We start from the raw sequence: 57,671 nt of genomic DNA on the forward strand, positions 1-57,671 counted from the left end.
TCTGCGATCTGTCTGATCCAGCGTAAAATCACCCGCAGGTGCAGACACCCGCAGCACATCGCCCTCCTGCACGTGCTCATGCAGATACACAGATACTTTGCCCGCTGGACGAGACCCTACAGCATCCTCTCGTTTTACGGATATCCGGTAGTAAGGTTTTCCTGGTGCACTAGAAAGGCTATATTGACGGATATGAGTATTATGTTCACCCGGAATCTCCATCTTCAAGCTGATATATTGCCCAGGCTCGAATGCAGGCAGCACCTGTCCATCCTGCGGCACCAGGTAAAAGGACGTAATTCGCTCGCTTTCCTTAACCTTTTTCTGTACAACAAAGTTCTTAAAGTCTGACCAACCTCCCTGCTGCTGTTCAGCCTCCTTGTACATTTCAGCTTCCACATCTATAAATACATTCGCAATCACACCATAGGCTTCAGCCCATGCGTTGATGATCTCATCTGTTGCTGCATCCCCTAGCACGTCCTTGATCGCAGCGAGTAGATATTTCCCGACGATAGGATAATGCTCTGGCTTAATCCCCAAACTACGATGCTTATGTGCAATCTGGCGTACCACCGGAAGAATTTCCTCCAGACGGTCAATGTGCTGTGCGGCCGCATATACAGCATTGGCCAGCGCCCCCTGTTGACGTCCTTGCTTCTGATTCGCGTGATTAAATATATTGAGAAGCTCGGGATGGGCCTCGAACATCATCTGATAAAAACGCTTGGTGATTGTAGTTCCGTGTACCTCCAAAACAGGTACAGTCGATTTGATCGTTGCAATGGTTTGCTCACTTAGCATTGTTGTATCCCTCTTTTCTCCAAAATAATGATGAACAAAAGGCGTTACAACATAGCTCCCTTTTGTTAACCTTCAATTAAAGCAAGTATACCCACATAAAGTAACCGTTTATGTGATTCCAGTCACTTTAAATTTGAAATAATGTGAACGTGTCAATGACAAAACGCACAATTATATACATTCCCGGTGTAGATAATAGCACATCCACAAGTAGGCAAAGAGACGCTTCTTTTAACTCAGCCGACCAACATTCCCATTTTCATTCAGTACCGATTCCAATTTATGATTCGAAAGACTTCAATTTATTCCACTTGTAAACGCTTCCAATTAAGATAGAATCGTAGATGAGGTACCGGACAAGCTGTTCGGGGCCATCCTATCTATATTAGGGAGGCAGATGATATCGTGAAGTGGATCAACAACAGCAAATGGTTAGCCCCATGGATTTGTATTATAATCGCAGTGGTCGGTGCAGGTCTTCAACCTGATGCAGTACATGCCAATACAACAGGCGTTACGCAAGCAACCTATGGGAGCGAGATGAACCCATCGCTGAATGGTTTGGACGCCGCTAATGCAGAACTGTCCTTGAGTGCAACAGCAAGCACAGCCATTACGAATGGAACGGATTGGAAGGACACCGCAGGAAACCCGATTCAGGCGAACAGCGGCAATATCCTAAAAGTAGGTTCCACTTATTATTGGTACGGCGAGCACGCTGAGAACTGGAAATTTGAAAAAGTGAACGTATATACCTCAACCGATCTGAAAAATTGGTCCTTCCGCAGTAGTATCCTCACCAAAGATTCCGCCCCTGAGCTGAATTCGAGCAAAATCGAGCGGCCTAAAGTCATTTACAACAAATCCACCGGAAAATATGTACTATGGGCACACTATGAAAATGGCACAGACTACTCACTCGGTCGCGTAGCTGTTGCTACCAGCGATACGCCTGACGGGAATTTCACCTACCAAGGCAGCTTCCGCCCGCTGAATTATGAGTCCCGTGATATGACGGTGTTTACGGATACCGACGGTAGCGGCTACCTCATTACAGCTTCCCGTAAAAATGGTGGCGCCAATGATACGATGGCAATCTTCAAGCTGACGGCCGATTATACAGGCGTGCAGTCGTTCGTTGGCTGGATTTTTGAAAATGGCTATCGCGAAGCCCCCGCTGTTGTGAAAAAGAACAATACCTACTACCTGTTTACCTCGCAGGCATCCGGCTGGTACCCGAATCAGGGTGCTTATGCAACCGCCAGCTCCATGACTGGAAGCTGGTCTGCTTTGTCGCCTTTCGGTGATCCAGCAGCTTACGGTTCGCAAATCCATTCCATCGCCACAATTACAGGCAGCGCAGGAACCAGCTACATCTATATGGGCGACCGCTGGAACCCGCTCAATCTGAGCGATCACAAATTCATCTGGTTGCCATTGACCCTGAATGACTCCAATAAAACGGCTACTCTAAACTGGTACAGTAGCTGGGATATGGATGCTGCTACAGGCACAGTCATCCTGCCATCCCTTGTGAATCACGCGCAAGGCAAAACAGCTACTGCCAGTTCAGCCGCATCTGCTTCCCCGGCTTCACTGGCGAACGATGGCAATCCCCAAACCTCATGGAAGGCTACATCTGCATCCTGGCCTGCTTGGTGGCAGGTGGATTTGGGCAGTACCAAGACGATTAACGAAGTGGATATTTCATGGTTTATGTACAAAGGATCTGAGGCATATTACAAGTATAAGATCGAATATAGTACGGATGGCGTTCATTATTCCACCATTGACCGTACGAGCAATACTGCATACGGCTTTACCAGTGACAAAGTTAATTTTCAAGCCCGTTACGTAAGAATTAATCTTGTAAATGCAGTGCTATTTAATAATCCGAACAACTGGTATACTCCGACGGTGCATGAAGTGAGATTGCTTGGCAATTAATTTGCTTCATTAAAAAGAACATGGCAGGAGAGTGCCCACATCAGTTAGGCCTTCTTCTGCCATGCTTGTGCTTTACCATCCGTTTCTTACTCACTGGCTCAACGCATCCGATTCACTGTGGTGAACACAAATTTATCATACCGATGGCGCGAGAATGAGTATTCAAATGGTATCCCCGTATCCAGATAACCCACTTGCTCAATTTCCAAGATTGGGTCATCTGCTGCACAATCCAGATGCTCCCGATCCAGTTCCGTCGACTTGGATGCCCGGATGGTACGATGTGAACCGACAATATTAAGGCCCAGCTCCTCCTTAATATGTTTGTACACCGAGCCATACAACACTTCCTCGGTAATACCGCTAATCAGCTTCGTTGGCATGTACGTGCGCTCGATAACATAGGGTTCGCCCTCCACAACACGCAGACGGATCACATGATATACAGGAGAATTGACGTCAATAAACAGATGAGTCGCTACTTCCTCGGATGGAAATTGAACGTCAAAGGCTATGATTTTACTTTTGATTTCTTTCCCGCGCAGTACGTTGGTCAGCCCCAGCATTTCATTTACAACGACATTAACCGGGCCATTGTAGACCGATTTAACGATAAAGGTTCCGTGTCCTCTTTTACGATTCAGCAGTCCGTCCATCACCAATGTGTCCAATGCCCTCTTAATCGTCATTCGACTTACACGAAACTCTTTTGCCAATGAGATCTCATCAGGGATGGGATCATCACTGCAGTAGGTCTTATTCATAATACGCTCTTTGACCTCTTGTGCAATCCGCTCGTATTTGTTCATCTGTCTACCACCTGTACTAAAAATTGTTTTATGTCAGCATTTTACCAAAATATCGGTAGCGCTGGTTTTTCTGTTCTGCAGGCGGGACGTTAAGGTATGACGGTATAGTAAGTATACCGAACATTATACTTTCTCACCAGCGGTATACAGCACAGCTTCCTTTCAGCAATGAAGAAAAAAAGGCGGTCCAAAGGACCACCCCCCACCTTACCTTAGAATCCGTTATTTTCGATCACTTGTTTGAACCAGTACCCACTCTGCTTAACGGATCTTTTACCCTCGTTCTGAAGATCCACGGATACAAAGCCGTAGCGATTCTTATATGCGTTCGTCCAGGACCAGTTGTCCATAAACGTCCATAAGTGATAGCCTTTCACATTGGACCCTTCTGAGATAGCTCGTTGGACCCATTTGAGATGCTCACGGATAAAATCAATACGATAATCATCGCGGATCATACCCTGCTCATCTCTGAATTTTTCTTCACCTTGAACGCCCATTCCGTTTTCTGAAATGAAGCATTCAATGTTGCCGTAATTTTCTCTGACATTGGTCAGAATGTCGTAAATTCCCTTCTCATAAATCTCCCAGCCTCGCATCTCATTCATCTTACGACCAGGCATGGCATAATAATCGAAGAATCGTTCCGGCACAAAAGGTGCGTCTGGATTTGGGAGACTTTCGCGAGCCTTGACTCTGCGCGGCTGATAATAGTTAATCCCCAGCAGGTCCACAGTACCCTGGCGTATAATCTCCCGATCTCCATCTTCCATGCTCGGTACAAATCCCTCTTGGCGTAACAGCTCCACAAGCAAAGGGTTAAATTCTCCCGTCACAGATGGGTCTAAAAAGGAACGGTTAAAGAACGCGTCGCATATTTCAGCAGCCTGCACGTCTGCCGGATGCTGACTACGCGGATAGCTCGGCGTCAGGTTCAAAATAATACCGATTTTGCCCTTATAGCCGCCTTCTCTGTAAGCCTTAATGGCACTGGCGCTCGATAACAGGGTATGATATCCCACCTGTACAGCTTTACCGAAATCCACTTCATTGGGATAGTGGAAATCGTATAGATAGCCGCCTTCCACCGGGACAATTGGCTCGTTATGCGTAAACCATTTGGCTACACGATCCCCGAACAACTCAAAGCAAGTGTTCGCGTAATCCACGTAAGCTTCGACCGTCTCGCGGTTTACCCAGCCTCCTTTTTCCTGTAAAGCCATCGGCAAATCAAAATGATACAGATTCACAAACGGCTCAATGCCCACCTGGTGCAACTCTTCAATGACGGAATTATAAAATTGAACCGCCTGCTGGTTTATTTCACCTTTCCCTGCCGGAAACAGGCGTGACCAGGAGATAGAGAACCGGAAAGAGTTGTGGCCAAGCTCTTTCATGAGTGCAATATCCTCTTTGTAACGGGTATAGAAACGGGATGTATCAGCAGGACCGACCCCGTCATAGAAACGGTTCGGCTCCTGCTCAAACCAATAATCCCAAATGTTCGGTCCTTTGCCGTCTCCCTCCACAGTTCCTTCTGTCTGGGTAGCCGAAGCTGAGGAACCCCACCAGAAGTCAGTCGGAAAACGGTATTGAATGGCTTGCTGCTCTATATCTTTCATTTCGGTATGATTCACAGCTCTACTCCTCTCTCTTTTGCAAAGAACAAGTCCACTACACTAGCAGCTCATTCATGTTACATTCCAACAGTTTGATCCTTACCTGCAACGGCTGCTTGTTTAAGCTCCTCTTCCTGCTCCTTACGAACGTTCATCCGATCAATAATTTTCAGGAACGGGAACCAGATGACAAAGACGACAGCCATATTAAACAACTGCAGTATGCCTCCCATTAGAGAACCGGTAGCCATCATTCCACTAAAGAACAACGGCATCGTCCAAGGAACCTGTATCCCATTGGGCGGCGGTACAATCCCCGTAGTCATGGCAAAGTAAGTAATCAGCGTAACGATCATTGGAGAAATGACCCACGGAACAAAAATAAGCGGATTCATCACAATCGGCAGACCGAATATGACGGGTTCGTTGACATTAAACAGACCTGGTCCAAGAGCCAGCTTACTGACCTGCTTCAATTGCTTACTCTTCAGGAAGATCAGAATCGAAAGCACGACAGCCAATGTCATACCTGTACCACCGATACCTACTGTATAAATATCAACAAACTGCTTGGTGATAATATGCGGCAGTTCCGCTCCTTTGGAGTACGCTTCATAGTTTTCAAGTGCCAGTGTATTCCAGATTGGGTCCATAACCGAGTTGATAATAATCTGACCATGAAGCCCAAAGAACCATAAAAGCTGAACAAAGAAAATAGCAATTAATGTAGGTATAATACCACTGCCCAAATGCACCAGCGGTGCCTGTACGGCATGATAAATCAGATCATGCAGGTTATTGTGAAGGGTCAGTGTAACTACAACATTAATGATCAAAAATATACCCAATGTAATACATGCCGGAAGCAAAGCGGCAAACGATTTGGCAACGGCTGGCGGAACACCTGGAGGCATTTTAATGACAAAATTTCGCTGTGTCACCCTCCGGTATATCTCAGCCGCGATAAAGGCGACGATCATACCAAGGAACATGCCTTTGGCACCAATCCGGTCCACCGGAATGACACCAGCAATCGTGGCACCGCTTTCTTGTGTCAGTACAAAAGGGGTGAGCATTAAGAAACTGGCCAACGCGATCATACCGCCGAATATGGGCTCGACCTTATAACTTCGAGATAGATAATAACCAATCCCGACGATGACAAATAAGGTCATAATATTCAGTGTGGCATTCGGCGCAATGTTCAGCAGACTGCTAAAAGTCGCATAATTGCCGTCGCCCATCCACCCTTTTAGAAACGGCAGATTAATAATAACTACAATAATGGAGCCAAAAACTGTTAATGGAAATGACAGCATGAATGCATCACGCAGTACAGTAAGATAGCGGTTGTTGTTCAGTTTACCGGCAATAGGTATCAGTATCCGGCTTAATTTTTCAAACAAAGCCTATTCCTCCCCGCGAAGTGACTTGCATCAATAGGGTTGCAAGCATTTCATGTCCCAAAATTCACAAATTTACAGGTCCAGCTATAAACTTCTGGATTTGAACAGCTCCAGCAGCTCTTGAACCAAATCCTTCATGGTAGCCGTGGACATCAAATGATCCTCGGCATGCATTAGAAGGAGCGAGAAGGGAGTTTGGGTTCCTCCCGCTTCCTTCTTAACCATTTGAAAATGGATATCATGCGCGGCACGTAAATCCTGCTTGGCTTGTTTGAGCAAATCGTCCGCACCTTCTACATTTTCATTTCTGTATTCAGTCAGCGCCTGAATCACTTTGCTGCGAGCGCTTCCACTATGCAAAATAAGTTGGAAACTAATTTGTTCTTCCGTGAGATCAGCTATATTAACTTTATCCATTTTTACGTTCCACCAGTTTCACAGCCTGTTCGTAGGCTTTCTTACCGTCAACCATTCCGTAGGCCATCATGTCAATTACTTCTACATGAATACCATATTGGGCTGCTTCCTTTTCCAGCTGTCCTTTAAGAAAACTCATTTGCGGGCCGATCAATACAGCGTCAGCCTTAGCCATGTCTTCTGCGGCTTGATCTTGACCTACTGCCCAAATTTCAGCCTCGTCTCCAATGGACTTAGCATAATCCTGCATCTTAGTAACCAGCAAACTTGTAGACATACCTGAGCTGCACGCCAGTAAAATTTTCTTCATGATTGTTCCTTCCCTTCAAGGTCTGATTGGATGATAACTACTAGAAAACGTTTACAGCGTAATTATAAATCCGCTTTTTGAATTTGTCTATACATTTAACATATATGTATAGACTTTTTTTAAAATGACACATTTTCTTCTTTTTTTTGAAAGTGAACTGATCCCTCATCTTTAATCTCTCAATAATAATCGATTTTCACTATAAGAGATTCTGCCAATGATATGTTATTCGATTCTGTAAATTGTTAACATGAGCTACGGAATAGGCTTGATAGCCCCTCCGTAGCCAAAGAATAGCTGAGGTCAGAAGAAATGAGTAGAGACGAGATGAACAAGCATCCTACATGAAAGTAGAGCTTTCACGCACTAAAAATTAGAAAAATTTTGAATATCAAGAAACATTCCTACATTTTTATCGTCTATATTATGGAAGGCCTTACGTATGAGGGCAGGATTCTTTGAAGCCCGAAGTTAAAAATCAACTCACAAAGGAGCTTATGCATGTTGAAAAAGTTAGGATTAGCTGCATTAATTTTGATTACTGGCATCTCTGTTATTGGAACAGGCTGGGCCGCACCCAGCACAACAACCATTGAAGTCTCTAAAACTGCTGTAGATTACAACATTGCTCGTCCTTCAAGCGATGGTGCTTTTCATGATGGCTTATTGGCTGCTGAAACATCTGCCGGAAACCTTGTGTATTACAATACCAAGGGACAAAAGGCTTTCTCTCTTCCCGCCGAGCTTAAACCTGTTGGTGATTTTCAAGAGCAGCGGGCTGTAGTCAAAAATACAAAAACCAATCTCTTTGGGTACATTAATACGAAAGGGACACTGGTCATTCCTTGCCAATACACCGAAGCCAGTGTCTTTTCCGAAGGCAAGGCCAAGGTCACCATAGCAGACACCAAAGAAAATGCAATTATAGATCGAACGGGAAAAACCCTTTCTCATTTTAAAGAACATGTGGATTCAGAATATGTATTTACAGAAGGGCTGGCCCTTGCCTATGCCCCTAACACTGGGAAGATTGGTTTTGTGAATGCTTCCGGTAAGCTAGCGATTCCTTATCAATACAAATACAGCCGTAGTTTCTCGGATGGCTTGGCTATTGTTCAAAATAGCAAGGGACTATACGGTTATATCAATACGGCAGGAAAAGAAGTCATTCCACCTCAATACAAATCTGGCGGAGACTTCTCGGAAGGATTGGCTCCAGTACAAAATACCAAGGGTAAATGGGGATTCATCAATAAACAGGGAAAAGTCGTGATTCCCTTTAAATTTACGGATGCACAGGATTTTAGCGAGGGCTTGGCCAGTGTGAAAAATGCGAAAAATGAGGTTGGGTTTATTGATAAAACAGGAACATTGGTCATTAAATATCAACAAAAATATGACGTTACATCTCCATTCAAGGAAGGCATTGCTTTAGTTGGTAAACAAGCAAACTCATCTGTCTCGGACGGAAAATTCGGTTACATCAATCGCCAAGGTCAACTGCTGACCAAGCTTGAATACAGATCGGAATCTTCTTCCTTCTCTAATGGTTATGCTGTTGCTTTTGTCAAGCCAGGCAAAGCCTTCATTGTTTCTAAACATTCTGCTTCAAAATAAAAAAATAACCCTGGAGGCAGATCGAATGGATCTGCTTCCAGGGTTATTTTGACTGCTAATATCTCAAAACCACTTAGTCGTGTGTATAGAATTTTACGCCAGGCAGATCAGCTGCCACCCAAGAGTAATTAATAGTATTGCTGTTGTAATTTTTGGTTCCCGCCTGAGCGATCTGTACTTCCTTCAAGATCGTGATCGATGAACCCTTTGGTCTGACGACAACGACATGACCATGTCCGTCCGCTTTTTTGATCCCGATGGTTGGGTACCCGAGGTTTGCTCTTTTCTGAGCATCCTGAAAAGTTACGGAGTACCAGCCCGGCGTGTTGTTACCCAGTAAAGCATCAGCCATTTGATTGGCTAAGCCACTTGGCAAGGAAGCCGACATCGCAGCCATCACGTCTTGTGCAAAAATATTACATTTTGTTCCACCTACCGGCGAATACTTTTTGTTCGTTTCTACCTTAAAACCGTCGATTACAGATGCGTATGTGCTTGCACTTCTAGCCATTGAAAATTCCCCCTGAATATAAGTTGTAGAGGAAATGACGGAGTCGCTTGAACATCTGAATGGCTCCACATTCGATTGATATTAGCTTCAATTCCCTCTCAACTATTAGGGTGATTTCCGGCTTACTTTAACAACGCAATACCACAGAAAACGAACTATATTTTTATAATTTCAATCGAAACCAGAGACTTTGCTCAAAATCAACTTAACAGCAGCCATAATGTGACCCTTATTGTTTAGTCATCACTTAGCTGAAGGCTTTCTTCACTGATTACGGTTGGAACGATAAGCTCAGGAGTAGTCGCAGGCTTAGCTGGTGTAAAATAGTCTGCAACCCCCACCATTATAGCAATGCCAATAAATAGCACGATCCAATTACGATTCTTTTTCATCATCTATACCTCTCATTCTTCACTGCGCCCATTCAACCACTTGAACCAGTGGAGCAAATGACTGAATCGGTATTCATGCTGGGAAGCATACGTCCATACCTCCGGCTCTTCACCAGGTTCCTTCCAGACGAGCATGGAAAAGTGACCTTCTTTCTCGCTTGCGACCGACAGCAGCGAAAGACGATCATCCCCGAATCGGTAAGGGGCCGATTCCACCCAGTAATTTCGCATATCGCTGATCCAGCTGCGAAAATGCTGTGTACCTGCGATCCGGAGCACTTCATCAGGAAGGAGCAGATGCTCATGGATGTCCTTCCAATCCCCTGCATATTGGTACCGCATTGCCAACATTGGACTGAGCGGTCTCACTTTCCCTAGAGCCAACGTGGGCATACAGGTGACGGGAACGACCGGGCCAATACGCTGGATAGCATAAGCACGGGCTTCCTCCTTACTCATTCCATAGGACATAGCCTCCACGAGGAAATCGTTCCGTCTTACACCAAACTGATGCTGGTAGTGTGACATTTCATCCCGTAGCTCTAGTACCATACCTTGTAACGTATCTGTTCCGATCATTCCCAAACACCTCTCATTCCAAAATATAGGCGTGCAATTCCTGTTGCGCTCGATACTTAGCCCAATTGAATTCGGGCCAACTCGATTCTTCTCTCGTCATGCTCATCAAGCGGGCTTGTAAAAACTCATCCAGCGCTCCGTGTTCCTTACGGCTAAAATCAATCAGTAGTGGAATCGCGTCCGCTGATAGCTCACTCAAATATTCCTTGTCTATCACCGATGTTGTACGATACCGTTCGAGATTATTTTCAGCTATCCGTACATCAATACCCACATAATTCACGACGACATAGGCGATTAGAGCGAGTACAATATAATATTTCGCCAGCGGAAGCTGGCGGACATGAATACGCACGGCCGCAACGAGCAGCAGCAAGCCTAGAAAAATCATAAATGCGTGTACCAGATAACGGATATACGTATATCCGTATGCTTCTTCGTACATAACCAGCCGGGTATATCCCGAGTACAGCATCACACCCGAACAACCGACGAGTATGTACAGCAGGCCGCTGTTCAATGTTTGCACTATACCTGAGCCGAATTCAGTCCATTTCAATACACTGATCATCAGCACAAAATTGATACCTGTTACCATAACCAGCTCCCCGAATCCTCTTCTCGCATATTCAGCATACGAGGTTCCTTCTGGCAAAGCACCTTCCCATGCACCAAACAGATATCCGAACTGCAGCACGACGAACACAACATACACCAGATTCATGACAATCAGCACTGTAGCGGTAATGACAGGATCAAACTTGATTGCGACCGGCTCGTGGTAAGGTACTGCTGCTGCTGACTGAGCCTCTCTTTCCGTATTCCGCGGAGCAGGCTGTACGAATCCCCACAAGTAACAGAAAAAACAGAAGGTAAAAAAGCAGGCCCAGATCAGCCGCGGCAAACCACTCCCAAAGGTCAATGTGCCAATCCATTCGGGTATGCCAGATAACAACTCTTCGAACACCCCATCTGCGGAAGCCAGCAGAGATATAATAATGAGTAGCAACGGCAAGGCAATAAGTAGACCGATTATCACTTTACCCAATACACGCTTACGCTCATCCTTTACATTCCGAAAGGCTGCCGTCTTAAATATTCGAAACGGAGTCACGATATGGCGGAAATTTTGATAAAACCAATGGCTTAGCGCCTGACCGATAATACCGATTTCTGACCAGCTATGCCTTTTTTCCCCGAACAGCAACACCATATGTACGCTAATCAGAGCAGATATAGCTAGGGCATTTAACACATAAAAGATCGGGTTATCGAACAGCACATATGTCAGTGCCAGCATCATAATGACCACAAACAGCAGACGTCCTATCCATGTAATGGGCTGGCAACGATCTCGATTAAAGGAATACATATACACGTAAAATACAATAACGAAAATAGGCATAGACACGCCCAGCCCATGTTCGAAGAACAGATATTGATGGACCAGCGCCAACACAATGGCGCCGGCAAAGGCGGACAACAACGACGCTTTCGGCAAAGACGATCCATTCACCTTGTCATGCATGGTAAATACCTCCACAACTATGCTTTATAACCCTTATTGTAGATGATAAAATAAGAAGATAAAGAGAAATTAATCAAAATAAAATTTCCTATTTTATAAAAGCAGTTGCGCTTTTACTCAAGCATAGGGGAAACGGAGCATTCCTGAATGAAACTTCACGCCCAATTTTTACGGCTTCACTCCCACGCAGCTGACGACAGGGACGAGAACCATACCATAGAGACTACGCTGGATGAGCTGGCGGCTATTTTTGACTGCACCCACCGCAATGCCTTGATGATCATTCAGAAAATGGAGCAGCACGACTGGATACAATGGACTCCTCGCCGAGGCAGAGGCCGCCGCTCCAGCCTGCGCTTCCTTATTCAGCCGGAAGACATTGCTGTGCAATCCATGATGCAAGCCATAGACCGCCATGATATCAAACGCGCACTGGATGAAATCCGAGTTCATTCACGCTCCTCCACCATGCAGGAGCATTTGCAGGGCTGGCTGCTGAATTATTTCGGGCATCACGCGGAGGTGCGCAGTGATCAGCAGCAGATCGACACACTGCGTCTGCCTATTCGCCAGCAGCTCTATACGCTGGACCCGTTGTACTTGAACTGGCTCGCCGAGTCCTTCGTATCCAGTCATGTCTTTGACGGGCTGGCCCGCCGGGCGAACGAGAGCGGTGAGATTTTGCCGGGACTGGCGCACGCTTGGGAGGTGGACACTACTCGTACGCAGTGGACCTTTTTCCTGCGTAAAGAAGTGCTGTTTCATAACGGCAAAATACTGACCGCGGAAGACGTCGTCTATACCTTTGAACGACTGAGTCGGGCGCCGGGAAGGAGACTTTACCATTTTATCGTCCGGCAAATTCAGCACGTTCAAGCGTTGAGTCCGACGATGGTACGCTTTGTACTAAAGGAGCCGAACGAGCTATTTTTATCCTTCCTGTGTACCAGCCGGGCTGCAATTGTACCGCGTGAGCTTAATCAGGTGGGTGAAGCCGCCTTTGGCATTCGTCCTATCGGTACGGGGGCTTTCAAGGTCACGGAAATGAACGAAAGCTTGTGCTTACTTGAGGCTTTTGCGCCTTATTTTCAGGGTCGCGCTCATCTAGATCGGGTGGAAATCGTTCAACTCCCGTGGGCGACTAAGCTGGAATCGCCGGATATGGAAGACACCGCTTCTTCTTTTCACATTATCCATAATCCTATACTGGCAAGAGACACGGATACCGCATGGAGCCAGATTCACTCGGCGGCTTCGGTACGCAAATTTATCACATGTAACACACACAAGGATGGACCGCTGCGCAACCCGGAAATACGTGCTCGGATTGTAGCATGTCTGGATCATCGCCCCCTTCCTTCAGCAGTGGATTCATCTAACGCTAACGATTCATGCGAACCACTGGCGGCGTTACAAATTGCCACCATTCCCGAGTATAGAGCGGATGCAGAACGGGTCGCAGCTCAGCTCGAATCCTGTGGATATACGTGTAACATTGTGGCCGCATCCATGAATGAATTCAAAAGTTCATCTATTCGTATGGAGTCAGACTTAATCATCTTTTCTCTGTTTCGTGACCGTGATGAGCAATTGCGTCTGTTTGATCTGTATCTCAATGTATCCGGGCATGTGGAGCCGCATAGCCGTGTGGATATCGAAAGACTGCTGCGCGAAATTGCACGGGAAGCCGATCATACCGTTAGAGCACAGCAATTTGAACATATCGAAACTCGGCTCATGGATGAGCACCAGCTGCATATTTTATATGAAAAGCCCGTTCAGACGGCCTATCTTCCTACTGTTCGCGGCGTATCCTTTAACAGCCAAGGTTGGGTGGATCTTCGTCATGTCTGGTTTCCGCCTGCCCAACCTCCAACTCCTCACACTTGACGGCAAGGACGCTCCTTCAACCTTCAAATGCACTTGCAAATAAAAAAGGTATCCTCTTCATAAGAGAATACCTTTTTTAATGTTATCTAGACCCTCTAAGCCGATGGTTCAGGAGATGACAATGCCCATCCCCCCAGCCCATGACTGTGGACATCGCTAGGGTCTTCTATAGGAGGGGTGACGGGTGGAAAATTCAATAGGATAAAAACATTAAATGCGAGCAGAGAAAAAACGATCTTTTTTATCATAGATGTACTCTACCTCTCCAAGTAAGTTTTTATATTCCTCTTTGTCCTCAGAAGTGGCAGTATGCCGATACTTTTCAAATAGTCCTACACACTTGATGGTGACAGGATTACCATTCAGCACGACAGAATAGGAAAGGCTCTCAAGCAGGAATTTCATACCTTTGGAATAACGATGTTTGTTGAGATCGTAACAAGCCATCTCTGCCAAAAATCGTGCATAGAGATCTGCTGACATTTGCTCGGTATAGGTGCCTACCTTGGCATGCTGATCTGCAAATGCCTCAATTTGTTTTTCAAAGTGCTGCAGTACATGATCTACATTAAAATCATAACGGTTGGCCGCTACCATTATCTTATGTAACCCCACCAGAATTTCGCCCTCATTTTTTTCCAAATAATTTACATACTGTGGAATCACATCCAGGCTACCGGACATCAACTGATACAAATACCTGTTGGCCTCAGCCCAGTTGCTACAAAGGGCCTTCAAATGCCGAGCTTCCTCCGTATCCTCTTGCACCCAGCTCAAATCAGAGTATAGGGATACATATTCCAGTGCCTTCTGATAATCCCCGCGCTCATCCCACACCCCGGCACGGAGTACGTAAGAGTATACAATATACATAAACAAAGGGCCCTTAGGTTCCTTGCCACGCTCTGATTTTCTGGTATTTCCGTATTTTTGCTCGTATTGTACTTTGGCTTTTTGAGCCATTTTTTCAGCAAACCATTCTACTTTATCCCAACGCCGCAAGGAGGCATACGTATTAGCCAAATCTCTTAAGGCATCCAGTTGGTCTGCCTCACCCAATCGCTCTACAAAGCTTTCAAAATGTGTGGCTGCCCATAAATTTTCATCCTGATCATCGCCAACGGTAATCGTAAATAAACGGTATTGGCAGAGCGCCAGCCGCTCCGAATGTTGATACTTCTCACTTTCCGCGACATTTTTATAAATAATGGCCGCAGCCTCCAACCTACCTTCGCTGAATAATTCTTCCGCTGTCTCAAACAAAGCCGGGGCGTATATGAGATAGTCCATGATAAACTCCACGACTTGCTTAATACAATCGAGTTTGTTCAGCTCTGCACAGCGATGCAAAAAGGGCCGAACCCGTCGCCAATTCGGTGCCGTATTCCGTATAAATTCATCAATGTATAGCTCATAGAGGCTTCCTTCTTCAAGCCCCATACCTGCAGCAATCCGATCCAGCAGCAGCATCGCAATTGGCCGGTTACCGTTGATAATGGCACTGATTGTTCCTGCATTAATACCTGTGTTCTCCCCAAACTTACTAATCGTAATTCCTTCTCGTCTGATGTACTGCTCCAGCTCTGCGCGAATAGTGGTTGTTTCCTTCAAATCAGGCACCCCCAGGGATAACTTGCATGATTTCAATACAAAAAAAGAAAATTCCCGTGAATATTCCCTTAATTATACAAAAGAAAGCCCACTTAGCCAACTGCATAAGTACATTTATATCAAAAAATTCAATAATTCTCCGAATTGCCGTATACTACAGGAGGCGAGCTGAACAGCTACAACCAATCGGTCGCAGGAAAGGATACGACAAATGGACAACACCCCAACTATAGAACAACAAATTGCACAATGGATGGTCGCGCAAATCCGTGAAGTGGGCACTCTGAAACAAGAAGATGCCATTGCATATGTACGCTCTGAATACGGAGAGCAGTATGTGTTTATAAGCGAGCATGGTCATGTATCTTTGGAAAAAGAAATCAAAAAGGCATTTCGCAAACTACATGGTGGCCGAATCGCCTGGGATCGTGATGCATTCCTCTGGGCCTGGACTTAACAAGCAAAAGCATCTGCTATAGGCAGATGTTTTTTTGATGATTTAACCGTATATCCTCTGGAGTCGGCTAATTTCCTCCTTCACAAACTGTCGGAGTATTGCAGGCTCCACGATTTCAACCCGGCCGATCCAATCCATCGCATCGCGGCAGGCCGCTTCATAGCTATACATGTTGACGGTTAGAATGAAGTGATTGCCTTCCTGTACAGACTGGATGATTTCCATCCTTTTCGCTAGTATTCCAGCTTGCTTCTTAGTCGCTCGGACCAGAACAGGATAATATTCTTTCTCTCTACAAAGCTGCTTAAACGCGCTTTCTTGCTTCATCCAATGATGTTCCAGCGAGAAATCTCCAGGAACCTCAAAGACTTCGGCAGACGGCTGAATTTCCATAATTCGCTCACACTTAAAAGTCCGAATCTCCTGCCCGACTTCACAAAAGGCAATAAGATACCAATCTCCTTTTTTCACCACCAGTCCATAGGGATGTACATGGCGAGAAGTGCAAGAGCCGTCAGCTTTCTCATATTGTATAGTTATTTTATAGGACCCCCATACTGCCGCTCTCACGGCTTCCAGGCAAGGAATCGCTATACGTTCCGTCCACCACGGTGTATCATCAAAATAAAACCGAGCTTTGGCTTTTTGAATATCGGATTGATAGGGGGCCGGCATCGTCTGTTCCAGTTTGAGCAAAGTATTCTTTAACTTCAAACCCGATTCGGTGGACCCGCCCGTATAAATGCCCATCCCCGTTAAATACAACTGAATGACATCCCCGCCATTCAACTGCTTCAGGTTTGCCGTATAACCCTCCATTAAATAAATTCCGCCCTTCGGACCGGATGCGGTAACAATCGGAACTCCGGCTTCAGCCAGAAGGTCGATATCCCTGTAAATGGAGCGTACAGAGGTTTCCAGTGCCAACGCCAATTCCCTGGCCTTCATTCTCCCTCTAGATTCGATACATAATAAAATCGCGATTAAACGATGCAGTCTCACAATCATACCTCCACATAGATGGTTAACCCGAAATGAAAAGATGATGCAAAGATTGTTGACACCCTGTTGGCAGCAATAGGTGTGTATCATAGAAGTAAAGGGGTGTAATGGATGATGAATATTGGAATTTTGGGGACGGGATTCGGCGCGTATCATGCCTCGCTGTTAAACAACCATCCCAAGGTAAACAGACTCATTGTATTTGGAAGGAACGAAACCAAGCTGCAAAAATTGAAAGAGGAGCTAAACGTAGAAGTCACACAAAATATAGAGGATATTCTGCTGGATCCGGACGTGGATATCGTCGATCTATGCCTGCCCTCCCACCTGCATAGGTCACATGCCATTGATGCGCTAAAGCACGGGAAGCATGTATTTTGTGAAACACCGGTTTGCTTTCATCTCGAAGACGCTCTTCTTATGCAACAAGCTGAGAAGCAATATGGAAAAAAAATTCTGGTTAACCAGTTCATTAAGTTTGATCCTGCCTATACCTATCTGTACGAGGCTTATCGCCAACAAAAATACGGAAAACTCATTTCCTTGTCCTTAAAAAGAGAAACCCCTCCCCTGTGGGGAGACCTTGGACTAAGTTCCATCCCTACGCAGTTCATGATTCATGAACTGGATCTATTCACCTGGCTATGGGGTCCATGTGATCCATATACAGTGTGGGGTACAGAGGTAGTCCATCCCGAACAGGCACAAGTTCGGGCTTATTTTCAGCATCGGGATACATTCACAGAAATTATCGCTTCTTCCCATATGCCGAAAAGCTATCCTTTCACGGTGGCCTATGAAGCTTATTTTGAAAAAGCCAAGCTGGTATTTCATGAGAGTGACGAAAACGATCCCATACCCACCGCATTATTTGAGTATACCGCATCAGGACAGCAAAAAATCAACCTCGAATCCGCCAATCCATACGAAAAAAGTTGGGATCATGCACTTGATTGCTTTGGCGGACATGCGGAATGTCTGATTCCATTGGAGTCGGCCGTACAAGCACTGGAAATGGCCATTGAGATTAAAAACAGACTGGAGCAAGCTCGGCGTTAGCCGGTAGTTAGCCCGTACCTTCGGAAATCAGCTTCCTATCAGGAAGCTGTATCCGCAGGCAGGGACACTTCGTCCGCGTAGTTCGTTGCCATAATCTTGGCTACCTCAGCCGGGTCAGTCGTCTGGCCCAACGCCCACATCATTTTCGTTACCAGCGCTTCTGTTGTCATGTCATACCCCGGAATAACGCCCTTTTCCAGCACCTTCTGCCCTACCTCATAAATCGTCAGGTCCCCGCCCTCATAAGGACATTGAGTGGTAACAACAATACTCATACCGTCCTTCATCAGATCCTCAATTTTACTGATGAGGCTCCTTTCTTTAAAAGGCACGCCGCCCATGCCAAAGCCCTCAATGACGATACCTTTATAGCCCAAGCTCTGAATAGCATCAAAAATCGCCGGGTTTGTACCCGGAATCAGCCTGAGCAGAAATACTTCAGAAGCATACCTGTCATTGTATGGGTGACGAACGGTATCACGATTTGCAAATACGCCCTCCGTATAGACCACCTTGCCGTTCTCCACGAGACCTATGTACGGATAGTTAATACTCTCAAAAGCATTATAGCTGCGTGTTCTGATCTTCGAGCTGCGGCTGCCGTTGATAATCTTGCCATTAAACACGACAAAAACCCCTGCTACCTCGCCACATGCGGTCAGGAATGAGTCAATTACATTTTTTTTGGAATCGCTGTGCTCCGCCAATATAGATACTTGCGACCCTGTCACAACGACGGGTTTGTCCACAGTCCCCAACATAAAGCTCAGGGCTGAAGCCGTATAAGCCATCGTATCCGTGCCATGGGCAATAACAATACCGTCGTATTGATCGAGCGAACGATGTACCATCCGGGCGATGGAAGCCCAATCCTCTGGTTGTGTATTGGTGCTATCAATGCTCATCAAATTGTAGGCATCAATCTCGCAAATTTCCTGGAGCTCTGGAATTTCAGCCAAAATATTTTCAGCCGATTGAGTTGGAGTCAGGCCGTTTTCCTGATAGGAGGAAGAAATTGTTCCTCCGGTATTAATGAACAGAACCTTTTTCATTTGCCAATGTTCCTTCCCGATTACAACTTCACTTTATTGTTCTTAGAATTTATCATGAATAAGGGTGATTAGCTACTTTGCTAAAGAAAAGAAATAATGAAGGATGGTGCATTCATGAATCTGGAGCAGCTAGCAACCGTCATCCCGTTGCTGGAGCATATCGAATACGGCAACACCTCTCAGACCCTGCATCCTGGCTCCGACAGCCATCTCCTGATTGTTGCGCTGCACGGACATGTCATTCTCTCAGCTAAAGACCAAGAGCCGGTTATTTTCACGCAGGGCTTTGCCTTTCATAATCAATATGGCGCTTGCAGCATTCAGGTCCCCAAAACCCGGGAAGCCGAATATATCGTGCTTACCTATCGTGTGCTGCAAGGCGAATCCACGGATTGGACGCTGCATGGTCCGTTGCGTACCTTGAGTGAATACAAAATCAAATATATGCTGGACGAGCTGCTACGAACAACAGCCCCAAGCATTCAGAATGAAGCTGGCGTGGAAAAGGCGGCCCGGCAATTTCGAAAAAGACTACTTCTGGAGCGCTTGCTATTCATTTATATCTATGAGACGCATATGGTGCAGGACAACCACAACTCATCGGTATCTATTGAACAATCCCTGTCTTATATCCATGAGCATTATATGCTCAAGCTGACCTTGCCGCTTCTGGCTGATCGGGCGGGCATGAGTGAAGGACATTACACGGTGTTGTTCAAAAAAGCCACTGGCATGACCATGACCCAGTATTTACGTCATCTCCGTATCCAAAAAGCGAAGCAAATGTTCCAGCAGACCCGACTTCCAGCCAAGGAAGTCGCCCAACGGGTCGGATTTACGGATTATTTTCATTTTAGTCGTATTTTTAAAAAAGAAGTCGGCTGCTCCCCCACCCAGTTTCAAAGAATCTAATAATATAACATGTAACGTCTACAAATCAGACATGGTATAAAAGAGAGGTTGCCGCTAAAATTCAAATGAGAATAATTATTATTATCAGGGGGAAACAGGATGCATCATTGGTTTACACGTATATTGGGTCTCACCTTCACCTTACTGCTCGCTATTAGCTTGGCAGCTTGTAGTTCATCCTCCACGAATCAGACTGCGGCAAACGACAATTCGACGGGTTCCCAACCAGCGAACAGCTCATCTGACGGAGACCGTATCACCGTTCAGGACGCACTCGGAACTGTCACTTTACCAGGCAAGCCTGCACGTATTATTTCAATGGATTTCAGCTTTACGGACATGCTGGTGACTCTGGGTGTGCAGCCTATCGGAATTGCTGATGACGGTACGCCTGAGCTGTTCATGGATTCCGTGAAAAGTAAGCTGAAGGACTACACTTCCGTAGGCTCCCGTTATGAACCCAATATTGAAATGATCAGCTCATTGCAGCCTGATCTGATTATTGTGGATATTAATAAGCACAAAAATGCTTTGACTCAATTGAAAGGCATTGCCCCAGTGCTGGCACTGGACGATTTTCAGGCAGACTATGAGCATATGCTAAAAAATTACACGATCCTCGCTACGGCCGTAGGTAAAAGTGAAGAGGCCCAAAAACGTCTGAAAGAACATCAGGTCAAAATGGATGCAGCCAAAAAGAAGCTGAAGAGCACCTCTCTGACCGTACTGCCTGCTGTCGTCAATCCTAAAGGCTTCTTCGCCCATTCGGACCATGCATATACTGGCTCCATTGTAAAGCTGTTAGGCTTTACCGATCCGGTGCACAGCGACAAGGCATATCCCGAGCTGACGCTGGAGCAATTAGTTGAAGCCAACCCACAGGTACTGTTCCTGATGCCGACAGACCCTGCAACGATCGTGAACCAGTGGGAAGGCAATCCCTTGTGGCAAAAAATAGACGCAGTTAAAAACAACCGTGTATTTACGGTAGAACGACGTAATTGGTCCTTGTCCCGCGGGATGCTGGGAAGTGAAAAAATAGCCGAGGACATCGTAAACAGCCTGGGAGAGAAGTAAAATGATCCATTCCATATCCACCAAGAAGCAGAGCCGTTCGCGGTTTCTGCTCTTCCTGTTTTTAGTGTCTTTGATTTTATTAATCCTGGGCTTGTTATTCAGCCTCAAATGGGGCCCCGCCTCTATATCGTGGGCTGAACTGTATCAGGCATTGACCTATCAGCGCAGCGACAAGGTACATCTGTATATTCAGACGCTGCGCCTGCCGCGCACCCTGACCGCCTGCATGGTCGGTACCCTGCTGGCGCTGGCGGGGCTATTGACCCAGCTCACCACACGAAATCCGCTGGCTTCACCACATGTATTTGGCATTAACGCTGGGGCTTCTCTCGCCGTGGTGCTGGGACTCGTCTTATCCGCACAGCTATCGGCAACATCCACGATGCTGATGGCCTTTGCTGGGGCAGCGGCAGGTGCATGGCTGGTCTGGTCGCTGGCTGGATTCGCAGACAAGCAGCCTGTTCGCTTGGCGCTGGCGGGCATCACCATTCATTTCATGCTGTCGTCACTAACAGAGGGCTTCATTATATTAAATCAGTACTCTACGGAGTCCATGATTTTCTGGCTGGCTGGCTCTGTCAGTCAGGCGGGCTGGACGGAGGTACGAATGATTTTTCCTTTTTTCATCGTGAGTCTTGCGCTGCTCGTTATGCTGTTGCCAGCCCTGCGACTGCTGCTATTGGAGGATGAGATCGCAGCCGGACTAGGGCAGCGCGTCCCTCTTGTTCGAGCGCTGGCTCTGCTGCTGGTTATCGTAATGGCAGGCTCAGCCGTGGCGGTATGCGGACCGATCGGCTTTGTCTGTCTGATCGTACCCCACATCGCCCGGGCGCTGGTTGGAACACGTCTCTCGTTACTCGTTCCGATGACAGCGCTTGGCGGAGGACTGCTGCTGGTGTATGCGGATCTCCTCAGCCGCATCATTTCGTTTCCGTTCGAATCGCCCGTGGGAATTGTAACCTCTGCTATCGGAGGGCCGTTTTTTATCTATCTGGCCCGTAAAAAAAGGAGGGGGACACGATGACCAGAACTTTCCATCTTGTGACCGCCTTGCTTTTGCTGCTCCTGCTCGGCATCGTTTCGGTCAGTGTGGGAGCACTTCCTATTCCCTTGCGTGATGTCAGCTCGGCTCTGCTGGATACGCACAGCCGTTTTCATTTTATCGTATACGAGGTTCGCTTGCCCCGGACGTTGGTTGGACTGCTGGCAGGCATGGGACTAGCCGTGGCAGGAGCTATTCTGCAAAGTCTGTTTCGCAATCCGCTAGCCAGTCCTGACGTGATCGGCATTTCCAAAGGAGCCGGATTTGCAGCGGCGGCTGTGATTTTCCTGTTCCCCCAGTCTCCAGCCTATATCCTGCCCTTGGCGGCGTTTGGCGGAGCCGTGGGAACATTCCTGATTCTGCTGCTGCTCAGCCGTAGACTTACGCTGGCGCCAGCAGCTCTAGCTCTGGTCGGGGTCGCTATGGGGGCCATCCTCATGGCAGCCACGCAGTATCTCATCGTAACCCATCCGACCAATGTGAACACGGCTTTGCTCTGGATGTCAGGCAGCCTATGGGGCCGGAGCTGGCGGGAGGTCATCTCACTGCTGCCCTGGATCATTGTCTTGCTGCCCTTGGTCTGGGGCAGCTACCGAAAGCTGAATATTTACCAGCTTGGCGATGAGACCATCACTTCTCTCGGGGTACATATGACTCGCCAGCGCCTGCTGCTCCTATTGCTTGCCGTTACACTGGCAGGAATTTCAGTCTCGGCGGTCGGCGCCATCGGCTTCATCGGACTGATGGCACCCCATATGGCTCGAAGATTTGTTGGCAGCCACAATCAGTGGCTGATTCCGCTGGCTGCCCTGCTGGGAGCGAATCTGATGCTGCTGGGCGACATCTTGGGCAGAATGCTCATTGTTCCACGTGAAATACCCGTCGGGATCATGACAGCACTTGTGGGCGCTCCTTATTTTGTATATTTGCTGCGGAGGGAACGCAGCAGAAGATCATTCTGATTCCCCGATACCCACAGGAAAAGATCTTTCATCCTACCTGCGGATTCTCCGGGTACATCCACCAGTAACCTGATGCATCTATATATAGCACGCCAAAAAGCACGTCAGACATACGCAGGTTTCCCTTCTCCTGCGATAAGTCTAACGTGCTTTTTACTCTAAGTTCTACCCCTTTCCGCGTCACTTTACGGATTACGGTTGCTCCTGTAACGTTCTTTGTCCCAAAGCTTTGCCCAGGAATTGCCGTGTCCGCTCTTCTTTCGGATGATTGAAAAACTGCTCCACTGGTCCCTGTTCTACGATCGCACCATGCTCCATCAGCACGACCCGATCCGCTACATCCCTCGCAAAACCAAGCTCATGCGTGACAATAATCATCGTATTGCCTTCACTCGCCACCTTTTGAATCACGGACAGCACTTCATCCACCAGTTCAGGATCAAGCGAGGATGTCGGCTCATCGAACAACAGCACCTGCGGATTCAGCGCCAAAGCGCGGGCAATCGCAACACGCTGCTGCTGTCCACCCGAAAGCTGGGCAGGATAATAGGTCATACGATCCTTTAACCCGACCTTTTCCAAAATGCCTTCACTGATCTCCCTTGCCTGCTTGCGATCCATCTTTTTCACACTGGTCAGACCAATCATCACGTTGTGGAGTGCATTCAAATTTTTAAACAGCTGATATTGCTGAAATACCATTGCCGTTGCCATCCGCAGTCCGAGAATGTCCTTTTTTCCGGCCTTGGCCGCATCTACCTTCAGACCATCAATTTCAATGCTACCGCTGGTCGGCTGTTCCAAAAAATTAATGCTGCGCAGCAGTGTGGACTTCCCCGATCCGCTTGGGCCCAGAATGACCACCACTTCTCCCTTACCTACTGTCAGGTCTATGCCCTTTAACACATGATGCTGCCCAAAATGCTTATGAATTTGATGAAGTTGAATCATGCCCTTACTCACTTCTTTCGTAAATTCGAATACGTTTCTCCAGCACAACAAGCCCGCGCTCAATAATGATGCACACCAGCCAGTAGATCAAAGACACCGCAACATAGACCTCAAAAAAAGCCAACGCCCGCGCGCCCATAATTTTGGCCTGCCCCATCATATCGACGACACCAATCATAAAGATAAAAGACGTATCCTTCACTGTACTGATCAGCGTATTTCCCAGATTGGGCAAAGCCACCGTTAGCGCCTGCGGCAATACAATTTTAAGCATAATCTGTGTTTGGCTCATTCCGATGGAATTGGCCGCCTCAAACTGTCCCCGATCGACCGAATGAATCGCTGCCCGGAACGTCTCCGACAAATATCCCCCCAGGTTCAATGAAAATGAAAGCAACGCAAACAGCTCGGGTGGAATGACGTAGACATTGAATTGCTGCAAGAAGCCATATTCGCTCTGAAAATAATACAAAAACTTAGGTATTCCGTAATATACGAGAAACAGCTGCACAATGAGCGGTGTTCCCCGGATGTACGAGACATACAATGTAGACAAGGGTGCCAAGACAGGCACCTTGTATATCCGGATTAAGGCCGTAGCTAACCCGATGATCGCACCCAGCAGCATGGAGACAAACGCAATCCATAAGGTAACGGGGAGATACTCCACGATCTGGGGAAGGCTTTTCAGCATATAATCTAAATCAAACAGCTTTTCCATAGGAACCCCACTCTATTCTTTACATTGTGATTACTGAGGAATAAATTCTCCACCTGTCCACTGTTCAGACAATTTTTTCAGTGTTCCGTCCGCTTTAAGCTCTTTAATAATCGGGTCGATTTTAGCTTTCAGTTCTTCACCCTGCTTATCCTTCTTGAACACTAGATTGATGTTATCGCTTTGCACAGGCTCGCCCACAGCTTCCACCTGTAAGCCTTCCTTCTTGATCGTTGCTGCCGCCATCACTGGATCATTCACATAAGCGTCCACTCGGCCATTTTGCACATCTTGAAGGTTGTCGGACGAAGTTCCTGTATCATTATATTTTAAAATAATTTTGTTCCCGTTCTTCGCATTATACTGCTCCAGCAACTGCGTATAGGAATCGCCTACCGAGGCGGCTACCTTCTTGCCCTCCAAATCCTTGAGAGAATGGATATCCGTTCTACCCTTTTTCACAATAATAACCGACTGAGCCGAGAAATAGGACTCATCCGAAAACAAATACTTCTTCTCACGCTCAGGATTTTTGGCAACTTCATCTGCGATGATCTGCACTTTATTCGCATCCAGCGCAAGGAATATCGCATCCCAGCCCGAAGGTACAAATTCAATCTTATAGCCGTCCAGCTTCTTATCGATCTCCTTGACTACTTCCACATCGTATCCGGTCAGCTCATTTTTATCATTCGTAAAGGCAAACGGCGGGTAGTCATTTTGTGTCCCCACATAGAGTACCTTATCCCCTGATGCCGCTTCCTTCGAGGAACAACCACTCAAGGCACCCGTTATTAACACAAGAGATAGCCCAATCGCTGCTACCCAAGCAGATTTCTTCATAAATGACATCCCCTTTTAAAATCCAAGTAATTTACTATGATTTTATATTATAACGAGTTATTCAAATAATACAACTAGCAAATTTCATTTTGATTATCTAACCAGATGCTGCACAAAAAAAGACCCCTGCGGGTCAGTTGTTATTCATGAAGTGGGAGACGGTCTGCTGGATGCTCCGGCAAAATGGACGAAATTAAACGTTGCACGGCCGGGTGAGCAGATTCAAAAATCTGATCTTTCTCAGCACAGTGCTCGACTAATTTCCCTTGTTCCATCACAGCAATGCCATCACAGACGGCGTAAGCCGCTCGAATATCATGTGTGATAAACAGATATGACAATCCAAATGAAGTTTTCAGCTCTTCCAACAGGGATAAAATGCGCATCTGATGAACCATATCCAGACTGCTGACGGACTCATCCAGTACGATCAGCTTGGGTCTGAGCGCAATCGCCCGTGCAATGTTAATCCGCTGTAATTGTCCGCCGCTGAATTGATGCGGATATTTATTCCGATCCTCCGGCTTAAGACCCACCCGCTCCAGCAGATTTTCTACCGTTCTTTTTTGTTCCTGCACTGATAACCGCTCGTAATTGTCCAAGGGCTCTCCGATAATCTGTCCGGCGGTCATGCGAGGGTTTACAGCAGAATAGCAGTCCTGGAATACAACCTGCATATCCCGTCGCAATCCCCTGCGTACTTGAGGACTTCCATTATAGATGTCCTGCCCCTGAAACAGCACCTGACCCTCCTGCGGCTTCTCCAGCCCCAGAATAACCTTGCCCAGCGTGCTCTTCCCCGCTCCACTGGTTCCAAGCAGTCCTAGGCAAAATCCGCTCTCTATGGTAAGCGACACATCAGTGAGCACAGGGAGACGTGATTCGGAGCGGCCCAGCCATTTGCGCTTTCTATAGCTATGAGTTACTTCCTTCACTTGCAGCACATGCATTCGCTCCCCTTTTGAAAGTATCCAACAGGCAACTCATCGCCCTACTGATTTATGCCCTGAAGGGACAACTTAGGTCTGGCCTGCAACAGCATTTTCGTATATTCATGCTGTGGATGGTCGAACAACTGAAACACCTCTGCCTGCTCAACAATACGCCCCCGCTGCATCACTGCCACTTCATCCGCCATTTGGGAGATGACACCCAGATCATGCGAGATCAGCAAAATAGACGTGTCATATTCCGTACGTAAGCGATCCAACTCTCTCAGCACCTGTAGCTGATTAACCACATCGAGTGCCGTCGTCGGTTCATCCGCAATAACCACTGCTGGCCGCAGGCACATGGAAATGGCGATCATGACCCGTTGCAGCATCCCGCCACTCAACTGAAACGAATAACACTTCATTAGCTTGGCTGGATTGGGCAGATTCATATTTTCCAGAGCCGCTATAGCAAGATCACGCGCCTGTCGTTTACTTAATCCGGTATGCGTGCGGATCGTTTCCATAAACTGATCCCCAATCGTATATACTGGCGTAAAAGCCCTCATCGGATTTTGCATAATAAAAGCAATTGCCTTGCCCCGAATGCGGCGCATCTCCTCGGCTGGCATTCCATTCAACTCACGTCCGTTCAGACGGACACTGCCTTCCACATCCATCGTCTGGCGATCCAGTAGCTGGAGCAGCGCGTTACAGGTTACTGTTTTACCGCTACCACTCTCGCCGACAAGACCCAGAACCCGCCCCTTTTTCAGTTCAAAATGGATAGGTTCCAGCAGAGATACCGCCCCTGCATCAGTTTTGAGCTTTACCTGTAAGCCACTGACCTCCAGCACCTGCGTCTTGGCTGTGTCATCCATCGTTGTCCTCACTCCTGTTTTACTAACGTTTGGCAATTCCATATCGGTCGGACAACGCCTCTCCCAATATATTGAAGGCCATTACCACCACCAGAATCATGAAACCCGGATAAATCATTAATTCCGGATGACTGCGGATGTATCCCGTTCCCTCATGGATCATGGCTCCCCATTCAGGAGTCGGCGGCTGGATGCCTAGACCCAGGAATGACAACGCGGAGATATCCATGATCGCCCAGCCCATCTCCAGCGTTCCAATGACCACAAGCGGCCGCAGCACATTCGGAATGATGTGCCGCCGTATAATGGCCCCTGAGGAGGAGCCGCTAATCCTTGCGGCCGCTATAAAATTCTGCTCTTTCAGACTGACGACCATATTACGGCACATTCGGGCATAGTACACCCACTGCACCAGCATCAAGGCAAACAACACCTGCATGAGACCTGGCCCAAAAATACCGACAATGCCGAGCACAAGCACCAAGTTGGGAAACGCCATAATGCCTTCGCAAAACCGCATCAGTACACTATCGACCCAACCGCCCAAATAACCTGCAACTGATCCGATCACAACACCGATACTAAGCGAGGACAAGAAAATTAATGTCGCAAAGCCGAGCGAAATTCGCGCTCCATACAGCAGCCGGGATAGATTACACCGACCCAGATGGTCCGTTCCCAGCCAATACTCTTTTGAAGGGCCTTCCAGCTTATGCAGTAAATTGACTTTAACCGGATCATGGGGAGCCAGCCACGGAGCCAGCGCCATTATGATAAAAAGGGCTGCCAGCACGATAGAGCAAACCACGATTACCTTTTGACCTTTGAACATTTTACGCAACCTTATCATCACTGCTCTGCTCGTCCCTTCGAAGAAATTCGGGGGTCCATATACAAGTGCACCAGATCAACGAGCAAATTGCATACGATGAACAGGCATGCCGCCAAAAACACATAGCATTGTATGACGGGAATATCCCGGTTAAAAATGGCTTCCACGAAATAACGGCCAAACCCAGGCCATGAAAACACCTGCTCCACAATAATCGTTCCAGTCAGCAACTTGCCCAGGTTCATGCCCATACTTGTTATTAGCGGAGTAATGGCCATTTTGAGTATGTGCCTGAGCATAATCATACGCTCGCGTATTCCTCTGGTTCTGGCATACTGGACATACGTTTCCTGAAGCTGTTCCAGCACACTGGAGCGCAACAGGCGCGTATATAAAGCAATCAGAACCAGCGACAGAGTCAACGTCGGCAACACCAGATGCTGCCACGTTCCCCGACCCTCTACAGGTAGCCAGTCCAATCGTACAGAGAAAAAGAAGATTAACAAATATCCCAGCCAGAACTGGGGAATAGATGCCCCGAAATACGAAATCCCTCGACTCAGTATGTCGATCCAGCCATTTTTACGCATCGCCGCCAACACACCCAGCGGGATGCTCACCACGATGGATAATGACATGCTGCTTAAGGCCAGTTCAACAGTGGCAGGCAATCGAGCCTTCACCTCATCCCACACTGGCTTGTTGGTCAGATACGAAGTACCAAAGTCCAACCGACTGATTCTTTGAAGTGTATGCATATACTGTGTCAGCAATGGCTGATCCAGCCCGAACTCATGCCTCTTCTGCTCCAGAATTTCCGGGGTAGGATAAATATGAGCAGCCGTCAAATAAGCTTCAGCCGGATCAACCGGTGAAATATGAATGAGTGCAAAGGTAACGAGGGTGGCAAAGAGAACAATAGGAATGACCGCTACCATTCGCTTCCCGATATAGCTAATCATAAGTTGTCCTCCTATCCTGTAAATTAACGTTACCTTCCCGTTTCAGCTACTTCCCAATTTCAATTCCCTCAAATGGATTTTCATCCCTATTAGCTGGGAATACAAAGTTAGTAATCTTTTTCTGATACACTGCCGTCTTCTTAATATACGAAATAGGTACAATTGCAGATTGCTCCTGAAGTGTCTTCAAGATTGAGGCATACAGCTCCTGACGCTTAGTTTCGTCTGTCGATGAAAGTGCTTCGTGTACTTGCTGATCCAGATCCTTCTTCATCGGAAGGGCGCTCAGCACCTCAGAAATTCCGAAGCTCTTCTTGGCAATAACATTAATAAAGGAATGCGGATCATAAGGCGCACCGTAGTTGTACCAGAAATACAGATCAAACTGGTTGGATCTAAGCCGCTTGATTTGAACCGTCAGCTCCAGTCCGGTCAGATTCACTTTGACACCCAGCTCTCCCCATTCAGCCTGAATGGTTTCAGCCATCGCCTTTTGGATCGGATCGGTCTTATCGAAAATCAGCTCAAAATCCAGCTGTTGTCCATCTTTCTCCCGTACTGTGCCGCCTGCGGGCAGCTTCCAGCCAGCCTCATCCAACAATGCTTTGGATTTTTCCACATCATAGCCTATTGGCTGTAAGTCGACATTCGTATACGGGTAGTTTTTGGATAAAACCGTATCCGCTGTTTCCTCGAGCCCCGAGGTTACGCCTTCCACCATCGCCTGCTTGTTAAATCCATGCTGGAGTGCTAGACGTACCCGAAGGTCTGCCAGCTTGGGATTGGACGAGTTGAGCAACAGGCTTCTTGTGCCGACAGGCTCGGACAGCGTGGTAACATACTGATTCGTGTCGCGAAGCTGTTTGAAAGCATCCAGGCTAATAACACCTTCTCCATAAATCAGATCCAGGTCACCTTTTTCAAAGGCCATTACACGTGTTTCACCATCGGGAATAATTTTGACCGTAATTTTGTCCACCTTCGGTGCAGTACCCCAATAATTCGGGTTACGCTTAAAGGTTGCATACTCATCCTGCTTGTATTCATCCAGCATCCAAGGTCCTGTACCTACAGGTTTCTTAATTCCTTTGGACGTATCTCCATCATCCGGGAACCCGGCTTCACCCAAAAAACGGAACGGGCGAACGACAGACAGATCCTGAATAACTGGGTAGTATGGCTCTTTGAGCGTCATTCGGAACGTACTGTCATCTACAGCTTCAGTTTTGTCGAGAACGCCTACTATACCAAGCCAGCTATGCGTTTTCTCATTTTTCATAATAGCGTCAAAGTTCTTTTTCACAATCGCCGCATTAAATAGCGTTCCATCGGAAAATTTCACACCTTTACGCAGCTTAAACGTATATGTCTTGCCGTCCTTGGATATGGTCCAAGATTCAGCCAAAGCAGGCTCTAGCTTGCCTCCTTGCTTGTAGCTGACTAACGGCTCATAAATCATGGATTGTGCAAATAGCTGGGAAGGGTTGTATACGTGAGGATTCATTGTACCAATGTCCCGTGGCCACGATAGCGTGATCGACTTTTCATTGGCAGCTCCGTTAGTAGAGGTGGATGCAGGTGTGTTCTCCTGCTTCGCGCAGCCCAGAATAACGGATAATAAGAGGAGCGTCACCAACATAAAGGTGGCAGTCTTGCGGTGTCGAACGGACATCAATGTATTTCCCCTTTTCTATATATGTGATAATGATTATCATAATCATATTTAGAATAGGTACCACATTATATTTTGTCAACAATATTCGACAAGCAAAGCTCTTATTTATTTTGAATTTGTATAATATTAAATTTATGGATTAATCCGCCAACGTTTGAAATAGAGTACGTGTGTATTCATGCTTCACTAGTTTTTCATCCCAATCCTCAAATATTTCCACGATCTCTCCCTGAACCATGACGGCAATACGATCACAGAACGTACGGGTGGATTGAAGATCATGGGTGATGAAAAGATAGGACAACTGACGTTCGAACTGCATTCTTTTGAGCATGTTCAGCACGGAGGACTGGGTTATCGTATCCAGATTGGCGACGGATTCATCGAACAGGATGATTTCTGGTTCAACGGCCAACGCCCGAGCAATGCACACCCGCTGTTTTTGTCCACCGCTTAGCTGCGCAGGGTATTTTTTCAGACTGTCAGCCTCTAACCCTACCGATTCCAGTAAGGAAAGGCAGATATCCAGTGCCCTTACTTTTCGCTCAGGAAAATAGTTGCAGATCGGCTCCATCAGAATATCTCGAATGGTCATACGGGGATGCAGTGAGGAGGCCGAGTCCTGCGTGACTAACTGAATTCGTTTGTACAGATGAATATCTTTCATCCTTCCGGTATGTATGGGCTGCTGATCCAGCCAGATTTCCCCCGAGGTCAAGGACTCCAGCCCCAGGATACACTGCGCCAGCGTACTTTTACCACTTCCGCTTTCTCCAACCAGTCCAAGGCATTCTCCCTGTCGTAATTGCAAACTCACTTTCTTTATTGCCTGTTGCTCACCCCGTCTCGTGTTGAACCAGCCATTTCTTCGTCTGCGGACAGGATAAGCTTTGGTGACGTTCTTCAATTCCAATATCACGGTTGCATCCTTCCTTCCGGGGTCATCTCCAGTACTCGATCTGCTACGCGACTCATACCCTGGCGATCATGTGAAATTAACAAAATAGTGAGCTCGAAATCCTCTCTCAACTGTAAAAGCAATGACAGAACCTTGTCGCGGTTGATCACATCCAGCGCTGTAGTGGGCTCGTCGGCAATAAAGAGGCGCGGGCCGGAGCTTAACATTGCAGCCAGCAGCACCCTTTGGCACATACCTCCGCTTAGTTCAAAAGGATATGATGACAGAATATACTCAGGATCGGCAAAACCGACCTTGCGGAGCAGAGAACACAAATAAGCTTCCTGCCCTGGAGTAGTGTGGCCTCCAGCCAGCTCCGTGGCACGGTTCAGCATCTGTCGCATCCGTGACATTACGCCCTGTCGATGGGTCTGCTGTGATGCAGTGTGGGACGGGGCAAGATCAGCCTGGCCCTGCTCCTTCTGGGCGTGCATTTGGCGCCGCCTGTGCAGTCTAAGCGTATCCGTCAGCTGGGCGCGGACGGTACGGATCGGGTTCAGCCCGCTCAGCGATTGTTGAATGAGCAGGGCAATATCCTCACGGCGCAGTCTTTGCCAGCGCTGTTCATGGAACGGGATAATGTCTTCCCCGTTATAGTAGATGCACCCTTGCGTAACACCAACACTTGGGTCCAGCATACCCGCGATTGCGTGTGCGGTCAGACTCTTGCCACATCCACTTGGTCCAGTCAGAGCCACAATTTCCCCTGGGTAGACGGAAAAGTTCACATCTCGCAGTAGCGGATTGCTCTCGCTTCCGCTTGCTCCTGCACCTGTACGACTAATCTCCAAATGTTCCACGTGTAACAACGGTTTTTGTACGTAAGCTCGCTCTATCGTATCCTTCCACCCTATGACTGGTCGTTTTCCCACTATTTCGCCGCCCCCTTTTCTGAAAAATGATCACCCAGAAGCTGGCAGGCAAGCACAAACAGCATAATCGCCAAACCCGGAAAGATCATAACGTGCGGAGCCACCTGAAAATACGAGGTTGCATCATGCAGCATCACGCCCCACTCTGGCTTGGGCGGCTGTACACCCAGTCCAAGAAAGGAGAGTCCAGCGATCATTAACACCACGTGTCCAATATCCCATACCGCATATACCAATAATTGCGGCCATACTTGTGGCAATACATAACGTCTTAGTATGCGCACGTGTGAATTGCCGGACAAACGGGCATACCGTACATAGTCCTCCTGGCAGGCTTTTTGAACCAAACTACGGATATAGCGGACATAGCCCGCCCACCGTACCGCAATAATCGCTAAGGTCATGTTAACGAAACCCGGCCCCAAAATACCCACAATCGCCACCGTTAAAATAATATCGGGAAAAGCCAGTACACCATCAATTCCCCGCATAATCAGCTGATCCACACGTCCTCGCACATAACCAATGAGCAAGCCTGTGGGCAGACTAATACACAGCGTAGCTACCGTAATCGCACAAGCGATTAACACGCTTGTCCGAATTCCATAAATGAGCCGTGACAGCACATCCCGACCCAGATGATCCGTACCGAAAGGATATTTACGGCTGGGTGGTGCCAAACGGTTCAGAAGGTCCACATGCAGAGGATCATGCGGAGCGGCCCAGGGAGCCAGCAACCCAAGCAGCACGATCAGGCCAAACAGTGCGCCCCCTGCCAGCAAGCTTCCTCTAAAGGAAAGCCGTATCTTTTTCATTTTCAGCTTCCCCCTTAACGCAAACGCAGCCTTGGATCTATCACCGTCTGGACCACATCCACCAAACACTGAACACCTACAATTAAAAACGCGGCAAACATAACATATCCCTGAATCACTGGGTAATCACGCTGCGTAATTGCATCTATAAAATACTTTCCTAACCCTGGCCATGAAAAAATGGTTTCTACGATGACGTTACCTGCCAGCATAAATGATAGATTCGTACCTAACAGCGTGATCATAGGCAGAACGGCATGTTTAAATATCTCAAAAAAGAGAATATGCATACGTGAAAAACCGCGAGCCCTCGCTGCCTTCACAAAATTCCGGTCACTCAGCTCCAGCATCTGAGCACGCAATACACGGGCTTGCACCGTTCCCAATCCTGCACCAAGCGTCAGCGCTGGGAGTACTAAATGTGTCCAGTCCTCCCTTCCCATGGATGGGAGCCAGCCCAAGCGAACGGAAAATAGATAGATCAGCAGAAACCCAAGCCAAAAAGAAGGGATTGACGATCCCAGCAAAGCGAACAGCCTGCCCAGACGATCTAGTGGACCGCTGACTTTTAGCGAGGCAGCCAGTCCCATCCCAAGCGTAAGCACCGTCATGACGGCAAAGCCCGCCAAAGCTAGCTCCACCGTGGCGGGCAGTCTGCTCCATAGTTCGTTTAGCACTGACTCCTTGGACACAAACGAGGTTCCCCAATGTCCTGTGAACACATCCCTCAGCCAGTTCACATATTGAATATGAAGCGGCTCATTCAAGCCCAGTTCGTTTCGCAGCGCGGTTAGCGCCTCCCCAGAAGCAGGAACATTATGCGCGGTGAGCAAAATGAGAGCAGGGTCACCAGGGGCCAGCCTCATCAGTACAAAAGTCAGCGTAGATACAACGAATACAATGATGGGCAGCTGCGCCACACGTTCTAGTATAAAACGAATCATAGGATACGTTGCTCGTTATTCCGCAATATCGGATTGCGCTGTAATGTAGTAATACTCGATCGGATGCGGTGTAAAGCCCTTTACTCCTTTTTTCACACCAAACACATTGTCAGGGTGCACAATGAACGACTGCGGCAAATCTGTATTGATGATTTCCAGCGCTTGCAGTGTTACCGCATTACGCTGTGCGGTATCCTTCGCCAACTTCAGGCTGTGAAGAATATTCTCCAGCGGTTTGGAGGCATAACGGCTTACATTCGCTTCACTTGTAGAAGAGTAGAACATGTCCATAAAATACTGCGGCTCCCCTGTATGGGCCGTGAGCATGCTGTACATAGCAAAATCCCAATCATTTTTGGTCAATGCCTCGTCGATATTTTCCACCTTGCGAATCTTGACCTGGATTCCCTCATTCAGCAATTGGCTCTGAATCACCTCAGCCATGACGGATAGCTCTGGACGCTGAGGGAAGGTCAGCAGCGTAACCTCGAATGGCTTACCCTGCTTGGTCCACGTACCTTGGGCATCCTTCTGCCAGCCATCCTTCGTCAACAACTGCTCCGCCGTTCCGTCCAATGCTTTGCGCTCAATCTTACCGAAGGGAAGAATGCTCGGAAACGGGCTGCTTGCTTCCGTACCGAAGCCTCTCATGACGGCGCTCACAATGGATGCGCGCGGAATCAGACTGTCCACCACCTTACGGTTGGTTGCATCCTTGAACACAGGTGATTCCATGTTGTACACAATCATATGGGTGCGCAAGGATGGAGCCGACAGCACTTGTAGCTTGTCGTTCTTTTTTAATACCTCTGCGTTATCTACCGGAATATCCGTCGCTACATCCACCTCACCAGATTGCAACGCCATCAGGCGCGAATTACCGTCCGTAATGAATTTCATCATCGCTTCGGCCAAGCGCGCCTTTTCGCCCCAGTATCCGTCATAACGCTCGACGACCAAGGATTGATCCTTGTTGAAGGCTTTGATTTTAAAAGCACCTGTCATTGCAGGGTAGCTTTGCTCATCTTTCATGGATGCCACATCCAGTACAATCGTTGACGGATCAGCCAAATTGGATACCAGCGCTGCATTCGGCTGGTTTGTCGTAATTTTCAGCGTCAGCGGACCAGTTACATCAATGGACTTCACATCCAGTAAATCCTTCGCCAGATGGCTTTTTTCGATTGAGCGCAGCAAAGATGCTTTTACACTTACTGCATCCATGCTCTTTCCATTATGAAACGTGACCTTATCCTGCACGCTGAACGACCACACATTAGGACTATCATGCTTCCACTCCTTGGCTAGCCAAGCCACAGGCTCCAGCTTTTCATTCAAACGAATGAGTGTCTCACCGGCACCGGAACGCATCACATCCCAGCTATTGTCTCCATGCGGATCGACGCCTGACGGTTTCCACGTATACGCCATCACCAGCTTTTTATCTGCTTGAGTCTGTTGTGCAGACGTGTTCTCACCCTTGCCCGAGCTATCCTCTGTCTTCGTGGCTGCGCCACATCCCGAAAGAGTCATAACTGCCATCAGCAGCAGCAATCCTGTACATATGAACCATGAACGCCTATTACGATTGCCTATCATCCCACATTTCCCCCTCTATCTTGTAAAATCGTATAAACCTAACACAAAACGCGAAAAAGCATTCCCGACCACCTGATCAGCAGTCAGAAATGCTTTCATTATAAAATGTCAAAACTCACCTCAAAGCCAGCTCCAAAAACATAGAAGGGATCAGATCGGTTTCAGACATTCCGTATGCAGCACGCCTAACCACCTCCCCAGCATCCCGTGGGTCTGACAGTGATGTCAAAACAGGCAGGTCTCCTGACTCCAAGCGTATCTTTCAGGCCTTCCCGGTTCCTCACAGTTCCAGTGGCTTGTTCTGAAAGCTCCAGCAGTACCCTGCTGATGCCTGTATACAGTGGCGGGTCCGTGTCGGAATCTACCGAACTTCCCTTTTAAGTGAACACGCTCAACAACTATCTACATCGTCTCTACGAAACTTCGTATATAGAGTTGTCCGGCTCACACCTGTTTTCTTCCTTTATTCCTTTTTATTACGATTTAGGATTATCTTATTTTGTTGCTACTGGCTTGTCAACAAATGTTGCGTAATAATTTAAATTTGAATGATATAGTGTGAATCAAGACCAAGGCTATTCATTGCTTGCGCGCAATTGAAGGTTGTCTTTAACGTTGCGTGCACGCAATTCACGTGTTAAAATTAGGTATAGAGATAACCACCGTATCCGTATACTAAAAAGAGCCTTCGCCGCTCCAACGGCAAAGACTCTTAGGACTTGAATGGCTGTGGATCACCACCACGGCGCGCTGCATAACTGAATGTTAATGCGAACGAAACCCACCATTAGGGGCCAACCTAATTACGCGGTGGGTTTTCGCTTGTTCCGAAATTTCCGACGCAGCCAGCGATAAAGCTTACGAATACTAAACACCAGGCTTAGTAACGTAACCATCCAACGCAGCACATCATAGCACGACACAAGGTTGACCATCGGCTTCACCCCCTTTCGGGAAGCTGCGCCGTGGTCCGAAAACATCCACCACTATCCAAAGTCCTTAAGGTAGATTATACCATGCCTCTTCCTACCACTCTAGCAAATTCCTCTAGTAGATAAACCAACCTAAGAGTGCAACTGGAAAACGCACCAAACTAAGCTCCCCATTTCGTCCCGCAGCTTTATCTATATGTCTCCAGACAGCAAAGGGGTCTATTATTTAGGCAGCGCCTCCCGAAAAATCAGGAGGAAGGACGCGGCGTGTACTATTATGACTTCACTTCGAAAATCCAAACCCCGATCTTCATACAGAAAGAGGGTTTTATCAATAATTTCATGCTGCTTAATAAATAACTAGTTCTGGATAACCCCATGCCAAACAGCCGGAAAAGAGGCTACGCCCTCTCTCCGGCTGTTTTTGTTTATTTCCTATTCATCAAACCTTCTGTGGAACTTCTGAGACATTAACGCCTTTGACCGATTCACCCTGTTTTCTTGCCAAAACAATGTTCAAAACAATTGCCGTAATCGAGCCAGATACGATGCCGTTTTGCAGCAGCATTTTGGCAAAGCTCGGCAGTTGGTCGAACATTTGCGGCAGAACAGCTGAGCCTAGGCCCACGGCAATACTACATGCTGCAATCAGCAGATTGCTTTCTTTCCGCAGATCCACTTCTGACAAAATAGACATGCCTGATGCAGCAACCGAGCCAAACATGACGATCATCGCCCCGCCCAGCACAGCGTTAGGAATCACTGTCGTCAAGGCAGCCAGCTTAGGCAGCAAACCGAGGACGACCATAATGCCGCCAGCAGCAAAAATAACGTTACGGGATTTGACGCGAGTCAGCGAGATCAGACCTACATTTTGGGAGAAGGCCGTGTAAGGGAACGCATTAAAAATACCGCCCAACATAATTGCAAGTCCTTCCGAACGAAGTCCATTGACGATTTGCTTTTGCTCCACTTTCTGATCAATCGCTTTACCTACTGCCAGATAAACCCCTGTAGACTCGACCATGCTCACAATATTGACGATAATCATCGTACATACTGCCATAATGCTAAACTCCGGCTTACCAAAATAAAACGGCTGCGCAATACTCACCCACGAAGCATCCGCTACGGGAGCAAAATGCACCATTCCCATCGCATAGGCGACTACAGTACCTGCGAACAGACCAATAAGAACGGAAATCGAGCGTAAAAAGCCCTTGGCTACTCGATTGACAAGCAGAATAACCAGTAGTGTAACCAGCGCCAGCAGCAAATTACGCGGCTGTCCAAAATCCGCGCTGCCCTGACCACCCGCTACATTGTTCATCGCCACCGGAATAAGGGATAGACCGATAATCGTAACGACCGAGCCGGTAACCACTGTTGGGAAAAAGCGTAACAGTTTGCCGTACAACGGTGCCGCAAGCACCACAAATATACCGGACAAAATGATGGCACCGTACGCTGTCGCCAGATTTGATGTCGAAGCAATTGCGATAATGGGTCCTACTGCCGTAAACGTACAGCCCAAAATGACAGGCAGTCTACTTCCGAAAAAACGTGTGCCCATAATCTGTAATAATGTAGCAATCCCGCAAGTGAATAGATCAGCAGCCACTAGATAAGCCATCTGGGCTGGCGTCAGGTGCAGCGCTCCCCCTACAATTAGAGGGACAGCAATGGCTCCGGCGTACATCGCCATGACATGCTGGAAACCCAGCGCAAATAATTTTTGTTTACTTAACATCCCACATTCTCCTTAACGGGAGGAATTACCGTGCCAGCTTCCTCTATAAAATGGACTTCGCCCGGTGCCATGGAAGCGATACGCGCTAGAGAACGTACGGCAATACCTCTTTGCTCCAACAGTCCACGGCCTTCCTGAAAGCTCTTTTCAATTACGCAGCCAACTCCGGCCAGCTCTGCTCCTGCTTCCTTCACAATATCGGTAAGTCCGACCAAAGCTGCACCAGTTGCCAAAAAATCATCCACGATCAGCACATGGTCGCTGGCATCGAGATATTTTTGGGAAATGCTCACCTGATAGGTTTCCTGCCGAGTGAACGAGTGAACCTCTGCGAAGTATACCTGTTCATTCAGCGTGATCGCCTTCTTTTTCTTCGCATAAATGAACGGTACTCCCAAAGCAATAGCAGTGGCCATAGCAAATTGAATACCACTAGCTTCAATAGTAAGCACCTTGGTAATTGGAGCACTGCCGAACAGACGTGCGAACTCCTTACCAATCTCCAATGCTAATGCTGTATCCACCTGATGGTTCAAAAATGAATCTACCTTTAACACCGTATCGGATAAAATTTGTCCCTCTTGACGAATACGTTCTTCCAAAGCTTTCATTATGCGAATATCGCTCCTCTGTACTTAAAATAGAATAAAACCTGCAAAAACCAAAAAAGGACAAGCTCCCTTGAGTCGTTTCTCAAGTGAAGCCTGTCCTTGGGGTCGTAATCCCTGACGGATTGGCGCACAAATAAAATGCCCGCATTCATCCGAAGCTGATGCGCTATCACTCATAGTCGGACGATTACAGTGGTCATCCGGTAGAAACTTTTGGGCCATATCCCCAATATTATACGAGTCATATGAAATTGATATCTTGTATACTACACCCTCTGGCGGGCGGTTTCAAGACTATTTTTCATACAAACAGCGGCATTTGGAGAACCTTCCACAATTTGAATATCGCAGCCATACACCGATCCATTTTTGAAGTATATATATAGTAGAAAGCAGATATTAAAAAACGGAAAACAATACAAAACAACATTTAATTTTACTTTTATTTTTAAATTCAAAAATAAAACCAATAATAATACTTCCGTTTATGTTGACTGCACAGACAAACGGAAGTAGTATGGAATTAGTTAAGAAACAAAAGGCAGTCTTTCAGGCTGCCGGGATTTCATCCATGCAAGGAGATTAGATATGAACAACTATCTTGCTGTTGATATTGGAGCTTCAAGCGGAAGACTCGTGAGTGCAACTCTACAAGGTGAACAAATTCACTTGCAAGAACTTCATCGTTTCAACAACTCCTTTACTGAGAGGAACGGGCACGATTACTGGAATATAGACAATTTATTTGATGAGATCATCCAGGGACTACAAAAAGCCAAACAAAACGGGATTGACTCCTGTACGCTCGGCATTGACACATGGGCTGTAGATTACGTGTTACTTAATAAGGAAGGTCATCGCATCCATGAGGTGTACGCATACCGCGATGCACGCACTCTACATGCCCCCGATAAGCTGCACCAGCTCATCAGCCGAGAAGAGGTATATGAGAAAACGGGCATCCAGGAACTAAACTTTAATACCCTATATCAACTGTTCGCCCATGATCGGGAACAACTCGCCCAAGCAGATAAAATATTGATGGTACCCGATTATCTGTACTATCGCCTGACAGGCATTATGGTCAATGAAATGACCAATGCATCCACGATGCAGCTTCTCAACGTGAACACCCGAGAGTTTGATGAGGACCTGCTCTCCCTGCTCCAGCTTCGGCGCAATCAATTTTCGGAGCTGGCTGAGCCTGGACGTGTTCTGGGCTCCATCTTGCCGGAGCTTGTTCGGAAATACGATCTTCCCGACTGTCAGCTCATCCTTGTGCCTACACACGATACCGCCTCAGCGGTTGCAGGTGTTCCATCATCGCGAGAGGAGTCTTGGGCTTATATCAGCAGCGGAACATGGTCGCTATTGGGTATGGAACGATCCCAACCCTTGAATACCAAGACAGCTATGCAGGCGAACTACACCAATGAATGGGGCGCTTACGGCACGTACCGTTTTTTGAAAAATATCATGGGCTTATGGATGATTCAGGAGGTTAGAAGAGAAGGTGGTTCTGCACATAGCTTTGCCGAATTGGCCCAATTGGCTTCAGCAGAGACACCGTTTGTCAGTCTCGTCCTCTGTAACCAGTCCTCTTTCTTAAATCCGGATAGTATGACCCTTGAGATTCAGAGGTTCTGTGAAAAAACCGGGCAGCCTGTCCCACGCACACCTGGCGCGCTCGCCCGCTGTATTTTTGACAGTCTGGCCTTAAGCTACCGGGATGCTTTACATGAGCTACAACATTTAACAGACGAAACGATTACCAGATTGCACATTGTCGGCGGAGGCGCTAACAACGAATTACTATGTCAGCTAACAGCCGACCTTTTAGAAATTGAGGTGCAGGCAGGACCTTCCGAATCGACGGCCATCGGCAATATTGTCGTGCAATTAATCAGCTCTGGTGCTCTTGGAGATCTGAAAGCTGCTGGCCGAACCATAGCCAATTCCTTCCCGACTCGGCTATATGAGCCGCAACCGGTGGAAGGCATGGGAGAGCTTCTGGATCGCTGGGAACGCCTCAAGATACAAGCAACACCCCCTATTCACATATCTCAATAAAGGAGTAAAGCCATGAACGAAGCTATTGAAGCGAGTTATAACGAAGCGAAAAAGCTGTATGCCCGCCACGGTATTCAGGTGGATGACGTTTTACGGAAGCTCTCACAAATCAAAATATCACTGCACTGCTGGCAGGGAGACGATGTGCAAGGATTCCTGTTCAAAGATAAACAGCTTAGCGGGGGAATTGCCGTAACAGGTAGCTACCCGGGCAGAGCAGGTACGCCAGATGAACTACGTCAGGACTTGGAAAAAGCCCTATCGCTCATCCCTGGTAAACACAAGGTTAATCTGCATGCGATCTATGCAGATACTACAGAACAAGTAGATTTGGATCAACTGGAGCCACGCCATTTTCAGAACTGGGTAGACTGGGCCAAACAGCAAGGGCTTGGACTTGATTTTAATCCGACCCTATTCTCCCATCCTAAAGCGGAAGACGGCTTCACCCTAAGCCACAAGGACCCGGGAATTCGCGATTTCTGGATCACACACTGTAAGAAATCACGCAGAATTGCAGAATATTTTGGAAAGGAACTCGGTCAGCCTTGTGTCACTAATCACTGGATGCCGGATGGTTACAAGGATACCCCGGTGGATCGCTTGGCTCCAAGAGAACGTCTGCGGGATGCTCTGGACGAGCTTTTCAGCGAGGAAATTAGTGAAGATTACAACATCGATGCAGTTGAAAGTAAACTGTTCGGCATCGGTTCGGAAAGCTATGTCGTCGGCTCTCATGAGTTCTATATGGGTTACGCCCTGACACGGGGGAAATCTATCTGTCTCGATTCTGGTCACTTCCACCCGACAGAAGTCATTTCGAACAAACTGTCCTCTGTGCTGATGTTCACCGATCAATTATTGCTACACGTCAGCAGACCTGTTCGTTGGGATAGCGATCATGTCGTGACGATGGACGACGAATTGCTGGACATTGCCCGTGAGCTCGTTCGCGGTGAGCTGCTTTCCCGCACTCATATCGGCCTTGATTTCTTTGATGGCAGTATCAACCATGTGGCTGCATGGGTCATCGGAACACGCAACACCATCAAAGCGTTGCTTCGCGCCATGCTGGAGCCGATTGAGGAACTGAAAAAAGCCGAAGAGGAAAGAGACTTCACTACGCGACTTGCCCTGGTCGAAGAGTTTAAATCCTATCCGTTTGGGGCTGTATGGGATTACTATTGCGCTCGAAACGGCGTTCCTGTTCGTGAGGAATGGCTAACCGAGGCTAAAAACTATGAACAACGAGTCCTGCTGAAACGGTAACTACTGCACTGATCATTTTATATTCATATCATCCAAAGGGAGAGATCATCTATGACTACTGTGCTGGAGAATCAAAAAGAACGAAAATCAGGACTGGATATCCCATTTGTTCGCGAGATGGCGGAAATTACGCAAAACATGTGGAAATTCGGCTGGGATGAACGCAACGGAGGAAATGTAAGCTATATTCTGGATGAAGCCGAGGTTGCCAAATATATTGATATTCATAAAGTCATTCGAACGATTAAACCTGCTTTCCCCGTGAATGAACTGGCAGGCAAATATTTTATCGTCACTGGATCAGGCAAGTACTTCAAAAACGTTATTGCCGATCCGGAAGCCAATTTAGGAGTCCTGCGTGTATCCCAAGATGGTGAGCAGCTAGAAATTTTGTGGGGCCTCAAGCATGACGCGGTTCCTACCAGCGAATTGCCGTCTCATTTTATGAGCCATATTGAGCGCTTGAAGGTCGATCCCAACCATCGGGTTGTAATCCATAATCATGCCACCCATGTCATTGCCATGACCTTCATTCATAGTCTGGACGAAAACCAATTCACCAAAACGCTGTGGGAAATGTGTACCGAATGTATCGTAGTCTTTCCAGACGGTATCGGTGTAATCCCTTGGATGGTGCCAGGCTCCAGCGAAATCGGCCGTGAAACAGCGAAAAAAATGAAGGATCATCACGCTGTATTATGGCCTCATCACGGCATTTTCGGAACAGGTAGCTCCATTGATGAAGCGTTTGGCCTGATTGAAACGATTGAAAAAGCAGCGCAAATTTATATGCTGATTGCTAAGCATGATATCCAGCAACGGATTACAGATCAGGAGCTGTCGGATCTGGCTAAAGCCTTTAATGTTACTCCAAAAGAAGGAATCCTGAACGTATAAACACAGGCTAATCGTATAGGGCAGGACTCTATAAGGCTCCACGGCTCGTCTCAAACCAGCCATGGAGCCTTTACCGTTTTAATTTTATAACCCTAAATTCCAATGAATTAACTTGTAATTGTACTTTCCTTTATATACAATAAAATCAAAATTCCCTTATCTCCACCAAAGGAGAGGTGACAATGATGAGAAGAACAAAGAATGAAGATCACTTCGACATCGTGGAAGACCATTATTTCACAACAACCGAACTGGAAAAATCCAGTGCCATTTGGCCAGTCAGACTGGGTATGGATATTTCGAAGGCAAGCTGTCATGTCGGCCCCAAGGCTGTCCCTTATTTTTATTTTATTTTTGTACTTGAAGGTCAAGCTGAGTTCATTTATAAGGAAAAGAAGTATCGTGTGCAAAAGTCTGATGTATTCTGTTTTTTTCCGCATCTTGCCCATGAATTTTACACCGACCAAGAGCACCCGTTACAAAAGGTATGGATTGCCTTTGAGGGACCGAAATCTCTGGCGCTACTGGAGCGGATCGGGATTAACCCCTCTAAGCCATTTATAGCTAACGCAGTGAGCGAGGAAATCCTCGAACTGATCTCCAACCTATTTTCCATCGCCAACGACCACAACAGACAGGGCAGCGATCTGGCCCGCTTAATTACACTACATCAGATCTTCGAGGAGTTGTCCCGCAACACATCTGGTGCTCTGCGCAACTCTGTATGCTCCGATTATTGGCTCCAGCAGGGGAAGGATTACATCGAAATGCATTATTGTGACCGTGTTACAATTGAGCAAATTGCTGAGCATGTAGGTGTGGATCGTGCGCATTTTTCACGTAAATTCCATTCTACCTTCCTTATCTCCCCCGCCAAATATTTGCAAACCCTCAAGATTAACGAAGCGAAAAGATTGCTGGAACAGACCACTTACAATCTGTCGATCATCGCCCAATCTATCGGTTATACCGACATGTCCACCTTTTCCAAGGCATTTAAGAAAACAGCAGGAATCCCACCCCGAGAATATCGCTTCCGGCATCAGTCCCGGCAAGAGATCCGCACTGCCAACGCTTAGTCGGAATCCAGCAACGATACAGGAGAACCACCATCATACGGCGGCTCTCCCTTTTTTATGACCTGATCCTAATTTGTACTTGGTTCTGAGTGCTATCAACGCTATAATAGGCATCAAACCAACAGGAAAGGTACGTGAATTCCATGCTGCGATTTAATGCTATACGTACAGGTTATCTGCTGGGCATCTCACTGATACTGGCTGCGATTATTTATTTTTTCGCCTCCAATTGGGGCGGACTGGATCGGACAGCCAAAATTGTGCTAGCTATTGCGCTTATTGTTTTGTTCTATGGCTTGTCTTTTGTATTTGCACGTGTTCGTGCTGTTCCCGGGCAACAAGCTTTTCTGTCCAATATATTTCTGCTGGCTGGCTGTGTAGCCTTCGGCGTTTCCGTGGCGTTACTCGGTCAAATTTACAACTCCCATGCAGACAGCTATGGATTGTTTCTCATTTGGTCAGTGCCGGCTTTACTGCTTAGCTGGATCACCCGCTATAATCCTTTTTATATGCTGTCTTATGTATTGATTCATTTGGGGGTATGGCTTTATTTTTATCCAACGATGCAAAGCGCGGCTTATAGCCAACTGGAATCGTTATCCATTGCTGGAGTGTTCGCAATATTCAATCTGGTTCTATTTCTATTGACGTTCCTTCATCGTATACATTCTGCTCCACTACAATACATCAGCTTTACTGTTCTCCATATAGCTATGTTGGCGATGACCAACTCCTTTGCATTCGATGGGTATGGCCTGATCATGAATATACCGCATATCGCTGTGATTGCTTTAGGATTTTATATATTTATCAAGGTTCGGCTGAATAAAACGTTATTGACCTTAAATGCATTGGCGCTCTCGGCTTTTGCTGTCTTTAAATTTATAGAGCTGGCAGAGGCGTACTCTTCATCTTTATTCTTTGTTTTCGGTTTGATTTTTGTGGCACTGCTACTGACGGGTAACGTATGGTTTTTTCGTTATTTAAATCGTTTGGGAAAACCGTCTCTGGAGGCTGGAGAAGTACCCAATGAGAACAAAGAAGATATCGCGAAATCCGATGCACAGACAACTGTTTCCGAAGACCGCAGTAGTGAATGGATCAGCAAAACCGTATCCCGTGTAATCAAAGTGGTTGGAGTATTGATTGGCAGTATATCCCTCATTGGACTGATTATGATTAGCACGAACGTAAATCACACCGAATATGTACTGCTGAGTGTGTCTTTGCTGCTGATGATTACGATGATTGTCATACCGGAGTCCAAGCTGGATTCTGTAGTCCGTTATACACTGCTGACCATCAGCTATATTACCGGTCTGGCGGCCATTCTATGGTCAGACCAGACGTTACTTTCAGTATTATTTCTGATCGTTTCCATCGCCGGATGGTTTCGCTCCAAGGGGAAAAGGCAGCAATTTTTTGCCTATACTTTTGTAAACCTGAATATGGCGACTGTTTTATTAAAGCAGTATCAAGAATGGTATGGTTGGAACTGGACCTATGAATTCATCATCTTCGCCCTATTCGTGCTCAATGCCGTGTTATATGGGGTAAGCTACTTTGTGCTCAAGACAGAGTTAAAAGAACATCTTCGGGATAGCTCATTATTCTTCGGCTTATTGTTCCTGTTTTGGGCGACGTTTTTTGAGGATGTCATTCCACACTCTTATATGTTCATTAATATTTTTTATTTTATTATCGTTACATGGATGGTCTTTGCCTTTATTCGTCACAAACACAAATCGCAGGCCATTACGAGCGTCGTATTCTGGTTTATTTTTATCGGCTTCAAATACTATGATTTATTGTGGACGCTGCTGTATAAATCTTTTACACTGGCGCTGCTGGGGATCATTACACTCGGAATTACCTGGTGGTTCGATCGACGAATGGCTCATAGCGGCAAAGCAGCATTCGACGCCGACCACCGCAGCTTTAGCTTTATGCGCTTAAGCCCGTTACTCATTGCCATCGTCATCGTACTACAGCTGGGGATTATCGGCTATCAGACGGCGAGAAGTGAAACCCTGCTCGCCACAGGTGCCTCCGTTAAGCTCAAGCTGGCTCCTATAGATCCGCGTTCCCTGTTGCAGGGCGACTATGTGGCACTGAATTACGATATTTCTACCCCTCCTTCCAAGGACCCTCTTCAGGAGAAGGATTGGAACCGAGGCAAAGTTAAAGTCGTTCTCACACCAGATAGCCAAGGAGTATACATCTCTGATCGTCTATATCAAGATGGTGAAGTGCTTGCCAATCATGAAATCATTCTTAACGGACAATGGAATGGTTCTCGTATTCTGTACGGTGTTGAGAATTATTTCATCCCTGAAGGAACCGGGCGTACTGTTGAACAGAACGCTCGTTACGCCTATATTCGGGTCAGCCGCAATGGAGATGCGTTGCTGGAACGTTTGGTGGAAAGCTGATCTGGATTGGCAAAGAGATAGAGAGGTAGAGAGGTAGAGAGGTAGAGAAATAGCGAACGAAGCGAGGCTTTAGAAATTCATTCTTTACAAAAAGCAGGCTGAACCAGGTTGCTCCATTACTGGAGTATAACTCGGTTCAGCCTGCTTGTTCTTTTGCGGCAATGGAGGAAAACTCCATGATAACCTTCCCTGAAAGTTTATTCTCGTTTATACCTCTCTCGACCATGCCACGATTTCTCTAATATCCTGTGGCTGAGTCCGACAACAGCCACCAATCATACGCGCTCCTGCTTCATACCACTGACGGGCACTCTGTCCGAACGTCTCTGTACAAGTATGGCCTTGCCATGTTTTGGTGACCGGGTCATATTCCTCCCCCAGATTGGGATATACCACCACCGGCTTATCCGTATGGCTGTGTATTTCGTGAATAAGGGATGGAATGAATTTGGGCAACGTGCAATTGATCCCTACTGCAGCCACCTGCTCGTGCTCATTCAGCCACTTTGCACATGCGGCGATAGACTCACCGTTACTGATATGCTGCTCATCCTTTGCACTAAAGCTGATCCAGGCATACGTGCCGGGGAATTCCTTCAGCAGCCAGGCGATGGCCCTGGCTTCAACCATGCAGGGTATCGTTTCACAAGCTAAAATGTCTGCTCCCGCCTCAATCAAAGCTTTCATGCGCGGCCTGTGAAACTCCATAAGCTGCTCCTCGCTCAGCTTGTAATCACCGCGATACTCTGATCCATCAGCGAGAAACGCCCCATAGGGTCCGACAGAGGCCGCAACCAGCGGCTTGGGACGAGTCTGCTGACTCGCAGTAGCCGTCACATCGGCCCAAAACTCATCTCGTGCCTGTACAGCAATCTGCACCGATGACTGAATAAGCTTTAATGCCTCATTTTCGCTCAGCCCGCGTTGAACATAGCCCTCCACAGTGGCCTGGTAGCTCGCCGTAATCGCACAGTCTGCCCCAGCCTCAAAATAATCTCGATGTACACGCTTGATCGAATCTGGATGTTCATAGAGGATTTTGGCTGACCATAAGCTATCGTTTAGATCATGCCCGTGACGTTCTAGTTCAGTCGCCATTGCGCCGTCCAGCACGATCAGCTGAAATTTGTTCAGTATACGTTGTATCGGATTCATGCGGACCCTCCTACTTGTCTTATCCATTTAACCCACTAACCAGGTTGGAATTAATTTTTTATATTATAGCATGTATATTGATGGGCACCTCACATTTACATCCTGATGTGACGTATAAATTTTTTAAATTAGTTTCATAAGTTAAATTAATTAGATATTGTTCTTTTTTTCACAAAGTTTTTTTACTATAAAGGTGCAAACCAAACACTTTGGCCAAAAGATCAGGGAATTGCATAGTCACATTTTGCATCGTCAATTATGTGAAAAAAGGTACAAGAGAGGGTTTTATCTATGTCTTTACTAGAAATGATTAAAGCGACCTTAACAGATAACAGCATTGTTAGTTCTATCGCTTCTACCGTTTTTATTATCCTGCTCGGCTTCTTTTGCCGCAAGAAGGGGATTTTTACCGCAGCCGTAGGAAAGATGCTATCTAAGGTTGTTCTCACCGTAGCTCTACCGGCACTAGCCTTTAATTCTTTCATGCAGGATATCAATCCTACCATATTAAAACAAGGCATGAATGTCTTAATCTGGGGGATTCTCATTTATATCATTCTCATCTTTATTTCCAAGCCGTTCTTCCTGAGCTACAACAAGGATAAGCAGGATGTGCTGCGGGTACTCACTATTTTCGGTTCTACTACTTTTTTTGGAATTCCCATTGTCGGTGCCATTTACGGTCCTACCGGAGTCATGTACAGTTCCATTTTTAATATAGGCTACCGCATTTTCTTATATTCTTATGGCTATATCAAAATGAGCGGCTTAAAAATGGAGCTTAAAAATCTCAAAACTATGTTTTTGAATCCGATCGTTATCGCGACTTTTATAGGCTTGTTTGTTTGGTTGTTCCAGGGTTATTTACCACAAATGAGTGTGGCTACAGAGGATGGAACCATTCAGCAGTTTGCTTTTCTAAGAATTGACCAAACCGCTGTCTGGCTGTTCAAGCCCATGACCTACCTTGCCGGACTAGCTTCTCCACTGGCCTGGCTATCGATTGGTTCGACTTTGGGTGAGATCAGCTTCAAATCGGCAGCTACAGACAAGACATCATGGTATTACAGCCTTGTTAAAGTTTGGCTAGTACCTATTGTGAACATCGTTTTGCTGGCTTTGTTGACTGTATCTCATATTCTGTCGGTCGATACTGTCGCTTTATCTACTATTGTCATTATGATGGCTACTCCTACAGCTACCGTAGCCGCAGCCTATGCTATCAGTTTTGATAAGGAAGCTGTACTGACTTCCAACGCTTCGCTTCTATCAACTATTACTTCCGTCGTCATGATTCCAGTGTGGATCATTACGCTCAATGTCATCGATAAAATTGGAATTTTCTAAACCAGGGGGAAAACAACATGTTAAAAATCATCTGCTATGGTGCCCGTTCATATGAGAAGCCCTATTTCCATGAGCTTAATAAATATAACTTTCAACTGACGCTGGTAGAAGAGCTACTGACCTCCAGCAATGCAGAACTGGCGCAGCATCACGATGCTGTTTTGTTAAGAGGAAACTGTGCTGCCAATCGAGAAAATCTTACAAAATTCAATAAGTACGGCATTCAATATGTTTTCACCAGAACGGTCGGAATCAACCACATTGATTTGGATGCTTGCAGCGAATTTGGAATGAAGGTCGCACGCGTCCCATCCTACTCTCCGAATGCTATTGCAGAGTTATCCCTAACGCTGGCTATGATGCTGCTCCGTCACACCGCTTATATGACTACCAAAAGCTCTTTCAAAAATTTTATTGTGGACGAGCATACGTTCAGCAAAGAGATTCACAATTGTAAAGTCGGGATTATCGGGGTCGGTCGCATTGGTCTGACGGAAGCCAGATTGTTTAAAGGATTAGGTGCTTCTGTTATCGGCTATGATGTGTACCAATCGGGCGCGGCCAAGGCCGTCGTTCCATTCACAACCTTGGATGAGTTACTGGCAGAGAGTGACATCGTCAGTGTGCATGTTCCTTACCTGCCGGGACAGAACGACCAAATGATTAATGCCAGCTTTTTAGCAAAAATGAAAAAGGGAGCTATTCTCATCAACACCTCACGTGGGGAATTACAAGATAACCAAGCCATTCTGGATGCATTGCTCAGCAATCATTTGGAAGGGTTCGGAACAGATGTCTTTCCTAAAGAGGAAGAACTATTTTTCAAAGCATTTGACCCATGGCAAATGCTCCCGGACCCAACAATCCAGAAGCTTGTGGAGCTGTATCCAAGAGTTTTGGTAACCCCTCATGCGGGCTCGAATACGGTTACTGCGTTATCCAACATGATTGAAACCAGCTACGAAAACTTCCATGATATCATTACAACTCATTCTTCGGACAATCTGGTTCCACTTCCTGTTCTCGCTATGAAATAATGCAGAAAGCCTGGTACACTCATTGGACAATAAAGAACCGCTATCTCCAGATCATACTGGAAATGGCGGTTCTTTTATATCAGGATTGATCTGATAGAGCATTAGTGGTCTTCCAACCTTGTGGTATTCTATCGATTCAATTAGGAAGCCATCGTCTACCAGGAACTGAATATATTTTTTGACTGTAATACGGGACAAGTCCACTTCTCTGGCTAAGGTTTCAACCGAAAAGGGTCCGTCCAGCTCTTGGATACTCTTCAGTATGGTAGTCATGGTCAGTTTGGACAAGTTTTTAGACAGATTTTTTGATAGATTTGGGGATAGATGTTCAGTAGTTTTTTTCGTTTCCACACCCATAGGCTCTTCTTTATTAAAATATTGATCAATGACAGCCTGATTAATTCCGTTCCCTTCCTCCATTACCGTGGCCAGACGCTGGATTTTCTCCACAGCCAGCTTAAAACGTTCAAATGTAAAAGGCTTGATTAGATAGTCCGCCACTCCATAAAAAACAGCTTCCTTCACCGTTTGGATATCCTTTGCAGCCGTAATTAAAATAACCGAAGCATGGTACTGATGCTCCTGCATATGGGATAGCAAGGTTAATCCGCTTTTTCCGGGTAAATACACGTCCAGTAATACCACATCCGGTGTGTGTTTCTGAAGATAATCCTGCGCTTTCTGGACGGTATCTGCTTTACCTACCACATCCAAGTGGTCCATACGCTCAATAAACTGTTGGTTGAGCTCAGCAACCATGGGATCATCCTCAACAATGAGTACCTTCATTCACTCGTCACCTCCAATGTACAGGGCAACTCTACATAGATACTTGTTCCCAGGCCAGGTTGGCTGTCCATTTCAATGATGCCCTGGTGATTATCCACCATGGTTTTAACCAGATTCAAGCCGTAACCCCTGTCCTCTCCTTTGGTTGAGAAGCCATGCTCGAATATTCTTTGTTGCATTTCGGAATCAATCCCCATACCATTATCCTTCACTTTCAAAATGAACACATTTCCCTCGCACTCATAATTTAATTTTAATTCAATTTTGCCGGGTTGCCTTTTTTGTAAAATGGAGTCTATCGCGTTGTCAAAAAAATTGCCCAATATGTGTATGACATCATGAACAATGTCCTGCATCTCTAGATTGGAGACATTTGAGCTTTCTTCCAGTAACACCGAAATATTCTGCTCGCGTGCTTCGTTGATTTTCCCCATAATAAAACCTGCTAACGCCGGAACTTTAATTCTCTCTGTTAGAAAGCCTACTTCATTTTGATACCGGTGATTTAGCTGCTGAATATACTGACTGACCTCTTCATATTTCCTCATCTCAATCAGTCCGGAGATCACGTGCATTTTGTTCATAAACTCATGCGTCTGTCCGCGAAGAGAGTTAATATAATATTTGGTGCCACTTAACTGATTACTAAGATGAATCATTTCGGATTGATCGCGCAGCGTAGCCACTGCCCCAAAAAACTCATTTTCTACATGTATAGGGGTTACTGTCGCAATGACCTCTATACCATTCACATAAAATGAGCGGTCCTTGATCTTCTTCTTATCATCAAACACTTTCTTGAAGAGCGCGTTATAAAAGCTGGTATCGATCTGCTCGCCAATCGGAGCTTTCTTGTCTTGATTCGCCAATTGGTACTTGGCCTTAGCTTCCTTGTTCATAAGCATAATTTTCTTATCAGCGGAAATGGCTATAATGCCTTCAGAGACTTCATTTTCAATAATTACTTTTTCACGTAATCGTGTTGCTATCTCTTGTGGCTCCAGCCCAAATAAAATCGTTTTGATTTTTTGCGCCAGAATGATCGCCCCCAGAACTCCACTAAAGAGCCCCAGCATCAGTCCTCCAAAAATGGTATACTGCGCCTGCATCAAATCATGATTTAGCGTTCTCATGGTCAGTCCTACACATACAATGCCAATGACCTCATTCTGTTGATTGAATATCGGCGTAAAATAACGGTAGCCTTGACCCAAAACACCGATATTCTCAGAAAAATGTCCCTGACCGGATAGCGCCTTTCTGGCATCATTCAGATCAGAGAAAGGCTTGCCAATCATGGTTTCATTCGGATGTGATAGCCGAATTAAATCGTGGTTCAGTATGACTACAAAATCTACATTAACGTTATGCATGACTCCAAGCGAGTAATCCTGGATCTGTCTCACAGGAACTCCCCGCTCAACATTACGAATCACATCGTTGTCACTGGCAACCACCTTGGCAATACCCGAAAGTTTTTCCTTCGTATTATCAAAATGCTTGTTAATCACGAAATTACGAATGAGAAGCAAGGATATAATTAAGGAAATAATAATAACTAAAACAACCAAAATAATAATCATGAATTGTAGCGAAACTTTGAATTGTCTTCTCGGTTTCAACTTGCCTTTTAACCGCAACCCTATCACCCAGCTTCTTTATCAAGCTCTCCATGAGAAGAAGAGCCTATCTTGCCCCTATAATCCCTTTTTATTCGACATTGTTTGACAAATTCCCTTCTTATTCTGCAAGCTTTACGCGCCTCATCGGGAATTAACGTAGTCTGTACCTGAAATAGAACAATATGCTGAATAAGGAAAGATCAATCCTCCATAATAAGGACGTATACCTAACGAAAGGGAGGATAACGGATGATTGACAATCTCGAAAGCAATTACGACTGCTCCCATGCAGGACAAGACCTTCATCAGCTCAAGCAGGAGCTCGCTACGCTTCAGGCACAAGGTGCCAACGACCAGGCATCCAAGGAAGCCATTCATCGGCTGGAAAATCAAATTTCGTTCATCTTGAACAAATGCGATATTAACCATTAGTCGAATCTGGCTGGTTCGGTAAAATAAAATACAAAACCGGCTTGCCTTAAAAGACAAGCCGGTTTTGTATGCTTAAGTTTATGCACAAACGAGTCCAAACTTCACAAAATTCCTCGTATCTCATCCAACGACTGCACCTTTTCCTGCTGCATCCATTGTTCTAGTCCATATACCAGCTCAGCCCCTGCATGTAAATGGACAAAATTATACGTTCCCACCTGAATAGCGGCGGCCCCTGCCATGGTGAATTCAATAATGTCCTCCACCGAGCTGATCCCGCCCATCCCGATCACGGGAATCGATACCGCCTGCGCCACCTGGTGAACCATGCGCAAGGCAATCGGCTTGATTGCCGGGCCGGAAAGGCCTGCATACGTGTTGGCAAAGACACTGCGACGCCGACGTATATCTATTTTCATTGCAGAAAATGTATTGATCAGCGAAACCCCGTCCGCGCCTTCTTCCTCGCACATCACTGCCATCTGCGTGATGTTCTCTGCATTAGGAGATAGCTTGACGATCAGCGGAAGTGCCGTCACATTGCGCACCTGACGCACAACCTCCCGTGCTACCTCCGTCTGGATACCAAATTGCATTCCACCCTGCTTCACATTGGGACATGAAATGTTCAATTCCAGCATGTCAACGCCTCTGCGGTTCATTGTACGGCGTTTTTGCGCGTTTTCCGTAATCATGGCTACGGCCTGAACGTATTCCTCCAGATTGGAGCCGCCCACATTGGCAATAACAGCTGTATTCCAGCGAGTCATGTCATCCAGTTCATCCTTCAAAAAAGCCGCCACACCCGGATTTTCCAATCCTACACTATTCAGCATGCCTGATGCTGTCTCATGTATTCGTTGCCCCGTATTCCCCGCCTTCGGATGAAGGGTTAGTCCCTTGCCGACGATGCCGCCGAGAAGTTCAGGAGAATAGAACTCCGCAAACTCACGCCCAAATCCAAACGTACCCGATGCCATGATAATTGGATTTTTGAACGGTACACCTGCTATATTACACGCCATGGAGATCATCGAACTCCACCTCCTCCACCGGGAATACAGGCCCTTCCTTACATACCCTCCGATTGCCTTCACGGGTACGCATAGTACAGCCCAAACATGCGCCAATACCACAGGCCATGTGTCTTTCTGTTGAAATATATAAACGGGACGCTGTACCCGCCGTTTTCAGCGCGAGTGCTTGCAACATCGGAGTGGGCCCGCAGGAAAACATATTCGCATAACGAGCCGGATCGACCTGTTCGACGATGCTTCCCCCTACTTTGACCTGTACAGATGCTGCCGCAGCCTCGAACGCTTCAACCCCAAAGGCTTGCTGTGCAAAACCCAGATAAACGTCTGCATGTGGGTAATATTTTGCAGCCAACAACAAAGGTGCTGTACCCATGCCACCGCCGATTAAAGCTAGACTGCCCTCGACCTGCGGAAACCCGTTTCCGAAAGGTCCTTCCAACTGAATCTCCTGACCAGGCTGTAATTGGGAAAATAGATTGGTCCCCTCTCCAACAACCCGGTATAAAAAGGAAATGCTCTCTTCCCCGATATCATAAATGCTGATGGGTCTTGGCAGCAGTGGGTAACCATTCCCGCTGCGCAGCATGTAGAACTGACCCATTTTCCCTTTAAATTTGCCCTCTATCTTCATTACATAAATGCCCGGAACGAGCGCCACATTTGAAATTACGTTAGCCATATAACCCCTCCACTAACCACTCACTATAACGTAAAAGCAGCAACTATTACGTGACTATTTTCACATTTATAGTTGGCGTTTTGTTCCATGACTCATGTATAAAAAAAGCGTACTCCTGTTAGAGAGTACGCTCGTACATTTTAACTAATCGCTTCGCGCTCCGCATTGCGGCTGCCGCTCGCATCCTTGCGAATTTGCTTGCTGCGTAGCTGTCCACAGGCCGCATCAATGTCGACTCCGTGCTCCAGCCGAACACTACAGCTAATGCCTTGCTTTTTCAACACATCATAGAAGCCAGTAATCGACTCCGACTCACTCCGCTGGTATTGACTATGCTCATCCACCGGATTGTACGGAATCAGGTTCACATTCGCCAGATTGCGACGATGGCCCACCAGCTCAGCCAGTTCGAGCGCATGCTCCTTACCGTCATTAACATCCTTCAGGAGGATGTACTCTAGCGTAATCCGACGATTGGTTTTGTCCAAATAATAATCAATCGCCTGCATGAGCTTCTCAATCGGGATCGCCCGGTTGATCTTCATAATGCGGGTACGAATCTCATTATTCGGAGCATGGAGGGAGATCGCAAGGTTGACGTGTAGATCGGAATCTGCAAATTCAATAATTTTATCGGCAAGGCCACTTGTGGACACAGTAATATGCCGCGGCCCAATCGCCAGCCCTTTGTGATCCTTAATGACCCGAATGAAATCGGACAGGTTCACAAAGTTATCAAACGGTTCGCCAATCCCCATTACCACAACGTGACTGACCCGGTCGCCCGGACGTTCCTGGTCCAGATACAGCTGCACCTTCATGATTTGTCCTACAATTTCACCACTGGAAAGGTCACGGCTCTTCTTCAACAATCCGCTCGCACAGAAGCTGCATCCAATGTTACATCCCACCTGGGTCGTCACACATACGGATAGTCCAAACTTATGCCGCATTAATACCGTCTCAATCAAATTCCCATCCTGCAAGCGGAACAAAAACTTGACCGTCCCGTCTGCTGATTGTTGCTTCACGTGTTCTTCCAGGATTTCAATAGAGAAGTGCTCTGCCAACAAGCGAGTACAACTCTCGTGAACCTCTGTCATCGCCGCAAAATCAGTAATTCGTTTCCGGTACAATGCGTCCCATACCTGTAATGCCCGAGATTTTTTATGTCCATGCTCCATGAGCCATGCTGTCAATTGGTCTAACGTTAATCCATAAATGGATTCCTTTTTCATGTTCGATCCTCTTTTCACAAACGTTAAAATTCGTATTTCTATATATAAACCCTAGCCATCACGACTCGTCTCAACTATCATTGCATCATAGCATGTTTGAGCGCTCTGCGCTATTCAAACACTTCTTTTATTGTCCCAAATTTTAATTATGAACACAAGGGGGCAGGCTGATGAAATCCTGTTCAACAACAGCACGCAAAGACAGGATGACGGACACCGTGAATGATATGATTACAACCAAGGAAGGTGATGTGGTTGGAATGGTTGGTTCGGATCAAGAACGCACTCGATCTAATGGAAGATAGAATGCAGCAGCCCCTCAATATCGATGAAATTGCAAAGGCGGCCTACTCGTCTCCCTTTCATTTTCAACGGATGTTTTATATGCTGACTGGCGTTACGGTAGCAGAATATGTGCGCAAACGTCGATTGACCCTGGCTGCTCAGGAGTTGAGTCTTTCTACCACCAAAGTACTGGATGTTGCGTTCAAATACGGATATGATTCCCCCGAATCTTTTTCTAAAGCGTTCCGAAAGGTACACGGTATTTCTCCCTCTGAGGCCAGAAACCCGGGAGTGAACCTGAAAGCCTTTCCGCGCATCACCTTCCACCTATCGCTGAAGGGAGATCAGGAAATGGATTATAAAATTGTAGAGAAGGCGGCGTTTACGGTCATTGGGAAGTCCATTCAAGTTACTACTAAGAACGGTGAAAATCTTCGAGAAATCCCAAAATTCTGGGATCAGCTTAACGGAGATGGCACATCAGATCGCATTCATGCCTTGGGGACAGGCGACGATATACTCGGTATATGTCTGGACATGAAGCATGGTGAGGAGACGTTTAGCTACCTTATCGCCGCAGAGGGTAACGAAGACGTAGCAGCCTCGAACGGATTAGAAGCCAGAACCATCCCGGCTGCCACCTGGGCCGTGTTTACATCCACCGGCCCTATGCCTCACTCGATCCAGAAGGTATGGCAAAGAATTTACCAGGAATGGTTCCCTGCCAGCAATTATGAGCATTCAGGCGGTCCCGAGCTGGAAGTGTATACCATGGGGGATGCTCATGCTGAGGACTACCGAAGTGAAGTATGGATCCCGATTACGAAAAAATAAACAAACGAACCGGCTGCCTATTGCAGTCGGTTTGTTATCGTATGCTCAGGACAATTGCCCCAGTTCTTTCTTTAACACAGAATATAGCCTTGCGCTTGCTAGCTTCAGCGGTGCCTCGGTTGCTTTACAAAGAAGACCAAAGGTCATATCGATCAGGCTGCCGCTTAATTGCCTCACCGCTGTTCCTACCG

At 46.7% G+C, this 57,671-nt stretch carries 55 protein-coding genes and 2 riboswitches (2 of these 57 running past the window's edge); of the genes, 19 read left to right on the forward strand and 36 right to left on the reverse strand.

Annotated features, from left to right (window positions below):
- Positions 1 to 804 carry the 5' portion of an NO-inducible flavohemoprotein gene (gene hmpA, locus ACUC6J_RS23925; protein WP_447249536.1) on the reverse strand. The gene continues 426 nt to the left of window position 1, outside the view, so 804 of the gene's 1,230 nt are visible here — the first part of the coding sequence; the start codon lies at positions 802 to 804; its stop codon lies off the left edge, out of view.
- Positions 805 to 1,209: 405 nt separating this feature from the next.
- Between hmpA and ACUC6J_RS23930 the strand changes: the two genes are divergently transcribed.
- Positions 1,210 to 2,751, forward strand: coding sequence for a family 43 glycosylhydrolase (locus ACUC6J_RS23930; protein ID WP_019688978.1), 1,542 nt, complete (start codon positions 1,210 to 1,212; stop codon positions 2,749 to 2,751).
- A gap of 98 nt (positions 2,752 to 2,849) precedes the next feature.
- Here ACUC6J_RS23930 and ACUC6J_RS23935 read toward each other — a convergent pair whose 3' ends face one another.
- The 5 genes from ACUC6J_RS23935 to ACUC6J_RS23955 form a co-directional block, all read right to left on the reverse strand.
- Positions 2,850 to 3,560, reverse strand: a complete 711-nt coding sequence (locus ACUC6J_RS23935; protein ID WP_016822631.1) for a GntR family transcriptional regulator — start codon at positions 3,558 to 3,560, stop codon at positions 2,850 to 2,852.
- A 212-nt stretch (positions 3,561 to 3,772) separates the two neighbouring features.
- A complete protein-coding gene (locus tag ACUC6J_RS23940) occupies positions 3,773 to 5,182 on the reverse strand; it encodes a glycoside hydrolase family 1 protein (RefSeq protein WP_031462474.1) in 1,410 nt (469 codons plus the stop codon).
- Positions 5,183 to 5,256: 74 nt separating this feature from the next.
- Positions 5,257 to 6,585 (reverse strand): PTS cellobiose transporter subunit IIC, encoded by a 1,329-nt coding sequence (celB, locus tag ACUC6J_RS23945; protein ID WP_016822629.1) that lies wholly within the window; start codon positions 6,583 to 6,585, stop codon positions 5,257 to 5,259.
- 84 nt (positions 6,586 to 6,669) lie between these two features.
- The gene (locus tag ACUC6J_RS23950; protein WP_016822628.1) at positions 6,670 to 7,002 is read right to left on the reverse strand and encodes a PTS lactose/cellobiose transporter subunit IIA; all 333 of its coding nucleotides are present in this window, start codon (positions 7,000 to 7,002) and stop codon (positions 6,670 to 6,672) included.
- Positions 6,995 to 7,312, reverse strand: a complete 318-nt coding sequence (locus tag ACUC6J_RS23955; protein WP_013312603.1) for a PTS sugar transporter subunit IIB — start codon at positions 7,310 to 7,312, stop codon at positions 6,995 to 6,997. The genes ACUC6J_RS23950 and ACUC6J_RS23955 overlap by 8 nt, the downstream gene beginning before the upstream one ends.
- A 501-nt stretch (positions 7,313 to 7,813) precedes the next feature.
- On the opposite strand from ACUC6J_RS23955, the gene ACUC6J_RS23960 reads away from it, so the two are divergent.
- The gene (locus ACUC6J_RS23960; RefSeq protein WP_447249537.1) at positions 7,814 to 8,929 is read left to right on the forward strand and encodes a WG repeat-containing protein; all 1,116 of its coding nucleotides are present in this window, start codon (positions 7,814 to 7,816) and stop codon (positions 8,927 to 8,929) included.
- A gap of 73 nt (positions 8,930 to 9,002) precedes the next feature.
- Here ACUC6J_RS23960 and ACUC6J_RS23965 read toward each other — a convergent pair whose 3' ends face one another.
- The 4 genes from ACUC6J_RS23965 to ACUC6J_RS23980 all read right to left on the reverse strand — a co-directional run bounded on the left by ACUC6J_RS23965 (position 9,003) and on the right by ACUC6J_RS23980 (position 11,939).
- Positions 9,003 to 9,440, reverse strand: a complete 438-nt coding sequence (locus ACUC6J_RS23965; RefSeq protein WP_016822626.1) for a hypothetical protein — start codon at positions 9,438 to 9,440, stop codon at positions 9,003 to 9,005.
- A 236-nt stretch (positions 9,441 to 9,676) separates the two neighbouring features.
- Entirely contained in the window at positions 9,677 to 9,835 is a 159-nt protein-coding gene (locus tag ACUC6J_RS23970) for a hypothetical protein (RefSeq protein ID WP_164964380.1), read from the reverse strand.
- Between the two features lie 9 nt (positions 9,836 to 9,844).
- Positions 9,845 to 10,411: a hypothetical protein gene (locus ACUC6J_RS23975; RefSeq protein ID WP_019688980.1), complete on the reverse strand. Its 567-nt coding sequence runs from the start codon at positions 10,409 to 10,411 to the stop codon at positions 9,845 to 9,847.
- 13 nt (positions 10,412 to 10,424) lie between these two features.
- A complete protein-coding gene (locus tag ACUC6J_RS23980; RefSeq protein WP_447249538.1) occupies positions 10,425 to 11,939 on the reverse strand; it encodes a DUF4153 domain-containing protein in 1,515 nt (504 codons plus the stop codon).
- Between the two features lie 147 nt (positions 11,940 to 12,086).
- Here ACUC6J_RS23980 and ACUC6J_RS23985 point away from each other — a divergent pair, with 147 nt between their 5' ends.
- Positions 12,087 to 13,829, forward strand: a complete 1,743-nt coding sequence (locus ACUC6J_RS23985) for an ABC transporter substrate-binding protein (protein ID WP_025366168.1) — start codon at positions 12,087 to 12,089, stop codon at positions 13,827 to 13,829.
- 210 nt (positions 13,830 to 14,039) lie between these two features.
- On the opposite strand, the gene ACUC6J_RS23990 is transcribed toward ACUC6J_RS23985, so the two are convergent.
- The gene (locus ACUC6J_RS23990) at positions 14,040 to 15,440 is read right to left on the reverse strand and encodes a helix-turn-helix domain-containing protein (protein WP_016822621.1); all 1,401 of its coding nucleotides are present in this window, start codon (positions 15,438 to 15,440) and stop codon (positions 14,040 to 14,042) included.
- Between the two features lie 211 nt (positions 15,441 to 15,651).
- On the opposite strand from ACUC6J_RS23990, the gene ACUC6J_RS23995 reads away from it, so the two are divergent.
- The gene (locus ACUC6J_RS23995) at positions 15,652 to 15,897 is read left to right on the forward strand and encodes a DUF6953 family protein (RefSeq protein WP_013373729.1); all 246 of its coding nucleotides are present in this window, start codon (positions 15,652 to 15,654) and stop codon (positions 15,895 to 15,897) included.
- 42 nt (positions 15,898 to 15,939) lie between these two features.
- On the opposite strand, the gene ACUC6J_RS24000 is transcribed toward ACUC6J_RS23995, so the two are convergent.
- Positions 15,940 to 16,899 (reverse strand): helix-turn-helix transcriptional regulator, encoded by a 960-nt coding sequence (locus ACUC6J_RS24000; RefSeq protein WP_031462479.1) that lies wholly within the window; start codon positions 16,897 to 16,899, stop codon positions 15,940 to 15,942.
- Positions 16,900 to 17,010: 111 nt separating this feature from the next.
- Between ACUC6J_RS24000 and ACUC6J_RS24005 the strand changes: the two genes are divergently transcribed.
- Complete coding sequence (locus ACUC6J_RS24005; RefSeq protein WP_330721167.1) at positions 17,011 to 17,958, forward strand: Gfo/Idh/MocA family protein; 948 nt, start codon at positions 17,011 to 17,013, stop codon at positions 17,956 to 17,958.
- Positions 17,959 to 17,996: 38 nt separating this feature from the next.
- Here ACUC6J_RS24005 and ACUC6J_RS24010 read toward each other — a convergent pair whose 3' ends face one another.
- Positions 17,997 to 19,010 (reverse strand): asparaginase, encoded by a 1,014-nt coding sequence (locus ACUC6J_RS24010; protein WP_045244741.1) that lies wholly within the window; start codon positions 19,008 to 19,010, stop codon positions 17,997 to 17,999.
- Positions 19,011 to 19,124: 114 nt separating this feature from the next.
- On the opposite strand from ACUC6J_RS24010, the gene ACUC6J_RS24015 reads away from it, so the two are divergent.
- From ACUC6J_RS24015 to ACUC6J_RS24030, 4 genes are all read left to right on the forward strand, one after another.
- Positions 19,125 to 19,922 carry a helix-turn-helix domain-containing protein gene (locus ACUC6J_RS24015; protein WP_447249539.1) on the forward strand — a complete coding sequence of 266 codons (798 nt, stop codon included), beginning with the start codon at positions 19,125 to 19,127 and terminating at the stop codon, positions 19,920 to 19,922.
- Between the two features lie 99 nt (positions 19,923 to 20,021).
- Positions 20,022 to 20,999, forward strand: a complete 978-nt coding sequence (locus ACUC6J_RS24020; protein WP_447249540.1) for an ABC transporter substrate-binding protein — start codon at positions 20,022 to 20,024, stop codon at positions 20,997 to 20,999.
- A 1-nt stretch (position 21,000) separates the two neighbouring features.
- A complete protein-coding gene (locus ACUC6J_RS24025) occupies positions 21,001 to 22,023 on the forward strand; it encodes a FecCD family ABC transporter permease (RefSeq protein WP_447249541.1) in 1,023 nt (340 codons plus the stop codon).
- The gene (locus tag ACUC6J_RS24030; protein ID WP_447249542.1) at positions 22,020 to 23,003 is read left to right on the forward strand and encodes a FecCD family ABC transporter permease; all 984 of its coding nucleotides are present in this window, start codon (positions 22,020 to 22,022) and stop codon (positions 23,001 to 23,003) included. Before ACUC6J_RS24025 ends, ACUC6J_RS24030 begins: the two co-directional genes overlap by 4 nt.
- Before the next feature lie 192 nt (positions 23,004 to 23,195).
- Here the strand turns inward: ACUC6J_RS24030 and ACUC6J_RS24035 are convergent, their stop codons facing one another.
- The 16 genes from ACUC6J_RS24035 to ACUC6J_RS24110 form a co-directional block, all read right to left on the reverse strand.
- Positions 23,196 to 23,954, reverse strand: a complete 759-nt coding sequence (locus ACUC6J_RS24035) for an amino acid ABC transporter ATP-binding protein (RefSeq protein ID WP_016822613.1) — start codon at positions 23,952 to 23,954, stop codon at positions 23,196 to 23,198.
- A gap of 4 nt (positions 23,955 to 23,958) precedes the next feature.
- Positions 23,959 to 24,675, reverse strand: a complete 717-nt coding sequence (locus ACUC6J_RS24040; RefSeq protein ID WP_016822612.1) for an amino acid ABC transporter permease — start codon at positions 24,673 to 24,675, stop codon at positions 23,959 to 23,961.
- Between the two features lie 30 nt (positions 24,676 to 24,705).
- On the reverse strand, positions 24,706 to 25,515 hold the full coding sequence (locus ACUC6J_RS24045) for a transporter substrate-binding domain-containing protein (protein WP_016822611.1): 810 nt from the start codon (positions 25,513 to 25,515) through the stop codon (positions 24,706 to 24,708).
- A gap of 140 nt (positions 25,516 to 25,655) precedes the next feature.
- Positions 25,656 to 26,465, reverse strand: coding sequence for a nickel import ATP-binding protein NikE (gene nikE, locus ACUC6J_RS24050; RefSeq protein WP_017426100.1), 810 nt, complete (start codon positions 26,463 to 26,465; stop codon positions 25,656 to 25,658).
- Between the two features lie 41 nt (positions 26,466 to 26,506).
- Positions 26,507 to 27,328, reverse strand: coding sequence for an ABC transporter ATP-binding protein (locus tag ACUC6J_RS24055; RefSeq protein ID WP_447249543.1), 822 nt, complete (start codon positions 27,326 to 27,328; stop codon positions 26,507 to 26,509).
- A gap of 22 nt (positions 27,329 to 27,350) precedes the next feature.
- Positions 27,351 to 28,178, reverse strand: coding sequence for a nickel ABC transporter permease subunit NikC (nikC, locus tag ACUC6J_RS24060; RefSeq protein ID WP_447250317.1), 828 nt, complete (start codon positions 28,176 to 28,178; stop codon positions 27,351 to 27,353).
- Positions 28,178 to 29,122: a nickel ABC transporter permease subunit NikB gene (nikB, locus tag ACUC6J_RS24065; RefSeq protein WP_447249544.1), complete on the reverse strand. Its 945-nt coding sequence runs from the start codon at positions 29,120 to 29,122 to the stop codon at positions 28,178 to 28,180. The genes nikC (ACUC6J_RS24060) and nikB (ACUC6J_RS24065) overlap by 1 nt, the downstream gene beginning before the upstream one ends.
- A 46-nt stretch (positions 29,123 to 29,168) precedes the next feature.
- Positions 29,169 to 30,794: a nickel ABC transporter substrate-binding protein gene (nikA, locus tag ACUC6J_RS24070; protein WP_016822606.1), complete on the reverse strand. Its 1,626-nt coding sequence runs from the start codon at positions 30,792 to 30,794 to the stop codon at positions 29,169 to 29,171.
- A gap of 142 nt (positions 30,795 to 30,936) precedes the next feature.
- The gene (locus ACUC6J_RS24075; protein WP_016822605.1) at positions 30,937 to 31,716 is read right to left on the reverse strand and encodes an ABC transporter ATP-binding protein; all 780 of its coding nucleotides are present in this window, start codon (positions 31,714 to 31,716) and stop codon (positions 30,937 to 30,939) included.
- Complete coding sequence (locus ACUC6J_RS24080) at positions 31,713 to 32,627, reverse strand: ATP-binding cassette domain-containing protein (protein ID WP_447249545.1); 915 nt, start codon at positions 32,625 to 32,627, stop codon at positions 31,713 to 31,715. Before ACUC6J_RS24080 ends, ACUC6J_RS24075 begins: the two co-directional genes overlap by 4 nt.
- Entirely contained in the window at positions 32,627 to 33,442 is an 816-nt protein-coding gene (nikC, locus tag ACUC6J_RS24085; RefSeq protein ID WP_017426093.1) for a nickel transporter permease, read from the reverse strand. Before nikC (ACUC6J_RS24085) ends, ACUC6J_RS24080 begins: the two co-directional genes overlap by 1 nt.
- A gap of 14 nt (positions 33,443 to 33,456) precedes the next feature.
- Positions 33,457 to 34,386, reverse strand: a complete 930-nt coding sequence (gene nikB, locus ACUC6J_RS24090; RefSeq protein ID WP_447249546.1) for a nickel ABC transporter permease — start codon at positions 34,384 to 34,386, stop codon at positions 33,457 to 33,459.
- Positions 34,387 to 34,401: 15 nt separating this feature from the next.
- Positions 34,402 to 35,985: an ABC transporter substrate-binding protein gene (locus tag ACUC6J_RS24095; protein ID WP_447249547.1), complete on the reverse strand. Its 1,584-nt coding sequence runs from the start codon at positions 35,983 to 35,985 to the stop codon at positions 34,402 to 34,404.
- A 216-nt stretch (positions 35,986 to 36,201) separates the two neighbouring features.
- A riboswitch (cobalamin riboswitch) is annotated at positions 36,202 to 36,406 on the reverse strand.
- Between the two features lie 382 nt (positions 36,407 to 36,788).
- The gene (locus tag ACUC6J_RS24100; RefSeq protein ID WP_016822600.1) at positions 36,789 to 36,920 is read right to left on the reverse strand and encodes a hypothetical protein; all 132 of its coding nucleotides are present in this window, start codon (positions 36,918 to 36,920) and stop codon (positions 36,789 to 36,791) included.
- A gap of 439 nt (positions 36,921 to 37,359) precedes the next feature.
- Entirely contained in the window at positions 37,360 to 38,667 is a 1,308-nt protein-coding gene (locus ACUC6J_RS24105; protein WP_016822599.1) for a nucleobase:cation symporter-2 family protein, read from the reverse strand.
- Positions 38,661 to 39,278 carry a xanthine phosphoribosyltransferase gene (locus ACUC6J_RS24110; RefSeq protein WP_016822598.1) on the reverse strand — a complete coding sequence of 206 codons (618 nt, stop codon included), beginning with the start codon at positions 39,276 to 39,278 and terminating at the stop codon, positions 38,661 to 38,663. The genes ACUC6J_RS24105 and ACUC6J_RS24110 overlap by 7 nt, the downstream gene beginning before the upstream one ends.
- A 156-nt stretch (positions 39,279 to 39,434) precedes the next feature.
- Positions 39,435 to 39,538: riboswitch (purine riboswitch) on the reverse strand.
- Positions 39,539 to 39,866: 328 nt separating this feature from the next.
- Here ACUC6J_RS24110 and rhaB point away from each other — a divergent pair.
- The 5 genes from rhaB (at position 39,867) to ACUC6J_RS24135 (ending at position 47,025) form a co-directional block, all read left to right on the forward strand.
- Positions 39,867 to 41,348, forward strand: a complete 1,482-nt coding sequence (gene rhaB / locus ACUC6J_RS24115) for a rhamnulokinase (RefSeq protein ID WP_016822597.1) — start codon at positions 39,867 to 39,869, stop codon at positions 41,346 to 41,348.
- 12 nt (positions 41,349 to 41,360) lie between these two features.
- Positions 41,361 to 42,617 (forward strand): L-rhamnose isomerase, encoded by a 1,257-nt coding sequence (gene rhaA / locus ACUC6J_RS24120; RefSeq protein WP_447249548.1) that lies wholly within the window; start codon positions 41,361 to 41,363, stop codon positions 42,615 to 42,617.
- Between the two features lie 51 nt (positions 42,618 to 42,668).
- On the forward strand, positions 42,669 to 43,514 hold the full coding sequence (rhaD, locus tag ACUC6J_RS24125) for a rhamnulose-1-phosphate aldolase (protein WP_019689000.1): 846 nt from the start codon (positions 42,669 to 42,671) through the stop codon (positions 43,512 to 43,514).
- A 182-nt stretch (positions 43,515 to 43,696) separates the two neighbouring features.
- On the forward strand, positions 43,697 to 44,593 hold the full coding sequence (locus ACUC6J_RS24130; protein WP_340865963.1) for an AraC family transcriptional regulator: 897 nt from the start codon (positions 43,697 to 43,699) through the stop codon (positions 44,591 to 44,593).
- Positions 44,594 to 44,736: 143 nt separating this feature from the next.
- Positions 44,737 to 47,025, forward strand: coding sequence for a GDYXXLXY domain-containing protein (locus ACUC6J_RS24135; protein ID WP_447250318.1), 2,289 nt, complete (start codon positions 44,737 to 44,739; stop codon positions 47,023 to 47,025).
- A gap of 207 nt (positions 47,026 to 47,232) precedes the next feature.
- Here the strand turns inward: ACUC6J_RS24135 and mmuM are convergent, their stop codons facing one another.
- A complete protein-coding gene (gene mmuM, locus ACUC6J_RS24140; RefSeq protein WP_123797810.1) occupies positions 47,233 to 48,180 on the reverse strand; it encodes a homocysteine S-methyltransferase in 948 nt (315 codons plus the stop codon).
- A 291-nt stretch (positions 48,181 to 48,471) separates the two neighbouring features.
- On the opposite strand from mmuM, the gene ACUC6J_RS24145 reads away from it, so the two are divergent.
- Positions 48,472 to 49,527 carry an AEC family transporter gene (locus ACUC6J_RS24145; protein ID WP_123797811.1) on the forward strand — a complete coding sequence of 352 codons (1,056 nt, stop codon included), beginning with the start codon at positions 48,472 to 48,474 and terminating at the stop codon, positions 49,525 to 49,527.
- A gap of 17 nt (positions 49,528 to 49,544) precedes the next feature.
- Entirely contained in the window at positions 49,545 to 50,564 is a 1,020-nt protein-coding gene (locus ACUC6J_RS24150; RefSeq protein ID WP_025366181.1) for a 2-hydroxyacid dehydrogenase, read from the forward strand.
- 51 nt (positions 50,565 to 50,615) lie between these two features.
- On the opposite strand, the gene ACUC6J_RS24155 is transcribed toward ACUC6J_RS24150, so the two are convergent.
- Both ACUC6J_RS24155 and ACUC6J_RS24160 read right to left on the reverse strand, forming a co-directional pair.
- Positions 50,616 to 51,353, reverse strand: a complete 738-nt coding sequence (locus ACUC6J_RS24155) for a response regulator (protein ID WP_137079521.1) — start codon at positions 51,351 to 51,353, stop codon at positions 50,616 to 50,618.
- Positions 51,350 to 52,975, reverse strand: coding sequence for an ATP-binding protein (locus ACUC6J_RS24160; RefSeq protein WP_249931046.1), 1,626 nt, complete (start codon positions 52,973 to 52,975; stop codon positions 51,350 to 51,352). The genes ACUC6J_RS24155 and ACUC6J_RS24160 overlap by 4 nt, the downstream gene beginning before the upstream one ends.
- Positions 52,976 to 53,224: 249 nt before the next feature.
- Between ACUC6J_RS24160 and ACUC6J_RS24165 the strand changes: the two genes are divergently transcribed.
- Positions 53,225 to 53,407: a hypothetical protein gene (locus ACUC6J_RS24165; RefSeq protein ID WP_016822587.1), complete on the forward strand. Its 183-nt coding sequence runs from the start codon at positions 53,225 to 53,227 to the stop codon at positions 53,405 to 53,407.
- A gap of 101 nt (positions 53,408 to 53,508) precedes the next feature.
- Here ACUC6J_RS24165 and ACUC6J_RS24170 read toward each other — a convergent pair whose 3' ends face one another.
- The 3 genes from ACUC6J_RS24170 to rlmN form a co-directional block, all read right to left on the reverse strand.
- Positions 53,509 to 54,441: a dihydroorotate dehydrogenase gene (locus ACUC6J_RS24170; RefSeq protein WP_090889107.1), complete on the reverse strand. Its 933-nt coding sequence runs from the start codon at positions 54,439 to 54,441 to the stop codon at positions 53,509 to 53,511.
- Positions 54,422 to 55,123: a dihydroorotate dehydrogenase electron transfer subunit gene (locus ACUC6J_RS24175; RefSeq protein ID WP_090889108.1), complete on the reverse strand. Its 702-nt coding sequence runs from the start codon at positions 55,121 to 55,123 to the stop codon at positions 54,422 to 54,424. Before ACUC6J_RS24175 ends, ACUC6J_RS24170 begins: the two co-directional genes overlap by 20 nt.
- Positions 55,124 to 55,263: 140 nt before the next feature.
- Positions 55,264 to 56,361, reverse strand: coding sequence for a 23S rRNA (adenine(2503)-C(2))-methyltransferase RlmN (gene rlmN, locus ACUC6J_RS24180; protein ID WP_016822584.1), 1,098 nt, complete (start codon positions 56,359 to 56,361; stop codon positions 55,264 to 55,266).
- Between the two features lie 170 nt (positions 56,362 to 56,531).
- On the opposite strand from rlmN, the gene ACUC6J_RS24185 reads away from it, so the two are divergent.
- Entirely contained in the window at positions 56,532 to 56,666 is a 135-nt protein-coding gene (locus tag ACUC6J_RS24185) for a hypothetical protein (protein ID WP_258957425.1), read from the forward strand.
- Positions 56,611 to 57,480 (forward strand): AraC family transcriptional regulator, encoded by an 870-nt coding sequence (locus ACUC6J_RS24190; RefSeq protein WP_090889109.1) that lies wholly within the window; start codon positions 56,611 to 56,613, stop codon positions 57,478 to 57,480. The genes ACUC6J_RS24185 and ACUC6J_RS24190 overlap by 56 nt, the downstream gene beginning before the upstream one ends.
- A 45-nt stretch (positions 57,481 to 57,525) precedes the next feature.
- On the opposite strand, the gene ACUC6J_RS24195 is transcribed toward ACUC6J_RS24190, so the two are convergent.
- Positions 57,526 to 57,671 carry the 3' portion of a LysR family transcriptional regulator gene (locus ACUC6J_RS24195; RefSeq protein ID WP_447249549.1) on the reverse strand. Its footprint extends 742 nt past the window's final position, so the window shows 146 of its 888 coding nt (coding positions 743-888); its start codon lies beyond the right edge, outside the window; the stop codon is at positions 57,526 to 57,528.

This window comes from Paenibacillus sp. JJ1683, assembly GCF_053006485.1.

Excerpts from the sequence above, each read along its gene's own strand:
- ACUC6J_RS24005 (WP_330721167.1), top strand. The coding sequence starts at position 17,011 with ATGATGAATATTGGAATTTTGGGGACGGGATTCGGCGCGTATCATGCC.
- ACUC6J_RS23940 (WP_031462474.1), bottom strand. The coding sequence starts at position 5,182 with ATGAAAGATATAGAGCAGCAAGCCATTCAATACCGTTTTCCGACTGAC.
- ACUC6J_RS24155 (WP_137079521.1), bottom strand. The coding sequence starts at position 51,353 with ATGAAGGTACTCATTGTTGAGGATGATCCCATGGTTGCTGAGCTCAAC.
- ACUC6J_RS24100 (WP_016822600.1), bottom strand. The coding sequence starts at position 36,920 with ATGGTCAACCTTGTGTCGTGCTATGATGTGCTGCGTTGGATGGTTACG.
- ACUC6J_RS24025 (WP_447249541.1), top strand. The coding sequence starts at position 21,001 with ATGATCCATTCCATATCCACCAAGAAGCAGAGCCGTTCGCGGTTTCTG.
- ACUC6J_RS24170 (WP_090889107.1), bottom strand. The coding sequence starts at position 54,441 with ATGATCTCCATGGCGTGTAATATAGCAGGTGTACCGTTCAAAAATCCA.
- ACUC6J_RS24130 (WP_340865963.1), top strand. The coding sequence starts at position 43,697 with ATGATGAGAAGAACAAAGAATGAAGATCACTTCGACATCGTGGAAGAC.
- nikB (WP_447249544.1), bottom strand. The coding sequence starts at position 29,122 with ATGATTAGCTATATCGGGAAGCGAATGGTAGCGGTCATTCCTATTGTT.
- ACUC6J_RS23995 (WP_013373729.1), top strand. The coding sequence starts at position 15,652 with ATGGACAACACCCCAACTATAGAACAACAAATTGCACAATGGATGGTC.
- mmuM (WP_123797810.1), bottom strand. The coding sequence starts at position 48,180 with ATGAATCCGATACAACGTATACTGAACAAATTTCAGCTGATCGTGCTG.
- ACUC6J_RS24150 (WP_025366181.1), top strand. The coding sequence starts at position 49,545 with ATGTTAAAAATCATCTGCTATGGTGCCCGTTCATATGAGAAGCCCTAT.
- ACUC6J_RS24185 (WP_258957425.1), top strand. The coding sequence starts at position 56,532 with ATGAAATCCTGTTCAACAACAGCACGCAAAGACAGGATGACGGACACC.
- nikC (WP_017426093.1), bottom strand. The coding sequence starts at position 33,442 with ATGAAAAAGATACGGCTTTCCTTTAGAGGAAGCTTGCTGGCAGGGGGC.
- rhaD (WP_019689000.1), top strand. The coding sequence starts at position 42,669 with ATGACTACTGTGCTGGAGAATCAAAAAGAACGAAAATCAGGACTGGAT.
- ACUC6J_RS23950 (WP_016822628.1), bottom strand. The coding sequence starts at position 7,002 with ATGGATAAAGTTAATATAGCTGATCTCACGGAAGAACAAATTAGTTTC.
- ACUC6J_RS24010 (WP_045244741.1), bottom strand. The coding sequence starts at position 19,010 with ATGAAAAAGGTTCTGTTCATTAATACCGGAGGAACAATTTCTTCCTCC.
- ACUC6J_RS23975 (WP_019688980.1), bottom strand. The coding sequence starts at position 10,411 with ATGATCGGAACAGATACGTTACAAGGTATGGTACTAGAGCTACGGGAT.
- ACUC6J_RS24105 (WP_016822599.1), bottom strand. The coding sequence starts at position 38,667 with ATGTTAAGTAAACAAAAATTATTTGCGCTGGGTTTCCAGCATGTCATG.
- ACUC6J_RS24165 (WP_016822587.1), top strand. The coding sequence starts at position 53,225 with ATGATTGACAATCTCGAAAGCAATTACGACTGCTCCCATGCAGGACAA.
- ACUC6J_RS24045 (WP_016822611.1), bottom strand. The coding sequence starts at position 25,515 with ATGAAGAAATCTGCTTGGGTAGCAGCGATTGGGCTATCTCTTGTGTTA.
- ACUC6J_RS24020 (WP_447249540.1), top strand. The coding sequence starts at position 20,022 with ATGCATCATTGGTTTACACGTATATTGGGTCTCACCTTCACCTTACTG.
- ACUC6J_RS24055 (WP_447249543.1), bottom strand. The coding sequence starts at position 27,328 with ATGGATGACACAGCCAAGACGCAGGTGCTGGAGGTCAGTGGCTTACAG.
- rhaA (WP_447249548.1), top strand. The coding sequence starts at position 41,361 with ATGAACGAAGCTATTGAAGCGAGTTATAACGAAGCGAAAAAGCTGTAT.
- ACUC6J_RS23970 (WP_164964380.1), bottom strand. The coding sequence starts at position 9,835 with ATGATGAAAAAGAATCGTAATTGGATCGTGCTATTTATTGGCATTGCT.
- nikC (WP_447250317.1), bottom strand. The coding sequence starts at position 28,178 with ATGATAAGGTTGCGTAAAATGTTCAAAGGTCAAAAGGTAATCGTGGTT.
- ACUC6J_RS24135 (WP_447250318.1), top strand. The coding sequence starts at position 44,737 with ATGCTGCGATTTAATGCTATACGTACAGGTTATCTGCTGGGCATCTCA.
- ACUC6J_RS23985 (WP_025366168.1), top strand. The coding sequence starts at position 12,087 with ATGAAACTTCACGCCCAATTTTTACGGCTTCACTCCCACGCAGCTGAC.
- nikB (WP_447249546.1), bottom strand. The coding sequence starts at position 34,386 with ATGATTCGTTTTATACTAGAACGTGTGGCGCAGCTGCCCATCATTGTA.
- ACUC6J_RS24095 (WP_447249547.1), bottom strand. The coding sequence starts at position 35,985 with ATGATAGGCAATCGTAATAGGCGTTCATGGTTCATATGTACAGGATTG.
- ACUC6J_RS24175 (WP_090889108.1), bottom strand. The coding sequence starts at position 55,123 with ATGGCTAACGTAATTTCAAATGTGGCGCTCGTTCCGGGCATTTATGTA.
- ACUC6J_RS24015 (WP_447249539.1), top strand. The coding sequence starts at position 19,125 with ATGAATCTGGAGCAGCTAGCAACCGTCATCCCGTTGCTGGAGCATATC.
- ACUC6J_RS24040 (WP_016822612.1), bottom strand. The coding sequence starts at position 24,675 with ATGGAAAAGCTGTTTGATTTAGATTATATGCTGAAAAGCCTTCCCCAG.
- ACUC6J_RS23965 (WP_016822626.1), bottom strand. The coding sequence starts at position 9,440 with ATGGCTAGAAGTGCAAGCACATACGCATCTGTAATCGACGGTTTTAAG.
- rhaB (WP_016822597.1), top strand. The coding sequence starts at position 39,867 with ATGAACAACTATCTTGCTGTTGATATTGGAGCTTCAAGCGGAAGACTC.
- ACUC6J_RS24030 (WP_447249542.1), top strand. The coding sequence starts at position 22,020 with ATGACCAGAACTTTCCATCTTGTGACCGCCTTGCTTTTGCTGCTCCTG.
- ACUC6J_RS23960 (WP_447249537.1), top strand. The coding sequence starts at position 7,814 with ATGTTGAAAAAGTTAGGATTAGCTGCATTAATTTTGATTACTGGCATC.
- ACUC6J_RS24145 (WP_123797811.1), top strand. The coding sequence starts at position 48,472 with ATGTCTTTACTAGAAATGATTAAAGCGACCTTAACAGATAACAGCATT.
- rlmN (WP_016822584.1), bottom strand. The coding sequence starts at position 56,361 with ATGAAAAAGGAATCCATTTATGGATTAACGTTAGACCAATTGACAGCA.
- ACUC6J_RS24190 (WP_090889109.1), top strand. The coding sequence starts at position 56,611 with ATGTGGTTGGAATGGTTGGTTCGGATCAAGAACGCACTCGATCTAATG.
- ACUC6J_RS24035 (WP_016822613.1), bottom strand. The coding sequence starts at position 23,954 with ATGATTCAACTTCATCAAATTCATAAGCATTTTGGGCAGCATCATGTG.
- nikA (WP_016822606.1), bottom strand. The coding sequence starts at position 30,794 with ATGTCCGTTCGACACCGCAAGACTGCCACCTTTATGTTGGTGACGCTC.
- ACUC6J_RS23935 (WP_016822631.1), bottom strand. The coding sequence starts at position 3,560 with ATGAACAAATACGAGCGGATTGCACAAGAGGTCAAAGAGCGTATTATG.
- ACUC6J_RS23980 (WP_447249538.1), bottom strand. The coding sequence starts at position 11,939 with ATGCATGACAAGGTGAATGGATCGTCTTTGCCGAAAGCGTCGTTGTTG.
- ACUC6J_RS24110 (WP_016822598.1), bottom strand. The coding sequence starts at position 39,278 with ATGAAAGCTTTGGAAGAACGTATTCGTCAAGAGGGACAAATTTTATCC.
- ACUC6J_RS23955 (WP_013312603.1), bottom strand. The coding sequence starts at position 7,312 with ATGAAGAAAATTTTACTGGCGTGCAGCTCAGGTATGTCTACAAGTTTG.
- nikE (WP_017426100.1), bottom strand. The coding sequence starts at position 26,465 with ATGCATGTGCTGCAAGTGAAGGAAGTAACTCATAGCTATAGAAAGCGC.